Raw genomic sequence first — 55,835 nt, 5'->3', positions numbered from 1 at the left:
TGGCCGAGCAACCCATGTTTCGTGACGCCTTTACCCATCGCCGCTGCCTGCTGCCCGCCAACGGCTTTTACGAGTGGCGCGGCACGCTGCGCAAGCGTCCGTTCTGGCTGACGCCGGGGGAGGGCGCCGCGCTGTTTTTCGCCGCCATCTGGGAAGCCTATCCGGTGCAGGGGCATACATACCTGAGCGTGGCGGTGGTCACGCAGGCGGCTGCGACTCAGCGTCGCCCGCTGATTCTGGATGCCAGCGGCCAGAAAGACTGGCTGGCCGCCGACACACCGCTGCCGACCCTGCAAGCCTTGCTGGCAGCCCCGCAGACCGCATTGCGAGAGCGACCACTGGCCAATCTGGTCAACGATCCGAAGCTCAATGCACCTGAATGTCTGACGCCATTGAGTTAGACGGGCAGGGATAAGACCGATGAATCAGACAAATCCGATATCCGCCTTGAAGCGCATCTGATACAAACTGGACATACCTGCGGGAACCATCCACCTCTCTCAAAGACCAAGATGCCAGTTGGCCGGTATCTGGCGCAGAGATCTGCCCCGCAATGGCCGTTTCACAAACAAGGAGATTCACCATGCGTCAGTCATTTGCCCTCTGTGCCTTGAGCGCTGCGTTGCTGCTCGGCGGGTGTCAGGCAGTCAATACCACCAGTGGTGACTCGGTTGGTGTGGAGCGCAAGCAGTACATGTTCAGCATGCTCTCCACCGATGAAGTCAACAAAATGTACGCCCAGTCCTATCAGCAGACCGTCGGCGAAGCGACCAGCAAAGGTGTGCTGGATACCACCAGCGCCAACGCCAAACGTGTTCACGCAATCGCTGATCGGCTGATCGCCCAGGCCCCGAAACTGCGTCCTGATTCGGCTCAATGGCAGTGGGAAGTCAATCTGATCAAAAGTGACGAACTGAACGCCAACTGTGGTCCGGGCGGCAAGATCTTCGTTTACACCGGTCTGATCGACACCCTCAAGCTGAGCGACGATGAAATCGCTGCGGTCATGGGACACGAGATCGCACATGCCTTGCGTGAGCACGGGCGTGAGGCGATGTCCAAGGCTTACGGTGTGGCGATGGCCAAGCAGGGGGCGGGTGCCTTTCTGGGGCTTGGGCAAGACAGCTTGGCGTTGGCCGACACTGTGGTCAATTACAGCCTGACACTGCCCAATAGCCGCAGTAACGAAAACGAAGCCGACCTGATTGGCCTGGAGCTGGCTGCGCGTGCGGGTTACAACCCGAATGCGGCCATTACCCTGTGGCAGAAAATGACTCAGAACTCCGGGGGCTCGCAGCCAGAGTTCATGAGTACTCACCCGGCATCGCAGAGTCGCATTGCTTCGCTGCAGGCCGCGATTCCCAAGGTGATGCCGCTGTATCAGGCAGCCCCCAAATCCTGATCGGCTGAAACACCCGTGGCGTTGCGCGTCTTGCAACGCCACGGGAATGCATCACACCCAGCCGCTGACCTGCATTGCCTTGTACACCGCCACCAGTGCCAGCACGAAAAACGCACAGGCAGCCAGGCGGCGAATCAGGGTCAATGGCAATTTCTCGGCGGCAAAATTGCCCGCCAGCACCACCGGCACGTTGGCCAGCAGCATGCCCACCGTGGTGCCGAGAATCACCAGCCACAGGTAGGAATACTGCGCTGCCAGCATGACTGTGGCGATCTGCGTCTTGTCACCGATTTCGGCGATGAAGAAGGTGATCAACGTAGTCATGAACGGGCCGAATTTACGTGCCGTGCTGGCTTCGTCATCGTCCATCTTGTCTGGAACCAGTGTCCACAGCGCCGTCGCCGTAAAGCTGGCCGCGAGGATCCAGTGCAGCACTGCGTCTGACAGGAAGCTGCTGAACCATGCACCTACAGCGCCTGCTGCCGCATGGTTGGCCAGCGTTGCGGCGACAATGCCCGCAATGATCGGCCAGGGTTTGCGAAAGCGTGCGGCGAGAATGAGTGCGAGCAATTGCGTCTTGTCACCGATTTCGGCGAGCGCAACCACAGCGGTAGGGATTAAGAATGATTCCAGCATCAGGTTTCCTAAGGGGCGGGTCGACACGGCTATGACACGTACGACCTCCCCGCCCCGGGTAAGGTGTTCGTGTCATAGGTCTTGTCAAACCACCGATCCGTCTGAGCGGATTCCGGGTCGCACGTACCATGGTCTGAGGACCAAGTATGTTGATACGTGCCGGACGAGCATGGCGCTCGTGGGAGACTACTCCCCTAGGACGGAGCGGATTCTGCCTCCGCAAAAACGTTTCGGCAAGTGCTTATTTCAGGAGCGTTTGGCGCTGTAGATTTTAAAGCCGCTGCCCTGAGCCCTGACTTCACATTGCCCGACGTGCTCTTCGATCAGTGGCTGATAACGCAGAAAGTTATTCGCGACAAGGCGTAGTTCGCCGCCTGATTTAAGATGTTGGCGTGCTTTTCTCAGCAGGTTTTCCGTTGCCATGTAGTCGGTATGAACCCCCACATGGAACGGCGGGTTGCTGAGAATCGTGTTCAAACCCATTGGCGCTGCGTCGATTCCGTCACCGGTCAGCACCTGGGCTTGCAGGCCATTGGCGGCGAGGGTCAGGCGCGAACTTGCGGTTGCGAACGCATCCACGTCCAGCATGATGACGTCGTTGTGCGGGTAGCGACGCTTGACGGCTGCACCGAGTACGCCGGCACCACAGCCGAAGTCGAGCAGGTTGCCGCTCGGCAGCTTGTCGATGTTTTCCAGCAAAAGCGCCGAGCCACGATCAAGTCGGCCATGGCTGAAAACGCCAGGCAGGCTGACGACTGTGAGCGGGCCGTCCTGCAGGTCGATCTGGTAGGGCCTGGCGAGGCTTTCCAGCGTAACGGCTTGTGGTGCGTTCTCGACAGTGACCTGCCAGAGCTGGCAGTGGCGGGCACTGTCGAGCTTGCGCGCGCGGCCGAAGGGGCTCAGTTGCTTTGCAGCCGCTTCGATACCGCCACGTTTCTCGCCGACCAGAAACAACTCGCGCCCGGCCAGGCGTGAGGCCAGGGCGTTGAGCAGGTAATCGGTCAGGTCGCGGGCTTTGGGCAGGAACAGCACGGCGGCTTCGAAGGCGGCCTCTGGCGCTTCAACGCCGAAATCCACACGGCCCTCGAACCGCGCATCCAGCGCGGCCTGATCACCGGCATGCCAGCACCATCCACGCGCGTCCGGCAGTTTTCCGAGCAGGTCATCGGCGGGCAGCCCGACCAGCAACAGCGAGCCCTGAAACAGCTCGGCCTGACGGAGTAACACTTCACTGCGCGGGTCCATGGAATGGCTCCTGAAAAAGCGCGCAGTCTAACAGGATATGGGTCAGGAGGACGCGGAGCGTCCGGAGCGGCATGCGACGCGGAGCGTCGCACGATATTCGAGAGCACGCTCCAGTGGGAATGCGGCTCACGTCCAGAGCGTCGCACGATAGTTGAGATGATCGTTCCGCACGCTCCAGCGTGGGAATGCAGTTCTCGACGCTCTGCGTCGCAAAATGCCGGCACCTTTTGCGCAGACATCAGACAGCGTAATCTGCCGGGTCTGACGTCAATCCTCCAGGAGGTCCCACATGTATTGGGCAGAATTTCTTACCGTTGCGCTGATCCACCTGCTGGCCGTCGCCAGCCCCGGTCCGGACTTCGCGGTGGTGGTGCGTGAAAGCGTCACGCATGGTCGTAAGGCTGGTACCTGGTCAGCGCTTGGCGTCGGCTCGGCCATCTTTCTTCATGTGGGCTATTCGCTGCTGGGTATCGGGATTATCGTTTCCCAGTCCATCGTGCTGTTCAACGCGCTGAAATGGGCGGCAGCTGCATACCTGCTGTACATTGGTATCAAGGCCCTGCGCGCCAGGCCGGCGGCTGCGACGGGCGATGCCGCTATCAAGGCAATCCCGGGCGAGCGCACAGCAAAGAGTGCCTACATCAGCGGTTTCGTCACCAACGGCCTTAACCCCAAGGCAACGCTGTTTTTCCTCTCGCTGTTCACCGTAGTGATTAATCCGCACACGCCGCTGCTGGTGCAGGGCGGCTATGGAGTCTACCTCGCAGTGGCGACGGCCGCGTGGTTCTGCCTGGTGGCGCGGCTGTTCAGCCAGGCGCGGGTACGCGCGGGTTTTGCGCGCATGGGCCACTGGTTTGATCGGGCCATGGGCGGAGTGCTGGTCGCGCTGGGTATCAAACTGGCGTTCACTGAAGTGCACTGAAGCCTGCATTCAACAACGCTTTTACCGAGCGTATACCGAGTATGAGTGCCTCTTGCAGACAGCGAGAGGCGCTTCGAAAAATCATCCCTTTTACTGATTTCACTGGCAGGCGGGGGCTCTAGAGTCCATATTTCGAGCTCCGCCTGTGGACTTTGAAGAGGGACTCATATGTTACAGACTCGCGTTCTTGCGCCCGCCGATGGCGCTTACCAGTACCCTCTGTTGATCAAGCGCCTGCTGTCGTCCGGCAGTCGTTATGAAAAGACGCGTGAAATTATTTACCGCGACTCCGTTCGCTATACCTACCCGACCCTCAACGAGCGCATCTGCCGCCTGGCCAACGTTCTCACGGCGGCAGGCGTGAAAGCTGGCGACACCGTGGCGGTCATGGACTGGGACAGCCATCGCTATCTGGAATGCATGTTCGCCATCCCGATGATTGGCGCAGTGATCCACACCGTCAACGTGCGGCTATCGCCCGAGCAGATCGCCTACACCATCAATCATGCCGATGACCGGCTCGTATTGATAAACAGCGACTTCACGGGCCTGTATCAGGCGATGTCCGGACATTTGACCACCGTTGAAAAGACCCTGCTGCTGACGGATCTGCCCGACAAGACTGCCGACTTGCCAAACCTCGTCGGCGAATACGAGACCCTGCTGGCGGCAGCCAGCCCCGATTACGCTTTCGAGGATTTCGACGAGAACTCGGTCGCGACCACGTTTTACACCACAGGCACCACGGGCAACCCCAAAGGCGTCTATTTCACCCATCGCCAGTTGGTACTGCACACCATGGGTGTGGCGGCCATCCTGGGATGCGTCGAAAGTCCGCGGCAGTTGGGCAACGATGACGTCTACATGCCGATCACACCGATGTTCCATGTGCATGCCTGGGGCGTTCCCTATGTGGCGACCATGCAGGGCCTGAAACAGGTGTATCCCGGCCGCTATGAGCCCGAATTGCTGGTAGAGCTTTGGCGCAAGGAGAAAGTGACCTTCTCCCATTGCGTGCCGACCATCCTGCAGATGCTGCTTAACGCCAAGTCTGCTCAGGATGCGGACTTTGGCGGCTGGAAAATCATCATTGGCGGCAGCTCGCTGAACCGCAGCCTGTATCAGGCTGCCAAGGCCAGAGGCATCCAGCTCAGCGCCGCGTATGGCATGTCTGAAACCGGGCCACTGATTTCTGTCGCGCACATCAACGACGAACTGAAGGCCAGCAGCGAAGACGAGCAGATTACCTACCGCATCAAGGCCGGTGTGCCTGGCATGCTGGTAGAAGCAGCCATCGTCGATCAGCAAGGCAACTTCCTTCCGGCCGATGGCGAAACCCAGGGTGAGCTGGTCCTGCGTGCGCCCTGGCTGACCGAAAGCTATTTCCGCGAGCCTGAGAAAGGTGCTGAGTTGTGGGCGGGCGGCTGGCTGCACACTGGCGATGTGGCAACGCTGGACGATATGGGCTTCATCGATATTCGCGACCGCATCAAGGATGTGATCAAGACCGGTGGCGAATGGATTTCCTCGCTGGAGCTTGAAGACCTGTGCAGCCGGCATCCTGCTGTGCGCGAAGTAGCTGTGGTCGGTATCGCCGACCCGCAATGGGGTGAGCGGCCTTTTGCCTTGCTGGTGATTCGCGACGGCCATCAGCTTGATGCCAAGGGCTTGAAGGAGCATCTCAAACCGTTCGTCGAGCAAGGTCACATCAACAAGTGGGCAATTCCCAGCCAGATCGCGCTTGTTACTGAAATTCCCAAGACCAGCGTCGGCAAGCTCGACAAGAAGCGCATGCGTCTGGACATTGTGGAATGGCAGAACAGCAACAGCACGTTCCTTTCCACGCTCTGACACCGTCTGCTTGCCGCGCCCGTCGGGCGCGGCAAGTGTCTGCGTCGCAGGTCCTGTTCTGCGACTTGCCAAATTTCCAATTTAATCCATTCTCCCTGCCACAGGTTTTTTAGCGGCCTTCCGGAAACGGGCGGGCCAGAGGCGTTGGTCCTGCAAATCACACTTTAGAGGGATCTAGCGTCAGGGCGTGCTGGCTATAGTCAGCACAGGGAATGAGCAAGAGCGGAGCTGGCTGTGTGTAGTGATTCGAAGACAGAGTCGTTTTTGGATTTTCCCACTGCCATAACAATAAAACACAAGGAGTAGCGTCGATGACAAGCACACCCCCATTCTGGCGTCGGGCCAGGCTGCCTCTGGCCGTCAGCCTTGCTTCCTCGCTCGCCGGCCCGGCCTTTGGCGTGACCTTCAACGTCGGTGAGATCGAAGGCAGTTTCGACTCATCGCTGTCGGTAGGTGCCAGCTGGTCGACTGCAAACCCCAATAAAAACCTGATCGGTGCCAACAATGGCGGGCGTGGTCTGTCGCAGACCTCCGATGACGGCCATTTGAACTTCAAACGTGGGGAGACGTTTTCGAAGATTTTCAAGGGCATCCATGACCTGGAACTCAAGTACGGCGATACCGGCGTGTTCCTGCGTGGCAAATACTGGTACGACTTTGAGCTCAAGGATGAAAACCGCGAGTTCAAGGACATCAGCGACTCGGGCCGCAAAGAGGGCGCCAAGTCGTCCGGGTTTCAGTTGCTGGATGCGTTTGTCTACCACAACTATTCGATTGCCGATCAGCCGGGTGCGGTGCGCTTCGGCAAGCAGGTTATCAGTTGGGGTGAAAGCACTTTCATTCAGGGGGGCATCAACAGCGTCAACCCAGTCGATGTCTCGGCCTTTCGGCGTCCAGGCTCTGAAATCAAGGAAGGCCTGATCCCGGTCAACATGTTCTACCTGTCGCAAAGCCTGACCGACAACCTGTCTGCCGAGGGCTTCTACCAGCTGGAGTGGGACCAGACTGTCGTCGACAACTGCGGCACCTTCTTCTCGCAGCCGGACGTGATCGCCGATGGCTGCAACAACAACCTCGCGGTATTGCGCAGCCGCAGCGGCCTGAACAGTTCGCTGACGGCTGCCGGTTTGCCAGCAGGCGCACGCGGCGCGGTGTTCAACTCGTTGTCGCAGCAGGGCGTAGTGTTCGGTAACCCGGATGAGGGCGCTGTGGTGCGCCGTGGGCCTGACCGCGATGCGCGTGACAGTGGCCAGTTCGGCTTTGCCTTGCGTTACAACTTCGAGCCGCTGGATACCGAGTTCGGTGCCTACATGATGAATTACCACAGCCGTGCGCCGATCTTCAGCGGACGCGGCGGCTCGGCTGCTTCGTTCAGTCCGCAAGGTCTTGTGGGCTCGCTGGTCCGTAACGGTATACCGGCAGCAACGGCGACGCGACTCGCGCCCACGCTACTGCCGGTTGTTGTGGCAGGCAACTCCAGTTACTACGTCGAATACCCGGAAGACATCCGTCTATACGGTCTGAGCTTCTCGACCACCTTGCCTACCGGCACCGCGTGGAGCGGCGAGATCAGCTACCGCCCGAATGCACCGATTCAGGTCAACACCACCGACATCCTGTATTCGGGTATTTCGCCGCTCAACCCCAACGTTTCGCTGCTGAGCGGGCAGCCCAATACTGATCAGCCCGGTTATCGCCGCAAGGAAATCACTCAGTTGCAAACCACGTTCACCCAGTTCTTCGACCAGGTCATGGGCGCAGAGCGTCTGACGGTGGTCGGTGAAGTGGGCTGGACCCACGTGGGTGGCCTGGAAAGCACTTCCAAAATTCGCTACGGCCGTGACCCTGTGTACGGTCCTGGACCGCTGCCTGGCGGCCAATGCGCGACGCTCAACGCAGGCACGCTCACCGGTGCCGAGCAGAACAACCTGACCCGTTATTGCGAAGACGACGGCTTTACCACGGCCAACTCCTGGGGCTACCGCGCCCGTGCCATCTGGGATTACAACAGTGTGTTTGCCGGGGTCAACCTCAAGCCGAGCGTGGCCTGGTCGCACGACGTCAAAGGCTATTCGCCGGGCCCTGGCGGCAACTTCGAAGAGGGACGCAAGGCCGTCAGCCTGGGGCTCGATGCCGAGTACCAGAACACCTACACCGCGAACCTTTCCTATACCAACTTCTTTGATGGCAAATACACCACGGTTGATGACCGGGATTTCGTGGCGCTCAGCTTTGGCATGAACTTCTAAGAGCATGGTTTTCAGGATGACGATGAATATGAAAATAACAAAAAGTCTGTTGCAAGCCGGGGTTCTGGGCATGTCGTTGCTGGCGACCAGTGTGATGGCGGCGGTCTCCGCCTCCGAAGCGGCAAAGCTGGGTACCTCGCTGACGCCGATGGGCGCTGAAAAGGCTGGCAATGCGGCCAACACCATCCCTGCCTGGAGCCCGCTGCCGAAAAATGCCGGAGCGGTGGACAGCAAAGGGTTCCTCGCCAACCCGTATGCCAGCGAAAAGCCGTTGTTTACCATCACCGCGGCCAATGTAGAGCAGTACAAGGACAAACTCGCGCCGGGCCAGTACGCGATGTTCAAACGTTATCCGGACAGCTACCGGATTCCGGTCTACCCGACCCATCGCGGTGCCACCGTGCCGGATGAAGTGTTTGCCGCCATCAAAAAGAACGCGACGACCACCAAACTGGTCGGTGGCGGCAGCGGTCTGGAAAACTTCGATACGGCCATCCCGTTTCCGATCCCGGCCAGTGGCGTCGAGGTTATCTGGAACCACATCACCCGTTACCGGGGCGGCAGCGTCAAGCGTCTGGTTACCCAGGCCACGCCGCAGCCCAATGGCTCGTACAGCCTGGTGTATTTCTCCGATCAATTCGTGTTTCGCGACAAGATGAGGGATTTCGATCCGAAAAACCCGGGCAACATCCTGTTCTACTTCAAACAGGAGGTGACCGCCCCAGCACGTCTGGCGGGCGGTGTGCTGCTGGTGCATGAAACCCTGGATCAGGTCGCCGAACCGCGCTCGGCATGGCTGTATAACGCCGGTCAGCGCCGTGTAAGGCGTGCGCCGCAGGTTTCGTATGACGGGCCGGGCACCGCGTCGGATGGTCTGCGTACTTCCGACAACCTGGACATGTACAACGGCGCACCTGATCGCTATGACTGGAAACTGATCGGCAAGCAGGAAATGTACATCGCCTCCAACAGCCACAAGCTGGACGATCCGACGCTCAAGTACGCTGACATCATCAAGGCTGGCCATATCAACCAGGACCTGACCCGCTATGAGCTGCGTCGCGTCTGGCACGTGACCGCCACCCTCAAGGAAGGTCAGCGTCATATCTACGCCAAACGTGACTTCTTCATCGACGAAGACACCTGGCAGGCCGCCGTTATCGACCACTATGACGGCCGTGGCCAGCTGTGGCGCGTTGCCGAGGCACACTCGGAAAACTACTACGACAAACAAGTGCCTTGGTACGCGATTGAAACCCTGTACGACCTGCAATCCGGTCGCTACGTGGCACTGGGCATGAAAAACGAAGAGAAGAGGGCGTATGAGTTCGGCTTCACTGCCGGCACCAGCGACTTCACCCCCAACGCGCTGCGTCAGGAAGGGGTTCGTTGATACCTGACCGATACACGCTGTAAATCAATGTCATGGCCATGTGCTTGAAAAGCCCCTTTAATGGGGCTTTTTCACGTAGAGGACATGGTCTTATAAGCTGTAGGAATTTTGTTACAGTCTTTTCCGTGATGACCTTTCAAAAGAGGCGATTTACCCGCTAGTCTCCGAACACCGCTATGCCGCGACAACGATTTTCACACGAGCCGGCCATGACTGATCTGTCCCGAATGCAAGGGTTCGCAGACAGCGCGATTCCTGCGTTGGAGGGGCGATTTTTTCGCCCGCCACTCCCTGAGGGTTACGTCCCTCGTTCCCGCCTGTGCCAACGCCTCGAGGACGGGCTGAGCTGCAGGCTGCTGCTGGTATGCGCCCCGGCCGGGTTTGGCAAGAGTTCGCTGGCCGTCGAGTTCTGTCAGGGCTTGCCGGACAAATGGCAGAACGTATGGCTGGGGCTGAGCGCGCGGGACAGCGACCCGGGTCGTTTTCTGGAGCGTTTGCTGGGCAGCCTGCAGCAGTTTTTCCCGCAACTGGGCACGCAGGCAATGAGCCTGCTGAAAATGCGTCAGCGCCATCAGCCGTTCGCGTTCGAGGAATGGCTCGACGGTCTGCTCGACGAACTGGCCATGCACCTGATGCTGAGCAAACCGCTGCTGTTGGTGCTGGATGATTATCATCTGGCCCAAGGCCCGGTGCTTGACCGCTGCCTGCAGTTTTTTCTCAATCATTTGCCGGTTGGGCTGGTGGTCATGGTGACCAGCCGACAGCGCCCGGACTGGCACCTGGCACGCCTGCGTCTGACGCGCCAGTTGCTGGAAATCAACGAGCAGGATCTGCGCCTGACGCACGCGGAATCAATGGCAGTGCTGGACCGCCATAGCAGCTCGCTCGACAGTGAGGTGCTGCAAAACCTGATTCAGCGTAGCGAAGGCTGGGTGGCCGGGTTGCGATTCTGGTTGCTGGCAGCGTCTGAAGCGGGTGATGAAAGTGCTTTGTCGCAGGCGCTGCGCGGCAGTGAGGTGCTGATTCGCGAGTACCTGCTTGAAGAGGTGATCGACTGCCTGCCGGCCGATGTTCAGGCGTTTCTTTATGACACTGCGTGTCTTGAGCGTTTTTGCGTCGGGCTGTGCGACGCCGCGCGGGACAGTCATGACAGCGTCGAGATGATCCGTTATCTACAGGCGCATCAGGTCTTTTTGGTGCCGCTGGACGAGCAGGGCCACTGGTTTCGCTATCATCATCTGTTTTCCGATCTGTTGCGCGCGCGTCAGGCTGGCGGCGCGCAACCGACCCGGCTGCACCTTAACGCCTGTCGCTGGTTCAGCACTCAGGGCCAGCTGGATGAAGCGGTGGAACAGGCATTGCGCGCCGGGCATCTGGATGTGGCCGCCAATCTGGTGCAGAGCCTCTCTGAAGAGCAATTGCTGGCCGAGCAGAATGTCGGCATGTTGCTGCGCTGGAAGATGGACTTGCCGGATGATCTGTTGACCAGCACGCCACGCTTGATTGTGCTCTACGCCTGGGCGCTGGGGCTGGCCTGCCAACTGGACGCCGCCGAGGAACTGGCCAATCAATTGAGCCGGTTCCTGCCAGCGCCCTCGGCGACTGCGCAAAAATCCATGCTTGCCCAGTGGCTGGCGCTCAGCGGCATCATCGCGCGTGGCCGTGGAGACAGTGAAAAGACCGAACGCTATTGCACTGAAGCCCTGCTGACCTTGCCGGAAAAACGCTATGGACAGCGGCTTGTCTGCCTGTCGACGCTGGCCAACCTTGCGGTTGCCAATGGTGATCTGTGGCGCGCCCGCGTGTTGAATCGTGATGCGCTGGAGCTGGCACAGCGGGTTGCCAATCCACTGTTCGAAGCGCTGGCGCACTACGATCGCGCCAGGGTCTTGCAGGCTCGAGGCGAAATTCTGCGTGCGCTTGATGAAGTACGCCGGGGGCAGCAGCGCCTCAAAGGGTTGTCCACCGTGCGCTTGTACGCAGTTCGCGCGCGCCTGACGCTGTATGAAGGCTATTTGCTGACCCTGCGCCTGCAAGTGGACCAAGGGCGGGTTTTATTGCTGGCCGGGCTGGCCGAAGCGCGCGCCTGTCGCGACATCAGTGTGCTGATCGGCCACTGCGTGATAGCCACCATGGAGGGCTGCGCCGGTCGGTTTGCCGAAGCTTTCGCCGAACTCGCCGAGGTCGAACGTTTGATGCACATCTGGGATGTGCCCCCGATCTACTATCTGGCGATGGTGACTCTGGTGAAATGCGAATTGTGGTTGCTGCAAGGGCGCATGGACCTCGCCGAAGCCTGGTTGTTGCGCCTGACTCAGGCCTACAACGGTGAGCCGGGCGCTGCGGCCCCCGAGTGTCATCCGCAACTGCCACAACACATCGAATTGCAGCGTGCGGTGCTGGATCGACTGCAGGGTGATGATGTTGCCAGCGAGCAACGTTTGCAGGCGCTGGAGCGGCATGCCCGGGAGGTGGGCGCGCCACTGCTCGGGCTTATCGCGATGACTCAGCAGATAGGTCTGCTGCTGAGCCAGACGCGTCGCGACGAAGCGCGAGAGCTGCTGCTGCGCAGCCTGCAGTCAGCGGCCGGAGGGGCTCTTATTCCCTTCAAAACGCTGCTGGGCGAGCATTCCCAGTGGCTGCATGAGCAACTGCTGCAACTGCCGTCCTGCAAGGTTCGCGAGGCCTTGCTGGAAGAACTCCCGGCCTCCTGCACGCCGACACTCGAACCTGCGCATGGCAGCGACTGCCTGAGTGTGCGTGAGCTGGGCGTACTGCAACTGATTGCGCAGGGCTGTTCCAACCAGGAGATCAGCGAGCAACTGTTCATTTCCCTGCACACCGTCAAGACTCACGCCAGCCACATCAACAGCAAACTGGGCGTCGAGCGGCGTACCCAGGCGGTGGCGAGGGCAAAGGTACTGGGCTTGCTGGGTTAGCCAGCAGGGCGACTCATCAACTGATCAGGCCGGGCTGCCCGCCCACAGCGTATCAACCTCTTCCAGCCCCCAGTCGGTCGGCGTTTCGATTTTGACGATCACGTCCGGGTCGGCAAAACTGCCCAGATCGATGATCTGCGCGGCGAACGTCTTGCCGGTCCGTGCCGACATGAAGACCTTCACCCTCGGTTTCAACAGCGACGCATCACTTTGCTCGACCACAACGCCGAGACGCCCGCTTTCCAGGCGCACCAGCGTACCGGTCGGGTATATGCCCACGGTCTTGACGAAGCTTTGAAACACCACATCATCAAAATGGCCTTTCCATGAAGCCATCTCGCGAATCGAATGGGCAACGCCCCAGCCCTTTTTGTAGGGGCGGTCGGAGGTAATGGCGTCATACACATCGCAGACTGCGCCCATGCGCGCAAATATGCTGATCTGGTCGCCTTTCAGGCCGTGGGGATAGCCCGAGCCGTCGACCTTCTCATGGTGGTGCAAGCACACATCCATTACCGTCGCCGCAACGGGCTGATTTTCCTTGAGTATCTTCAGACCCAGTTCGGGGTGAGCCTTCATGATCTCGAATTCGTCATGGGTGAGGCGGCCCGGTTTATTGAGCACTTGCGGAGCAATCATCATTTTGCCGACATCGTGCATCAGCCCGGCCACACCCGCTTCGCGCACCTGATCATCAGGCAGGCCCATGCGTCTGGCGAGCGCAACCATCAGCGCGCAGACCGCCACCGAATGCATGTAGGTGTACTCGTCGGACGTTTTCAAGCGTGACAGGCTGATCAGCGCATGCGGGTGGCGCAGGATCGAACTGGAGATTTCTTCCACCAGCAACTGCACGTTGTCGACATCCATCGCCTGGCCCATGCGGGCTTCGGTAAACATGGCCATGACGGCGTTTCTGGCTCTACCGCAAATGGCCCGGGCGCGCAGGACTTCCTTGTCCAGACTGGCTGGTGCGGTGTCATTTATGGAGGGTGCTGGTGCTGTTTGGGGTGCCAGTACACGGCTTTTGCCGGTTTCGATCCAGACTTCCCGGGTGCCCGATTGCTGGATGCGCTTGAGCACCTCGACGTCAGCAAGCATGACTTCGACCAAGCCTATCCAGAATGGATCGTTGGTCCAGCGGCGACAGATTTTATGGATGTGCATGCCAAGGGCAAGCTCAGCGACAGGGATTTTTTTCAGCATGCTCAGTCACCCGGGTGTGTTGGCACGGCAGGCAACGGGCAAGCGAAGAAAGCAGACGGCCAACTGCCAGATGAGGCCAGCAGAGTGCAAGAGCTACCGATCGACATGATTTCACCTCATTGACTGCAAGGATCATCCTGATCTCAAGGTGCCAGTATAGGGCGCTGCCTGCGAAAAAATCTTGTCTATTTGTTGTGTCAGCAACCCGTCAGGCAGCCCGCAGTGCCCTGTGCAAAACAGGCGCAGTGTAGATTTCCTGACGCGTTCAAGTGCTGAAAAGTATTTTCAGGCAGCCGGTGCCGCACCTGGCAAGTGATGATACTGACGGGCAAAGTACACCAAGGCGTCTGACTCACCCTGATCCCTTATATCCAGCACCTGGCAAAAGAGAATGTCATGTGTGCCGACGCTGACGGATTGGGTCACCTTGCAGTCGAGGGCCAGTTTGGCGCTGTTCAGTATCGGCGCACCCGTCACCCCGCTTTCCCACTGGCCACCGTCAAAACGCTCCTGCTGTGAGCGCTTGCCACCGAACAGGTTGGACAAGTCCTGCTGACCGTTGCCCAGTGTGTTGACGCATAACAGGCCGTTCTCGATGAAGGTTTCATACACCGAGGCGCTGCGATTGATACAAACCAGTAGCGTGGGAGGCTGATCGGTCACGCTGCAGACCGCTGTCGCAGTAAAACCGGCGCGGCCGCCGGGGCCATCGGTGGTGATGACGTTGACGGCTGCGGCGAGGCTGGACATTGCATCGCGAAACGCCAGCTGGCTGACCGGGTCAGCGGGGAGGGTGGCAAGGGCTTCAGAGTCGGCATGCATGGGATGAGTCCTTTCAGGTCTGTGCGTTGAGAAAGTCGAGCAGGGTGCGTTGGAAGGGCAATGGGTCGGTGATGTTCGAGGCGTGGCCGCCATATTCCAGCAGCACCAGCCTGGCGTTGGGCAGTGCCTCGGCCAGATGTTGCGATTGTTGCCAGGGCACCAGCATGTCGTCGCGGTTGGCAATCAGCAGGGTCGGCGTCTGGATACGAGCCAGACTGGCCTCCACGTCGAAGGTTTGCAGTGCATGAATACGTCGCAGCAGGTTGTCGGTGTCGGGAAAATGCGCCAGCGCATGGGCCTCGTCATCGGCCAGCCGGGCACCGTTGGCGGCGATCCAGTCTGCCGGGTACAGAAACAGTGCCTGCGCTTGCACGTAGGCGTCCGGCCCGCTGTTCAACAGCAGTTTTTTGCGCACTGAAAAGCAGCGCGCTGTGTGGGTTGGGGCTGCTCCACGCATTGATCAGCACCTGACTTTGCAAAAATTCGGGGCGCAACAGCGCAATCTCCAGGCCCACCAGCCCGCCCAGCGCATGGCCTATGAAATGGCAACGCTGGATACCGAGCGAGTCGAGCAGGGTCAGCAATTCCATGGCCATATGGCGGATCGAATAGTCTGCCGGCAAATCCGCAGGGCTGCGTCCAGTCCCGGCGTGATCGTAGACCAGTACGTCATGGTCGCGGGTCAGCGCCGCCAGGTCATCCGCCCAGTAACGGCTGGATCCGCCCAACCCGGAACTGAGCACCAACAGGGGCGCATCGGCATGCTGACATCGATGAATTTCATGAAACATGCACGTTCTCCGGGTGGGCTTCAGGTCGGTTTTTAAGTCAGTGCTCAGCCGATGTGGGCGATGCTGGCGATTTCGATCAGCGCCTCGGGCTTTACCAGACCGCACTGGATGCAGTAACGGGCCGGTTTCTCGCCCGCGAAGTATTCGGCGTACACCTCGTTGACCTTGGCGTAATCGGCCCAGTCGCGAATCATGATCATGTTAAAGGTGACATCGTCCATTGTCCCGCCAGCGGTTTCGACCACGCTTTTGATGGTTTCCAGCACATGACGGGTCTGGGCGGTCGCATCGCCGACGTGCACCACGTTGTTGTCCTTGTCGAACGGTAACGTGCCCGAAACGTAGAGCACGCCATCGGCCATGGAGCCCGGCACAAACGGAGCAATGGGCTTGGTGGTGCCAGCAGGAATAATCGCTTTCTTGGTCATGCGTATGTCCTCACGAGGGTTGCCCGACAGGGCTGAAGGTGGTGCAGAAGTCATCGACGCTGGAAACCCAGCCGAAGAAGGTTTCGATGTTGAATAGCGCAGCTTGCTGAGCGAATTCGGGACCTGCCTGATGGGTTGCATCGGCCAGCACCACGCCGAAGTACTCCAGGTGGAAACCGTCACGCAGGGTGGATTCAACGCACACGTTGGTGGCGATGCCGGTGAATACCAGGTTACGAATGCCGCGGCTGCGCAACACGCTGTCAAAACTGGAATTGAAGAAGCCGCTGTAACGGATTTTCGGCACCACAATGTCGCCAGGCTGTGGCTTGAGTTCATCGACCAGTTGATAGTCCCATCCGCCTTTGGCCAGCAGTTGCCCTTCGAGCTCCGGGCGCTTGCGCATGGTTTTCAGGGCATTGGACTTATGCCAGTTCGGCGAGCCGGGCCCTCCCGCCTCGACATAGGCCGGGTCCCAGCCATTCTGGAAAAAGATCACCGGGATGCCTGCTGCACGCGCTGCGGCACAGGCCTTGTTGATATTGGCGATAACCGGCCCGGTGCTGCTGACATCGAACCCGGCAAGGTCCAGATAACCCCCCAGCGATGCGTAGGCGTTCTGCATGTCGACGACCACCAGCGCTGTTTCGCCGGGTTTCATGCGCAGCGGCTCGGGACGGGCGGGCAGCACACGGGCGGGTTGCCCGTCCGGCAGGTCGACGCCTGCGACAGTTGCCGAAGCATTCATCAGACCACCTCCTTGAGCTGCGCGATGTGCTTGCGACTGGTCATCAGCGGCTGGATTTTCTCGCCGAAATCCTCGACGCCTTTCACGAAGTCATCGAAGGTCAGCATCACGCCCTGAGTCCCCGGCACACTGGCGACTTCATCGAGCATTCGCGCCACGGTGGCCCAAGAGCCGACCAGCGTGCCCATGTTGATGTTGACCGCCGAGGTCGGGTCGGCCATCTGCCGCAGGTTCGAACCGGCGCTCTTATCCGCCGAGCCCTTCTCGCTCAACCAGGCGATGGCCTCTTCGTCTGCACCGTCCTTGATGTGCTCCCAGCGAGCCCTTGCCGCTTCATCGGTATCGTCGGCGATGATCATGAACAGCACGCAGGAGGTAACGTTGCGGCCGGTCTTTTCGTTGGCTTCGATCAGTTTCTGTGCGGTGGGCGCAAACGCAGTAGGGGTGTTCACGCCCTTGCCGAAGCAGAAGTTGTAATCGGCGTACTGCGCTGAGAAAGCCATGCCTGCTTCGCTTTGACCGGCGCAGATCAGCTTCATGTCGGCCTTTGGACGAGGGCTGACGCGGCAGTCCTGCATGCTGAAATGCTCGCCCTTGAAATCACTGCTGCCGGTGGCCCACAGGTCGCGCAGAACCTGGGCGTATTCGGCCAGGTATTCATAGCGGGTATGGAAGAACTCATCGCCGGGCCACAGGCCCATCTGCTCGTATTCGGGTTTCTGCCAGCCGGTGACCAGGTTGATCCCGAAGCGGCCGTTGGAGATCGAATCGATGGTCGAGGCCATGCGTGCCGCGATGGCAGGTGGAATGGTCAGAGTGGCCACGGTGGCGAACAGCTGGATCTTGCTGGTCACTGCCGCCAGACCCGCCATTAGCGTGAAGGACTCCAGGTTGTGCTCCCAGAACTCTGTCTTGCCGCCGAAGCCGCGCAGTTTGATCATCGATAACGCAAAGTCGAAACCGTAGCCCTCGGCCGTCTGCACGATCTGTTTGTTCAGCTCGAAAGTCGGCATGTACTGCGGTGCGTTGCTGGAAATCAGCCAGCCGTTGTTGCCGATGGGGATGAAGATACCGATGTCCATATAAGGCCTCTCTGCGTTGGTCGATGCGTGCCAGAGCACTTGATTCATCTCTTAATTCGCCATTGCATTAAGCGGGCCATAAATTTTTATTGTTTTTATTCAATTGCTTACAAATAAAATTCTTTTTTTGCAGACCATTTGGTCTGAATCAGAGCACTTGGTTTGTGCAGGGCGCACGCAGACGGGGCAGAGTCGACCGGCTGGGTAACCCATATCGACAAAACAGCTGCGCCCGTTAAGATGCCCGCTCATTTCGGCATCACTGGATGGATGTGCGTGAACAAGAAACCTCCTGTGACGGAGCCCGCGAGCAAGCGCGGACGCAAGGTCAAGCCCGAAACCGTGGTCAAGACCACTCGCGAGCCCAGTGCTACTTCCCTGAAGCGGCGCATGCGCCTGATGGAAGGCAAGCGCACGCTGATTCTCGATGCGGCGCTGGAGATATTTTCCCGCTATGGCGTGCACGGCAGCAGCCTGGATCAGGTCGCGAGCCTGGCGGATGTTTCCAAGACCAACCTGCTGTATTACTTCAGCAGCAAGGATGATCTGTACCTCAACGTACTGCGTCAGTTGCTTGAAGTCTGGCTGAGCCCGCTGGTGCATTTCACTGCCGACAAGGAGCCAGTGCAGGCTATCGGCGCCTACATCAAGGCCAAACTGGAAATGTCCCGTGATCACCCGGCCGAATCACGGCTGTTCTGTATGGAAGTGATGCAGGGCGCGCCGCTGATTCAGGGCGAGTTGCAGCACCCGTTGCGCGACACGGTGCAGGCCAAGGTGGCAGTCATTCAGCACTGGATCGACAGCGGCCAGTTGGCCCCGATCAACCCGCACCATCTGATTTTCACCCTGTGGGCGACCACTCAGCATTACGCCGATTTCCGCACTCAGGTCGAGGCCGTTACCGGCAAGACGCTGGACGACCCGGTGTTTTTCGAAGAAGTGCTGGCGAGCCTGCGCAGCATGATCCTGGACGGCATCCTGCCGCGTACTGCCTGAAAAATTGCGCGGGCCCCGACACGCGCACCCTGGACGCGCAGTGAATGCAGGTCATGCACAAACCAAGTGCTCTGATTCAGACCATTTGATCTGTTCTGCGCGGTGAAATCGAGTCAGGCCGTTGTTCCATAGCGTTTTCCCGGTAGTGGCATGGATGCTGCTACGGCCTGAGAGTCGGCCACGTGCTGCCCTCATCGGCCATTACCCTCAGGAAAACGTCTATGTACAAGAAACTGTTGCCCGGGACATTGTGTGCGGCTGTAGCGTTCGGGGCCGCCGGCTTCGCTCAGGCCGAGGGCTTGACCCTGAAGGGACCTGCGAAAATCGCCATGGTCTACATCAGCCCGCGCAATGATGGCGGCTGGACTCAGGCATTCGATGAGGCGCGCGTGAAGCTTGAGAAGGATCTGGACACAAAAATCCAGTTCGTTGAAAGCGTGCCCGAGAACGCCGCTGCCATTACCCCAGTGGTCGACCGGCTCATCGCGCGCGGTGCCAATATCATCGTCGGTACTGCATTCGGTTACTCAGACACCTTCCTTGCGCTGGCCAAAAAATACCCTGATGTCGCGTTCCTGAACGGCTCGGGCACCACCAACGCGGCGAACCTCGAATCGTTTTATGGCCGTACCTACGAGAGCCAGTACCTGTGCGGCATGGCCGCTGGTGCTGCGTCGAAAACCGGCAAGCTGGGCTTCGTCGCCGCCAACCCGTTCGGCCAGGTCAACTGGACCATCAACGCCTACGAACTGGGTGCCCGGCAGATCAATCCGAAAGCCACCGTCACTGTGGTTTATACCGGCGCCTGGAATGACCCGGTCAAGGAGCGCGCGGCAACCATGGCATTGATCGACAACGGCGTCGATGTGGTCGGCCAGCACGTCGACAGCCCGACACCGCAGATCGTCGCTCAGGAGCGCGGCATTCATGGCACCGGCCACCATCGGGATCTGAGCGAGTTTGCCCCCAAGGCAACCGTCTGTTCTTCGTTGTGGGTCTGGGACCGCTTCCTGGGGCCAGAGCTCAAAAAGGTCATCGCGGGCAACTGGACCCCGCCCGCCAACGGTGCACTGCTGTCGATGCAGCAGGGCGGCACCGATATCACGCTGAGCAAAGACCCGATCATTTCGGAAGACAATCGCAAGAAGATCATGGCCGAGCGTGACGAACTGCTGGCAGGCAGGAAAATCATCTACAGCGGACCGCTGGCGGACCGTGACGGCAAGGAGCGGGTTGCGGCCGGTCAGCAATTGTCTGACCCGGATCTGTGGAAGATGGACTGGTTTGTCGAAGGCGTGAAGACTCAGCAATGAGTCAGGTCAACGCGCTGCAACTCACCGGCATCAGTAAATCGTTCGATGGCTTCAAGGCGCTGATCGATGCCGATTTCACCGCCTGTTGGGGCGAAGTGCATGCGTTGCTGGGCGAGAACGGTGCAGGCAAGTCATCGCTGATGAACATTGCAGCCGGGCTGTACGCACCGGAAACCGGCACGCTGCTGCTGGACGACAACCCGGTTCGGCTTCAGGGGCCCAGGGACGCCAGCCGTTACCGGATTGGCATGGTTCACCAGCACTTCAAGCTGGTGAAGCCCTTTACAGTGGCGCAGAACATTCTGTTGGCACTGCCCGAGCAACCGGGCGAAGGCAGCTATCGAAAGCGTCTGCGTGCGCTGGAGCAAGAGATTGTCAGCAAGGCGGACGAACTGGGGTTTGCGATTGACCCGGCCCGGACCGTCGACAGCCTGTCGGTCGCCGAGCAGCAGCGCGTCGAGATTCTCAAGGTGCTGCTGGCCGGTGCGCGCATTCTGATCCTTGATGAGCCGACCGCAGTCCTGACCGATCAGGAGGCCGAACGTTTGCTGCTGACCGTTCAGGCCTTTGCGCGGCAGGGCGCTGCGGTGATTCTGGTGACGCACAAGATGGCCGACGTCAAACGCTATGCCGACCGTGTGACCGTGATGCGCGGCGGGCGCACCGTGCAGACTGTTGACCCGCAGAAGGTGAGTGTCGAGCAACTGGTGCAACTGACCGTGGGCGAGTCGGTGCCGGTCGCAGAACATCATTGCGCAACGCCTGGTGAGGTGCGTTTACAGGTACGCGATTTGCGCAGCGTCGGCAGTGGCGCACTCAACGGCGTGAACATGACCCTGCACGCCGGGCAGATCTACGGTATTGCAGGCGTTGGCGGCAATGGTCAGGCCGAACTGGCCAACGCATTGATGGGGCTGCCGCAGGCCACCGAGGGCGAAATCCACATGGCCTCTTTTGGCGACCTGCGCAGTGCGTCGGCTGATCAGCGTCGGCAACTGCGCATCGCTTCCATCCCGGCGGACCGCTACGGCGCGGCGCTGGCCGGGTCGCTGTCGGTGGCCGAGAACTTCGGCATCGGCAACATCCATAGCGGGCAATACGGTTCTTTCTGGCGTCTGGGCTACAAGCGCCTGAAACAGGACGCGCAAAGCGCGGTGGCGGACTTCGATGTGCAGGGCGTGCGCTCTCTCGATCAGAAAGCTGCACTGCTGTCGGGCGGCAACGCACAGAAACTGGTGATCGCCCGTGAATTCAGCCGCGACCCGCAATTGGTGCTGGTGCATAGCCCGAGCCGTGGCCTGGACGTGCGTGCCACACAGGCGGTGCATGCCCGCCTGCGCGCGGCACGCGATGCAGGCGCTGCGGTGCTGGTGATCAGCGAAGACCTGGACGAAGTATTGAGCCTGGCTGACCGTATCGGCGTAATGAACGGCGGGCGTGTCGTCGCCGAGTTCGATTACCCCGCTGACCGTCAGGCTATCGGCAAAGCGATGGTGAGCCATGAGTGACACAACTGCATTGCAACAGACTGCTCCGGCACGCCAACCGTTGCTTTCGCGCCGCTACACGCTGGAACTTCGTCAGCAGACTGGCTGGCCCTTGCAGGCGCTGATCATAGCCCTGGCGTTGCTGGTCGGCCTGGCGATCTGTACTACTATCCTGATTCTTGCCGGGGTGCCTGCTGACGAGTTGCTCAACGAATTCGTCGTTCAAACGGTGTTCGATGCCCAAAACTTCAAGGCTGTGCTGTTTCAGGCGTCGCCGATGATTATGGTCGGCCTGGCCGGGTGCATGGCGTTTCGTGCGCGCTTCTGGAACCTGGGGCTGGAGGGCCAGATGATCTGGGGAGCGATTGGTGCCACGGCGATTTCGCTGTTCCAGGTGGGGCCGGAAGTTCTGCGCCTGCCGCTGATGATGGCGGCGGCTGTGATCTGCGGGTTGCTGTGGAGCCTGGGGCCGGTGCTGTTGAAGCTCAAGTGGCAGGTCAACGAGATCATCTCGACCCTGATGCTCAATTACATCGCCGCCAACTTCCTTCTGCATCTGGTTTATGGCAGTTGGAAGGACCCGCGAGACAACTTTCCCTACTCGCCCGCGTTTCAGAGCTTTGAGCGTCTGCCTGATCTGTTTGCGGGGTATAACGCAGCGATCCCCCTGGCGCTGTTGGTCACCGGCCTGACCCTGTGGTTTGTCGGCGTCTCGCGGGCCGGGCTGTACCTGCGCTTCGTCGATGCCAACCCGAAGGTCGCCGGGGCTGTGGGTGTGCCGGTGCGCAAGATGATTATCGGCACTGTGCTGCTTTCAGGTGCGCTGGCGGGGCTCGCAGGTTTCGTTGTGACGTCCGGGCAGGAAGGGCGCCTTACCCAGTCGTTCTATCAGGGCTACGGTTTTTCCGGGATTCTCATCGCCTTTCTGGCCCGCAATAACCCAGTGGCCGCTACCGTGGTCGCGCTGCTGATCGCCATGCTGTTCGTGGCCGGGCGCAACCTGCAGGTGTTCTATCAGATTCCGTTTTCGATGGTGCAACTGATCCAGGCAATCCTGGTGATCTGCGTCGCGTCGTCGGACTTTTTCATCCGCCATCGCCTGCGGCGCATTCAGGCAGGAGAACGTTGATGGAGCTTATTTCCCACTGGTTGGGCAGCGCACCGGATTTCGCCGTGCCGTTTGCGCTGGCCGCACTGGGCCTGATCCTCATCGAGCGCAGCGGTGTACTGGCGCTGGGCGTCGAGGGGCTGATGCTGGTCGGCGCATTGGCGGGCATCGGTATGCAGTTGAGCCTGGGCTCGCCTGGTCTTTCGCTGCTGGCGTCGATGGTGGCGGCAGGCCTGGTTTCGTTGCTGTTTGCGCTGATGGTGTTGGTGCTGCGGATCAATCAGGTGATTGCCGGCCTGGCGCTGGTGTTCTTCTGTCAGGGTTTGACCGGTCTGCTGGGTACGCTGCTTGGCTGGACCAACCGGCCAGTCAGCGGCTTGCAGGCGTTGGAACTATGGCCTTTGTCCGAGCTGCCGGTGGTAGGCAGGGTGTTTGTTCAGAACCCACTGGTGTATTTGACCGTGGTGATTTTCATTGCGGTGGTCTGGCTGCTTGACCGCTCCCGAACCGGGCTGCGTTTGCGGGCGGTTGGCGAGAACCCGCAGGCCGCCGATGCCGCAGGCATTTCTGTGTTGGGTTACCGCTTGGCGGCAATTGTCGCCGGTTCTGCATTGATGGGGCTGGCGGGCGGCTTCATTGCCGTACTCAGTACCAAGATGTGGATCGCGGACATGACAGGCGGACGCGGCTGGATTGCGGTTTCGCTGGTGATCTTCGCGCGCTGGTCGCCTTGGCGTGCGTTGGCCGGTGCTTTGCTGTTCGGTGGCATCGAGGCGCTGATTCCGCAATTGGCGGCCACGGGGGTGCGCCTGCCTCAGTATTTCGTCTTGATGACGCCCTACGCGGTCACGTTGTTGGTGATGGTCTGGGTGGCAAGCGGCAAGCGTCAATCCAGCAGTCAGCCGGGTGCGTTGGGCGAGCCTTATATTCGTGAGGAACGACGCTGAGCAAAACACGTCAAGCGCCGTAATACGGGCGGTTCAGCAGGGGTTAAGGAATTTTTGACAGCTGGCATGCTCTAATCCGGTTACCAGCGTTCGTCAAAACCAGGAGCTCCTGAATGTTTACCTCGCGTCGTTTGATCATTGTTGCCACCGCCGTAGCCATGCTGTCGGGCTGTGCAACATCCAATCCCTATGACAATCAAGGCCAGGCGCAAAGCTCCGGTGGCATGAGCAAAACAGCCAAGTACGGCGGACTCGGCGCATTGGCCGGTGCAGTAGCAGGTGCCGCCATCGACCACAATCATCGTGGCAAGGGCGCATTGATTGGTGCTGCCGTTGCGGGCGCTGCATCGGCGGGGTATGGCTATTACGCAGACAAGCAGGAAGCAGCATTGCGCGCGAGCATGGCCAATACTGGCGTCGAGGTGCAGCGTCAGGGTGACCAGATCAAACTGATCATGCCGGGTAACATAACGTTCGCAACGGACTCTTCGGCAATCGCCAGCAGCTTCTATTCGCCGCTCAACAACCTGGCGAATTCACTCAAGCAGTTCAACCAGAACAACATTGAAATCGTCGGTTACACCGACAGCACCGGCAGCCGCCAGCACAACATGGACCTGTCGCAGCAGCGCGCACAAAGCGTTGCGACGTACCTGACTTCGCAGGGCGTTGATCAATCGCACCTGTCAGTGCGCGGCGCGGGCCCCGACCAACCGATTGCCAGCAACGCCGATGTCAATGGCCGCGCCCAGAACCGCCGTGTCGAGGTAAACCTCAAGCCGATTCCGGGTCAGCAGTACTGATCAACAACGTTGCGTTGGCACGATATTGGTTTCTCGTTCCTTACGCTCCAGTGAACTGCAGTTCGCAATGCTCTGCGTCGCAAGAGGACGCAGAGCGTCCTGAAAGGCATGCCGACGCGGAGCGTCGCACGATAGGGATATTATCGTGCCTCACGCTCGCGGCTGTGCTGGATACTGCTCATGCAAGCTGTCCAGCAGCCGGTCTTTCTGTTCCCATAGCGCATTGATCCACTGCTGGAATTCCAGGCGGTACTCGCCGTCCTGGTCGTAGTTCCTGCCGAGAAACTGCTGCGGGATTTTGATCTCTTCGAAGTGGGCAACCACTTCCCTCACATTGCCGCACAACAGGTCCCAGTAGCCGGGTTGCCCGCCCGGGTAGTGGATGGTCACGTTGATGATCGACTCCAGCTGTTCGCCCATCGCATCGAGCACGAAGGCAATGCCGCCAGCCTTGGGTTTGAGCAAGTGGCGGAAGGGCGAGTTCTGCTGCGCGTGCTTACCGGCGGTGAAGCGCGTGCCTTCTGCGAAGTTGAAGATGCCCACCGGGTTGTGACGAAACTTCGCGCAGGTGTGGCGGGTGGTTTCCAGGTCCTTGCCTTTCTTTTCCGGGTGTTTCGCAAGGTACGCCTTGGAGTAACGCTTCATGAACGGAAAACCCAACGCCCACCACGCCAGACCGATGATCGGGACCCAGATCAACTCCTGCTTGAGGAAGAATTTCAACGGACGAATGCGCCGGTTGAGCACGTATTGCAAGACCATGATGTCGACCCAGCTCTGGTGATTGCTGGTGACCAGATACGAGTGTTTGTAATCGAGCCCTTCCAGCCCGCTCAGGTGCCAGCGGGTGTGGCAGAGCAGCTTGATCCAGGCATTGTTGTTGCCGATCCAGGTTTCATGGATGTGGCTCATCAGCCAGTCGGTAAAGCGCTGTGCCGCAGAGAAAGGCAGGCAGATCTTGAGGATCGTGACCGCGAACAGCACCGTGCAACAGACGATGGTGTTCAGCGCCAATAACAGCGATGCGATGACGCCGCGCAACGGGGCAGGCAGGAAATCCATGAAGGAGATGGCTCCGGAAGTTGTCGGAAGCCGCAGATGGGTCTGCGGCATCATGAGTAGGTATCAGGACAGCGTGTCGGCCTGTATCGCCGTCAGTGCGATGGTATAGACGATGTCATCCACCTGTGCGCCACGTGGCAGGTCGTTCACCGGCTTGCGCAGGCCTTGCAGCATCGGGCCAAGGCTTACACAGTCGGCACTGCGTTGCACCGCCTTGTAAGTGGTATTGCCAGTATTGAGGTCCGGGAACACGAACACGTTGGCACGTCCTGCCACCGGGCTGTCCGGAGCCAGCTGTCGGGCGACATGTTCGTTGGCGGCCGCATCATACTGCAGCGGCCCGTCGATCAATAGATCGCGCCGGGTTTCTCGTGCCAGTTGCGTTGCTTCGCGGACCTTCTCCACTTCTTCGCCGCTGGCCGAGTTGCCGCTGGAATAGCTGATCATCGCTACCCGTGGCGAAATGCCGAACGCAGTGGCTGAGTCGGCGCTTTGCAAGGCGATCTCGGACAGCTCGCTGGCACTCGGATGCGGGTTCATGATGCAGTCGCCGTACATCAGCACCTGCTCGGGGAACAGCATGAAAAATACCGAAGACACCAGCGTGCAGCCCGGCGCGGTCTTGATCAGTTGCAGGGCAGGCCGGATGGTGTTGGCGGTGGAGTGAATGACACCCGATACCAGCCCGTCGACTTCGTCCAGCGCCAGCATTACGGTGCCGATAACCACCGGGTCTTCGAGCTGTTGCTCGGCCATGGGCGCGTTCAGGCTTTTGTTTTTGCGCAGTTCCACCATCGGCGCAACATAGCGCTCGCGAATCAGCTCCGGGTCAAGAATCTCCAGCCCCGGTGGCAGCTCGATACCGTGTGCCTGAGCCACGGCCTGAACTTCCTCGGGTCTGGCCAGTAACACACAACGGGCGATACCGCGCGCCTGGCAGATGGCCGCCGCCTGAATGGTCAGCGGTTCGTTGCCTTCGGGCAGGACAATACGCTTGTTGGCTGCCTGCGCTCGCTGGATCAGTTGATAGCGAAACACGGCAGGCGACAGGCGCAGCTCGCGGGGTGTTCCGCAACGCTGGTGCAGCCAGCCGGCGTCCAGATGGCCGGCCACGAAATCGGTGATGTTTTCCGCGCGCTCGCGGTCATCGATGGGGATTTCCTTGTTTAACTGATTGAGCCGGTTTGCCGTGTCATAGGAACCGCTGCTGACCGACAGCACAGGCAGACCGGCCTGGAATGCACCTCGGCACAGTTCCATGATGCGCGGGTCGGGCACGGTATCGCTGGTCAGCAACAGGCCCGCCAGCGGTACGCCATTTATTGCCGCCAGGCTCACTGCCAGAATGATGTCGTCACGGTCGCCCGGCGTCACGACCAGCACGCCCGGCTTGAGCAGTGGAACGGTATTGAGCACCGTTCGGGCACAGATAATGATTCTGGACATGCGCCGCTGATCGTAATCGCCTGCGTTGAGTACCTGCGCGCCTAGCAATTCGGCCACATCACGAGTGCGCGGGGCATTGAGTTCAGCACGATAGGGAATGCAGCCCAGCAGTCGGAAATCGCCACTGCGCAGCAGTGGAGAGTGCTCTTTCAGGCGAGAGGAGAAGACTTCCATGCTCTCTTCGGTGCGCACCTTGTTGAGTATCACGCCCAGCACCTTCGGGTCCTTGGGGCCACCAAACAGCTGGGCCTGCAATTCGACCCTGCCCGACAGCTCGGCAAGCACTTCGTTTTCCGGGGCAGAGACCAGAATGACGTCAGCATCCAGGCTCTTGGCCAGATGCAGATTGACCCGCGCGGCATAGCTCGCGCTGCGGGTCGGGACCATGCCTTCGACCACCAGCACGTCCTTGCCGACAGCTGCCTGTTGATAAAGATTAATGATCTCTTCGAGCAGTTCATCCAGTTGACCATCGCCGAGCATGCGCTCGACATGCGCCAGCCCCAGAGGCTTGGGCGGCTTCAGGCCGTGGGTGCGGGCCATCAGTTCGGTCGAGCGCTCGGGGCCCAGATCGCCGGGGTGCGGCTGGGCAATCGGTTTGAAAAAACCTACTTTCAAGCCTGCGCGCTCCAGTGTGCGCACCAGGCCCAGGCTGATAGAGGTCAACCCCACGCCGAAGTCAGTGGGGGCGATAAAAAAAGTCTGCATACTGGCTTCTCGATTGAGCAGTGCAAGGGTCGCAGCACATAGGGAACAGCTGCTGACCAAAAAAGTCCGGAAATCGTCTAACGCGATTTCTCTGCGGCAAGACTATCGTTATCTGCGGCGTTAGCACACCAGCCGCAGCGAAAGGCCTGACCTGTCATCTGTTGGCGTTTTATCGGGTCAAGAACCCAGGCTCGCGACTGCCATGGCGGCTGATGGCGCAGGTGCTGAGTGTGGCCGCAGGACAGCACGGCAATCCAGTGCCCTTCTTGATCCTGTTGCAAGTTGATAACAGTTGAACCTTCCATTCTGGGCCGTTTGTCAGAGTTGCGTTCGCTTTCGGGCGATTGCTTGGTTAAACTTGCTCGTTCTTCAATCTTAAGCAAAAGGTCTTGTCCCCATGCCGATCGCCGCCAATAAGGCTGTCTCCATTGACTATACCCTGACCAACGACGCTGGTGAGGTCATCGACAGCTCTGCCGGTGGTGCGCCGCTGGTTTACCTGCAAGGTGCAGGCAACATCATCCCGGGCCTGGAAAAGGCGCTGGAAGGCAAGGACGTCGGTGACGAGCTGAAGGTAGCCGTCGAGCCGGAAGATGCCTATGGTGAATACTCCGCCGAACTGGTCAGCACCCTGAGCGCCAGCATGTTCGAAGGTGTCGACAAACTCGAAGTCGGCATGCAGTTCCACGCATCCGGTCCGGACGGCGGCATGCAGATCGTGACCATCCGCGATCTGGACGGCGATGACGTTACTGTTGACGGCAACCACCCGCTCGCGGGCCAGCGCCTGAACTTCGACGTAAAGGTTGTGGCTATCCGCGACGCCAGTGAAGAAGAAATGGCTCACGGCCATGTTCACGGTGAAGGCGGTCATCAACACTGATTTGTGCTGCTAAGCTCAGGTCACTGAAAAGGCGCCCTGGCTGTTCTGCGATGACGACTTTCGTTACGCGTGCGGTCACGGTGCCTTTTTTCAGGTTGTGGCTTTGGGTTACTTGTTTCAAAAGGGGTTCTCATGAGTGCTTTTCACGACATCAAATTGAAAGCGCTGGGTGGTCAGGAACTGCCGATGGCGGGTTTCAAGAACAAAGTGGTTCTGGTGGTCAACGTCGCGTCCAAATGCGGGCTGACACCGCAATACGCAGCACTTGAAAACCTCTATCAGCAATACAAGGACAAGGGCCTGGAGATTCTCGGGCTGCCGTGCAACCAGTTTGCCGGGCAGGAACCGGGCAGCGAAAAAGAGATCGCCGAATTTTGCGAACTCAATTACGGCGTGACCTTTACGCTGGGTGAAAAACTCGACGTCAATGGCCCTGACCGGCATTCGCTTTATCGCCTGCTGGCTGGCGAAGGCGCCGAGTTTCCCGGGGATATCACCTGGAATTTCGAAAAGTTTCTGGTCGGCAAGAACGGTGGCGTGAGCGCGCGTTTCTCTCCGCGTACTGCACCGGATGATCCCGCAGTGATTCAGGCCATTGAAAAAGCCTTGGCACAAAGCTGATCACCTCGTCGAGGTAGCACCGGGTTAGCGTGTGCTTGCCCGGCTGTCTTGCGCCTTGGCGGCTTTTGCACTCAAATCAGCCAAATCAATAGTACTGGGCCAGCGCTGATGCCCAGCGATATTCTGCGCGCCTGATCCGGCGCTTGTCGCCGTAGTGCAATCGACCATTTTTCCGGAGTTTCGCATGTCGGTAGAAGCCTTGTTTACGCCTTTCCGTCTGGGCAGCCTGGAATTGTCGTCGCGGGTGGTGATGGCACCCATGACCCGTTCGTTCTCGCCGGGACATGTACCCAACTCAAAGGTGATCGAGTACTACCGGCGTCGGGCGGCGGCAGGTGTCGGGCTGATTATCACCGAAGGAACGACGGTCAACCACAAGGCTTCCAACGGCTACCCGAACGTTCCGCAGTTTTTTGGTGATGCGCCACTGGCGGGCTGGCGCAAGGTTGTTGAGGCGGTGCACGCAGAGGGTGGCAAGATCGTCCCGCAACTCTGGCACGTAGGTGCGGTTCGTCGTCCCGGTACCGAGCCGGACGGTAGCGTGCCTGCCTATGGGCCGATGGAGAAGGTCAAGGACGGTCAAGTGCTGGTGCATGGCATGAGCAAACAGGACATTGATGATGTTGTGGCCGCTTTTGCTCAGGCTGCTGTCGATGCCAAGGCGATTGGCATGGACGGTGTCGAAATTCATGGGGCCCACGGTTATCTGATTGATCAGTTCTTCTGGGAGGGCAGCAATCAGCGCAGTGACGAGTACGGTGGCAGCCTGGCCAACCGTTCGCGGTTTGCCATCGAGCTGATCAAGGCAGTGCGCGTCGCGGTAGGGGCGGACTATCCGATCATCTTCCGTTTCTCACAATGGAAACAGCAGGATTACACCGCACGTCTGGTGCAGACGCCCGAGGCGCTGGGCGAATTCCTGCAACCGCTGGCTGACGCCGGAGTGGATATCTTCCATTGCTCTACGCGTCGTTTCTGGGAACCCGAGTTTGAAGGCTCTGACCTGAACCTCGCAGGCTGGACGCGCAAACTGACCGGCAAACCGACCATTACCGTCGGCAGTGTCGGGCTGGACGGTGAGTTTCTGCAGTTCATGGTCAACACCGATAAGGTCGCACAGCCGGCCAGCCTGGAAAATCTGCTGAAGCGGCTGGGCAACGACGAGTTTGATCTGGTTGCGGTGGGACGTGCCTTGCTGGTCGATCCGGACTGGGCATTGAAAGTGCGTGAGGGACGCGAGCAGGACATCCTGCCATTCAGTCGAGAGGCACTGACGACACTGGTCTGATCTTCTTGGTAGCCACCTGCCTGGTCTCTTTGGCATTTACAGGTTTTTCGCCCGGGCAGGCCTCACGCAATTGTCGTTCGAACTGATCGATGATCGCCGTCCAGCCCTGGCGACTGGCGTGTTGACGGGCATTGAGGCGCACCCGGCGCAACGTTTCGCTGTCTTCCAGCAACCAGCGTGCTGCGTCGATGAACGCCGCCTCGTCACCCGGCATGGCCAAGGCCCCATTGTGGCCATGACGAATATGCTGCCCGGCAGCGGCTTCGTCGTAAGCAACCACACCCAGCCCTGAGGCCAGCGCTTCAAGGACCACGTTGCCGAACGTTTCGGTCAGGCTGGGGAACAGAAACATATCTGCCGAGGCATAGTGCATGGCCAGCACTTCACCGCGTTGAGTGCCGCAGAAGATCGCATCCGGAATCTGCTGCTCAAGCTGCTGGCGCTGAGGCCCATCGCCGACAACAATCAGTTTGATATTACGTTGCGGGTAACTGTCCTTGAGTGTTTCGAAGCTGGCTTTGAGCAGGCCCAGGTTTTTCTCGGGTGCCAGGCGGCCGACGTGTATGACGCCGATATCACCCGCTTGCAGGCCCCAGCTTTCGCGCAGAGCCTGCGAACGTCTGGACGGGTTGAACATCTGGCTGTCCACGCCGCGAGACAACAACTCGATTCTTTCAAAGCCGCGCCGCTCCAGTTCCATCTTCTGGCTGATGCTCGGCACCAGCGTCATGCGCGAGCGGTTGTGGAACCAGCGCAGGTAGTGGGTCAGCAGCCGGGTGATAAAACCCATGCCGTATTGCTGCGTGTACTGTGGAAAGTTGGTGTGAAAGCCACTGATCACCGCTATACCCAGACGCCGCGCTGCCCGTAGCGCCGACAGCCCCAGCGGGCCTTCAGTGGCGATGTACAACACATCCGGTCGACGCCGCTGCCAGCGGCGCAGCAGTTTGTGCATCGAAGACTGACCCCATTGCAACCCTGGATAGCCCGGTATCGGCCAGCCCCGGCACAGCAACAGGTCTTCTGCGGCACCTGCATGGGTCTCGTCATTCTGGCGCGGCCGAACCAGCTCGACCCGGTGCCCGCGCAACCGCAACCCTTCACAAAGACGCCCCAGGGTATTGGCAACGCCGTTGATCTCGGGAATGAAGGTTTCAGTAATCAGGGTGACGTTAAGAATTTTGCTCATGGGAGCAGTTTCGGCTGGTTACATTTCGGTTATGTGGCGGTTGTGTGAACTTCAAGTGGCTTCACATCAACCGCCCCGATTCATCTCAATCGGTGATTCTGAGGGTCTGCTATTCGCTCCATGGCTGCCGGTCTCGGCAGAAATCCCTTTTCGTCGACCACAGATCTGCGCTGCTCAAGGCTCATGTTGTCCAAAAAAAAGTTCGAGCGGGGCTGGATATGTTTGCCCAGAGTTGCAGGTTCGGCCGCTGTAAGGTCTTCGACCCTCTGGCTCAATATCTGAGCAAACCTGCCTGATCGCGATTGCGGGAGTGTTTCGAGACCGGCAGGCCGGTTGGTGTTAATGGGTTTGACTGTTGCGGTATTTACGATGTTTTCCATTGCTCTATGGCTCCTGTTGTCTAGACGCAACAGAGCAAGCGCAATGCCAATATTGAGATATTAGTTTGGTCCTACACGCTTGAGACGAGTGGGCAGGGTGTTATTTTTTTGGCCGACAGAGACGGCCTATATGAAATTTTTTGAAACGCTGGCAACGTTTGTTTTTTAGCGGCAACCGCTTGCCGACTGTCAGATAGACGAGTTTGGTCATGGTTGTAAGGCTTGAAGTTTTTGTTTGTAGGAAGCTTCTTTATAGCTATATTTTTTGCAGGGTTTTGATTCGTCTGATAGCATCCGCTCTCTTTTCAAAGGGATATGAAATGTCAGATTTAATGTATGCGCCACCGAAAGCCAGCCTGGAAAAAGATGAAGCGGGCAGTAAAGGTCCGGAATTTTATGTCGTGTCTCTAAAGAAATTCTTCATTCTGTATCTTTTGACATCGGGCTTTTTCGCGATTCACTGGTTTTATCGAAACTGGTCGCTGAATAAGAAATTTTCAGGCAGTAAGGTGTGGCCCGCTGCGCGTGTGATCTTCGCCGTTATTTACGCCTTTCCACTATTTCGCACTGTGGACAAAAGTCTGCGGCGACAGGGGCGTGGTCACATGGCGTACTGGGCGATTAGCGGCCTGGTGTTGCTGGCGTTGACTATTGCGGGGATGGTGCTTTCGCAAGGTGTTTCCGGGCATGTGCAATTCAAACCGGTCGGCGGCTGGCTGGTATGGGCGGTTCTGCTGGCCACTGCGCAAACATTTAATTTAATGCTGGTGCAGTCGAAGATGAATGCCGCGGCGCTTGATCCAGACGGAAGTACCAACTCAAGATTGACATGGGCCAATGGCCTATGGATTCTTGCCGGGTGTGCTATCTGGTTGATGAGTATACCGACCTACCTCTCTGCGTCTGCTGCAGCGTAGATACTACTGACGCCAATTGAAGTGCCGAACAGATCATCCATTATCTATTCGGCACTCTTTCAGGCTTTGTCGTCACTCAGCCAGTCAATCAGAGTAATCAGCCCAGGTCATTGACCAGTTGGCCGATCACTTCACCTACCTTGGCCAGGTCTGGCGCAGCCAGGCGATGTTCATCGGCATACGAATACGCCACGGTGAACAAGCCTGCGGTGCGAGTAGAGTAAGACGGAGCGTCTTTCTCGAAAACACGGTTGGCTGCCTCGGCAGTCAGGGAGCTGGAACTGATGACCAAACGTTCTTCCGGGTTGTTTACGCCGTTGATGTAAACGTTGTCCGGATTGATCGACCATTCGGCCAGTTCACTGACCAGAAACGCACGAATCTTTTCTTCGACTGTGGCGTTTTCAGCGGCAAATGCTGCAGGGTTTACTGGAGTATTCATGATTTAACTTCCTTGTTAAGTTCATGTGTCGCATGTTCGATGGAAGCAGACTTCACATGAACGGGTTGGTTGAGGCTCTATTGAGCCTCAGTCGAAAGAGCCTTGTGCGGTAAATATATATAGCGAGTGATTTTTTTCAGATAGTCCGGGCCGTGTTGCGCGGCCCGGCAATGTTTCGGGGTTCAGCCCCGTGCCTGCGTCACCGGCAACGCATCCGCCCCGCGCTCGCGCACCCAGAACAGCGTTGCTCCGGCCACTGCGGCGGGCATCATCAGCAGGTTGACCACTGGTATCAGCAAGGCGACGTAGACAATGCCGCCGAAGCTCAGGCTTTGCCAGCGCTTGCTTTTCAGCCAGCCGAGCATTTCGTTCCAGCCTAGTTTGTGGTTGTCGGCGGGGTAGTCAATGTACTGGATCGCCATCATCCAGACGCCGAACAACAGCCACAGCGGAGCGGCGATGATGTTGGCCACAGGGATGAACGACAGAATGAACAGCCCGAGCATGCGCGGCAGCATATAGCCAAGCTTGCGGGCTTCGCGGGCCAGGGTACGTGGCACCATAGCCACCAGTTCGGCCCAGCTGAAATCCGGTGAATCGTCCACGCCACGAACCACGGCTTCGACTTTTTCGGAGAGAAACCCGTTAAACGGCGCGGCGATGATGTTGGCGACCACGGTGAAGGTGAAAAACACCATCAGCAGGACCAGCACCACGAACAGCGGCCAGAGGATATAGCTGAGAAAGCTCAGCCAGTGAGGGAGCGTAGGCATGAAGGTGTCGACCCACAGCTCGAACTGGTGCACCGCCAGATAGATCAGGCCGCAGAACAACACCACATTGATGCTCAAGGGCAGCAGGACGAACAATCGCAAACCAGGACTGAGAACCAGGTTCAGTCCTTCTCTGAGGTATTGCGGGCCGGTAAGGGCGGGCGCGGGCATGGCAGTCTCCAGGTGCTTGAAAGGCGTGACCTTACCGGCTTTGTGATAGCCATGAAAGAGTTGATGGCTGTCGGCGCTCAGCACCATTCCTCAAGCCCTGAACGCGCTTGCCGGGGCCGGATGTTCGCGCGAGTACACTGCTGTCGGTCAGTCACCCTATAGAAGTGACCTATGGGGTGGATTGTGAAACGATATTTCCTTAACCTTTGCTACCCCGATAGGCTTGGCACCAATTTCAGGACCTGTCTCAGGAGTCAGAACTTTCAGGATCCGCCGAGTGAATGGCACTTCCCCAAGTGTTTCGGCGGTCCTTTTTTATCCAGCTGTTTCGATTGCGGCTTGAACAGTCGGTCGACAGGAGTGTGTCATGTCAGACGTACGTCATTCCCGAGTGATCATTCTCGGTTCCGGCCCTGCCGGTTACAGCGCTGCGGTTTACGCCGCCCGCGCCAACCTCAAGCCTCTGCTGATCACCGGCATGCAGGCTGGTGGTCAGTTGACCACCACCACTGAAGTCGACAACTGGCCGGGCGACCCCCATGGCCTGACCGGTCCGGCGCTGATGGAGCGTATGCGTGAGCATGCCGAGCGTTTCGAGACTGAAATCGTCTTCGACCACATCAACTCCGTTGATCTGGCCGGCAAGCCGTTCAGCCTTCAGGGCGATAGCGCAACCTACACCTGCGATGCACTGATCATCGCCACCGGTGCCAGCGCCCGTTACCTGGGCCTGCCTTCGGAAGAAGCGTTCATGGGCAAGGGGGTTTCTGCCTGCGCCACATGCGATGGCTTCTTTTACCGCAACCGTGAAGTCGCGGTAGTCGGTGGCGGTAACACGGCGGTGGAAGAAGCGCTGTATCTGGCCAACATCGCCAGCAAGGTGACTCTGGTTCACCGTCGCGAAACCTTTCGCGCCGAGAAGATCCTGATCGACAAGCTGCACGCACGTGTCGCCGAAGGCAAGATTGAGCTCAAGCTCAATGCCACGCTGGACGAGGTATTGGGTGACAACATGGGCGTGACCGGTGCGCGTCTGAAGAACAATGACGGGACCAGTGACGAGCTGAAAGTCGACGGCGTATTCATCGCCATCGGCCACACGCCGAACACCTCGCTGTTCGAAGGGCAACTGGCTTTGAAAGATGGCTACATGGTTGTGCACGGTGGCCGTGAAGGCAATGCGACTGCTACCAGCGTTGAAGGTGTATTCGCGGCCGGTGATGTGGCTGACCACGTATACCGTCAGGCTATCACCTCGGCTGGTGCAGGTTGCATGGCGGCACTGGACGTCGAGCGTTATCTGGACGGTCTGGCAAACGCCACGTTCTGATTGGCGTCCCTCCAGGCCTCTGCAACCAGGTTCTCGTGCCAATGCGTTGGCACGAGAACCTGTCAGCTCAAGCCTTGCGCTTGAGCGGCTCGCCTTCGAATTTCACACCTGCCAGCCCATACTCGATCAGCGCACGGATATTGCCGTGGTCGCTGCCTTCAGGTGTGGCTTGCACCGAGCGGTAGTGCTCGCCAAATGCCAACAGTGCCTCTTCATCGCTCAAACCTTCCAGCAATGCCAGACCTAGCGTCTTGCAAGACCCTTCGTTTTGCCCGGCAGCATTGTCGACGGCGCCGTTTCTGAACGGCTGAGGCTGATAATCGTAACCTTCTGCGATAAAGGCCAGGGTATCAGCGAACACATGCTCGCCGCTGCGCAGGCTGGTGCGCAGGGAGTTCAGATCAGTCATGTTTGGGTTCCTTGGCGAACGCTGCCTGTTGTTCGGCGTTTGCTTCTTTCTGGTATTGGGCTTTCCACTCGCTGTACGGCATGCCGTAAACCACCTCGCGAGCATCATCGAGGCTGATGTCGATGTGCTTTTCATCGGCGGCGGCCTTGTACCACTTGGACAGGCAGTTACGGCAGAAACCGGACAGGTTCATCAGGTCGATGTTCTGGACATCCTTGCGGCTGTCCAGATGCGCGACCAGGCGACGGAAGGCTGCAGCTTCGAGTTCGAGGCGTTCTTGCTCGGTCATGACGGGCTCTTTTCAATAGACGGTTCGCGTCATGATAAGAGTTTCAGCGTTGACCGGCGAGCGTGATCGATACCGATTCGGCAAAGCGCAGCGCATGCGGCTTGTCGACTTCCACTTCTGCGTAGGTCACGGCCTTGTGGCTCATCACCAGGTCCAGCACTTCCTGCGTCAGTCTTTCCAGCAGAGCGAAGCGGTTGCCCTCGACATGCTGAATGATGGCCTTGGTGATGGTGCGATAGTTGAGAGCATGCTCGATGTCGTTGTCGCGAACGGCTTCCTGTGCGGCGTAGAGAATCGTCAGATTGATCAGCACATCCTGCTTGTTGACGATTTCGTCTTCGTTGATACCGATATATGTGCGCAGGCGCAGGTCCTTGACCCGGATGCGCGCGGTGCCAGGTTCGAGTCTTGCCATTATTGTCTGCTCCGTCCGATCAATTGCAGAAACTCCATGCGGGTGGTGCTCGAGTCACGGAAGGCCCCCAGCATCACTGAAGTGTTCATGGTCGAATTCTGTTTTTCGACACCGCGCATCATCATGCACATGTGCTTTGCCTCAATGACCACGGCTACACCTGCCGCCCCCGTGACTTGCTGAATGGCATCGGCAATCTGCTTGGTCAGATTTTCCTGAATCTGCAGGCGGCGGGCAAACATGTCCACAATGCGCGCGATCTTCGACAGGCCCAGCACTTTGCCGGTAGGGATATAAGCCACATGCGCCTTGCCTATGAATGGCAACAGGTGGTGCTCGCAGAGTGAATACAGCTCGATATTCTGGACAATGACCATCTCATCATTGTCGGATGCGAACAGGGCGCCATTGACGATTTCGTCGACGCTCTGGGTGTAGCCGTGACACAGATACTGCATCGCTTTGGAAGCGCGTTTCGGGGTGTCCAGAAGGCCTTCGCGGTCTGGATCTTCACCAAGGCCGAGCAGAATGTCTCGATAGTGCTGGGGCAGGGACGAACTCATCAGAATGTTCCTCGGGGCGGCTTACTTGACGTGCCGTCCGCCGTTTACGGTCAGTGTTGTGCCGGTGACATAGGTGCTGTCCAGAAGGTAACGCAGGCTCTGGTAGATCACTTCTGCACCAGGCTCTATGCCCAGAGCTGATTTGGCCAGGGCGTTGGCGCGGTAGGCCGCATCGTCCTTGGGTTGAAACATCAACAGCGCCGGTGCTATGCCGTTGACTTTGACAAGAGGGGCGAACCGGGCAGCGAAGGACAGCGTCAGGCTTTCCAGGCCGGCCTTGGTTGCACAGTAGGCGATGTGCTTGCTGCTGCCCTTGCGGGTCACGTCATCGCTGATATGCACGATGTCAGCGACTTCACTGGCGGTCAGCAACTGCTCACAGTGCAGATTGATCAGGTAGGGTGCCAGCATATGTACGCTGAACATACGCGTGAAGTTATCCGCTTCCTCGCCCGGGGTTTCTGCCAGCCACTCGGATGCATTGTGTACAACGGCACGCAGGCTTGAAGTCTGGGTTTTCAGTAGATCAATGAACGCCATGATCCCGGTTTCGCACGAAAAATCGCCGTAGAGGGCCACCGCTCCGGCCTGGCGCAGTTCCGTCACGCTTGCGTGTTCAGTGCGATAACTGATGATAACCCGATGCCCATGCTCAAGCAGTCGCAAGGCGCAATGCAGGCCTACGCGCTGGCTGGCTCCGGTGATCAGAATCGGTGCAGAAGATAATGTCATCGACAGCTCACGTATCGGTTATCCACAGTGGACGGGGATTGTACGGTCGATTGCTCCTTCCGGTTTACAGGCAAAGTTATACCAGAGATTTTTTTTGTACAACCCTGGACATCATGAAACTCGCCGAGGCAGTGCTCGAAGGCGCTGAGCACGTGGAGGCTGAGGGAACGAGCGGGGCTGGGACGCGACCAAGACCTGTACCGAGGTGTAAAGGTGTACAGGTCTTTATGAGTCTAGCGAGGGGAAGGTGATTGCGTCGGGCGTGCCGGTGCAGGGGTGCTTTGCAGCCAGGGGGCAAGCAGGCGCGTGGACAGGGGAATGAACAGGTAGACCATCAGCGGGGTAAGCACCGCTGTACTGATCATGATGCGCGGCAACAGGTCCAGATGATTGAGCAGCGGGCCAAGCAGGAAATTGAAGATCAGTGACACGGGAAAAAACGCCAGCCAGATCGCGACAGCCTGTTTCCAGCGTGGCGGGCGCTGATCGATTGCGCCGAACCAGCCATCAATACCACTGACGCGATGTTCCGAGGGTTGCGCGAAAAGACCGCTGCCGCGCACCAGCCAGGAGCGTCTGGAGGCGGAATGCTCCCAAGCGTGCATGGTGTGCTCATCGGTAAAGCGGAAAATGATCTGAAATTCATCATCGCCAGGCGGAGGCGCCAGCACGCCGGAACCCAGATACCCCGGGAAATCCGTGGCCAACTGTTCGCCTTCGTGCAGCCAGGCCATCATTTCATGGTAACGACCCTGTGCCACGCGGCGGGCGACCATCAAGGTGACGGGTGAGGTAGACATTGTGTATCTCCGGTAGAGGCGTGAGATTCCCGGGTAGGGAGGTCACATGCCGCGATCCGGGGTGGTGGGTCGCGACAGCTTCACTTGAAAAGCAAGCAAGGATTATTCCTGAAACGCTGACGGACCGGTAGAGCTTTGCGGTGTTGGCTGATTACTTGTGCAGGGAAGGGTGCTTGCGGCGATGCTCTTGGAGGATGTACTGACGCAAGCGCTCGGCGTCGTCCTTGCCATGCTTGCTGAAGTGATAGGCGCCGAAACTGTGTTCGGTCATTCGCTCCAGCTTGCCGCGCATTGGAATAGGGGCCTGACCTGGCGGGTTGAACCAGGCGGAAAAGTTTCTCGGCAGCTTGCCTTCCTTGCGGTACTCAAGCAGCACCCCCTTGAACGACAGCTCGTGAACCCAGAGCGCCGTCAATGCACCCTTTTCGGTCTCAAGCGGGATTGGCTCTTCAAGCACGAGCCGCCAGGGGCGAATCTTCGGGCCTTCCTCGAAAATACTCGGTGCGCCCAGTTCCAGATGCAGCGCATGGAATTCGTCCTCGACCAGATGCAGAGGGAAATTCATCTGCTGGTTTTCGAACTGCGCATGGATCGTGACCTGCTCATGAGCAGCCAGACGTGTCAGCAGATCCTGAATCTGAACCCCGCCATTGACCAGAAGGCTACGCGTGCTGTCGCGCACGTTCAGCTTCGGATTGCGCTGCATGCTCTGGATAAAATCCAGTTCAGCCTGTGTGAGGAGAGAATCAGGTTGCATTGGCGGAAAGCTCGGTCTGACCGGTTATTGAGAACAAAGACCATTGATTCCGCAAGTTGTTCGGACCGCTCATCATATTTTTCCATTTTAATGTTTCAACTTGGCTGTGCTTTTTCCGTGCCGGCCAAAGGCAAAAGGGTCCGTAGAAAATTCAGATGGCATTCTAGGGCATAATGTTTCACTTTTTTTCAGCTGCTGCAGGAATAGCCATGAAAGTTGCCATCGTGTGTGGAACGGTTTACGGATCGGCCGAAGAAGTTGCCAGACACGCCTCTGCACTGTTGCGTGCCGCTGGTCACGAAACACTCGTCAACCCTAGGCTCGCGTTGCCTGATGTGCTGGCTTTCGAGCCTCAGGCCATCCTTGCGGTGACGTCGACCACCGGGATGGGGGAGCTGCCCGACAACCTCATGCCTCTCTATTCAGAGCTTCGTGATCTTTTGCCTGGCCAACTGCGTGGCTTGCCGGGTGGTGTGATCGCATTGGGTGATGCCAGCTACGGCGACACCTTCTGTGCAGGCGGCGAGCAGATGCGTGAATTGTTCGCTGAACTGGGTGTGAATGAAGTGCAGGACATGCTGCGTCTGGACGGAAGTGAAAGCGTGACCCCGGAAACCGACGCCGAGCCTTGGCTGGCAGCGTTCATCAAACACCTGGGCTGAAATCATCCCGCTGCTTTATTGAGCATGATTCAGCACTGCGAGTGTTGATTGTGACTCGCAGGTGCCTGGACGACACTCATCGCAACGTTTCCTTTGATCCTGGAGCCTGCGATGAGTGAGTCAGTGCGTTTTGAAGATAAAGTCGTGATTGTGACGGGCGCAGGAGGCGGACTGGGAAGGGCTCATGCGCTGCTGTTTGCAAAGCACGGCGCGCGAGTAGTGGTCAACGACCTGGGCGGCTCTGCCCATGGCGAAGGGGCCAGTGCTTCTGCTGCTGATCGCGTTGTAGCCGAGATTCGTGAAGCCGGTGGCACCGCTGTGGCCAACCATGACTCGGTGACCGACGGCGGGCGCATAGTGCAACACGCGCTCGATGCCTTCGGTCGCATAGATGTGCTGGTCAACAACGCTGGCATCCTGCGCGACAAGACCTTCGCCAAAATGGAGGACGCCGACTGGGACCTGGTTTACCGCGTCCATGTCGAGGGCGCCTATAAGGTCACACATGCCGCCTGGCCATACCTGCGTGAGCAGAACTACGGGCGGGTGATTTTCACTTCATCGACATCCGGCATCTATGGCAATTTCGGCCAATCCAATTACGCAACCGCCAAGCTCGGGCTTTACGGACTGACTCGCACCCTCGCGCTGGAAGGCCGCAAGCACCGGATTTTCGTCAACGCCATAGCCCCGACCGGGGGCACGCGCATGACCGAGGGGCTTATTCCTGCCAACGTATTCGAGCTGCTCAAACCTGAACTGATCAGCCCGTTGGTGGTGTATCTGGGCAGCGAACAGTGTCAGGACAGTGGCGATCTGTTTGAAGTGGGCGGCGGCTGGATCGGCAAGGTCCGTTGGGAGCGCAGTCAGGGAGCATGCTTCGACCCACAGGCGGGCTTCAGCCCGGAGGAGGTTGCTGCACAATGGCAGACGATTGGTGATTTCGATCAAGCCGCGCACCCCGCCGACAATATCGAGGCGTTGAAAGAAATGATGGCCAATCTGCAAAAATACGCTAATTAAGCAGGTTCTGAGATATGCGGCGGCTTTGGAAAAGAAGTCTCTGTTTGGTGCACGACTTTATAACTGGTTAATTATTTATCGGAATTTTTACCGTGTTCTGTAAGAACTGTCTTTTGGCTTTGTAGGTTTGGTATGGATTTCTGTACAACTATTCATTAAGCAGCTTTTACTCCGATATGAAGTTTGAACACATTCATATAGGGAGTATCACGTGGGAAGAACAATGTGGGGTGACCTGCCACCGGTCACTGTTGCTGCGCCGCCTGAAAGACTCAAGCTCAAGAAGGCCGCAGCGCAGGTCAGTCAAGTGTTGCAGGAGGTCGGTGAGAACGCCGTTGCGCTCAACTCGCTGGCGATGGAAAAACGCAGGATGAAGCCACTGTTCAAGGGTTTCAACCCCGAACAGATTACGCCCAAGGATCTCAACAGGGCAGGAATGATCTTGTACAAGTTCGGGATGATCGACAATCATACGGCCGAACTCATGAGTCGAGCGGGCGATGAGTTCGACAAGAAAGGCAAGCTGGTCGACCCGAGCAAGGAAATCAATGCGCTGGAGTTCTTTGCCAATCGGATCATTGAAATGAAAGAAAAGGCAATGAGCGGAGACCCGTACGCCAAAGTGTTATTGCCTGATTACATTCGCACGATTCATATCATGCAGAATCTTCAAACGTTTGCCGAGTCTGGCGACAGTTACGAGATGCGCAAGATCAAGGATATGGAAAACAAGGGGCTGGTCAAAAAAACACCAAACGCCAAAGCGTGAGGGTGTCTTGATACTAAAACGTCTGGCAATAAAAAAGGCCGCTGCATGGATAGCCACGCAGCGGCCAAACAAAACGCAGGATCAAGGGAGCTTGCAAATCCACGTCGATTTAACGGGCGCAGGTTACCCGCCATCACTGTTCTGAAAAATCCCCGTACAGGATATGCAGCATTACCCGGCAGGTAACAATTCGCGGGGAGTGTGCCAGTGGCTCAATGAACGCTGTGGTTCGCTGGCAACCGACTCAGGCGCTTGGCAAGCTCGATTCGTTGCAGTGGGTCTTCGCTGAGCAACAGCGCGCGTTCCAGGTCGAAACGTTCGGCCTGCGGGCATTCAAGGAGTTGATACAGGCTGGCACGGGCCAGGTGATCTCCGCTGGTAGCCTGGCCCAGTTCGACGATGCGGTCGGCGTCTTTGAGCGCAGCGAGAAAATCATCGTTGATCTGATGCAGATGCCGCAGGTTACGCGACAATCGCTGCAGCATGCTGGTGGGTGTGGCGCGTGTCATGTGTTCGGCGCGCAATTGCATGGTCGGGCCGAATTGCCGGATCAACAGCTCGCGGCAGTCTCTGGGGTAAAGCCTGCGCCCGCTGCAGGGGTCGAGCAAATGATCGGCACCTGGCACACGCAGCAGAAAGTGGCCTGGAAAGTTCACGCCCTCCAGCGCAATCTCCAGCCGCCGTGCTATCTCCAGCGCGATCAGTGCCAGCCCCAATGGCTGGCCGCGACGCTGCTGCACAACCTTGTGCAGCAGCGCCGAGTCGGGTTTGGGCGGGTTCCAGTCATCTTGCTGAAAACCCAGTGCATTGAGTTGTCGCAAAAGCGGTTGCGCGAGTTCGGGGGCAGGCAGGACCGGCAGCGCAGCGTCGATCTGGCGCTGTAACTGGTCCATGTCACTGATCACCGCATGCCGGGCAAAGTGTGCGTCATGCTCGCTCGACACCCATAGCGCTGCTTCAAACACCGAGGGCGGTGTCTGTTGCAGGCAGGCCAGGCAATGCTGACGTGGAGTCATCGACCGCTCCGTGCAACTGAAAATCCAGTAGGAAGACTCTTTGTAGCCCCGCGCGGGAATTTCGTCCAGCGCCAGTTGTTTCTACTTGTTCAGAGCTTTTATCAAGTCGGGCGTCACATAGTGCGGACCGTCGAACAGGTACAGCGGATAGCCATCGAAAGCCGCTATTTGCGGTTTCAGTTCGGCAGCCGTCGCCGGTCGGAAACCTCCACCCACTTGCGGGCGAAACGCTTCGACGATGATTCTGACGCGATTTTTGCCCAGCCGTTTACGTAACGCGTCTGCGTAGGTTCGGGCAACCGGAGCAGTGCGCGCATAGACACCCACACCGTCCTGAAAGAACACGCCGATATCGTCCGGCAGCCAGGTTTTCAGCCAGTCCGCAGTGGCGGCGGGGCCGATGTTGGCACCATCGTAGACGCTGATCCATAACGGCCTGGGCAGCTTCGCCAGCAGCGCGGGTAATTCCTTGGCACGACTCCAGCTGGGGTCGACCTCGGCCGGGAAGTACCAGCCGGTGACATTGAGCGGCGTTTTCACTTTGGCCAGCTGTGCCGAAAGCACCGCCAACTGTTCGATATTGTCCCGTGAGCGGTTTTCGCTGAAGTACCCCGCCAGCCCGAGAATCACCTCCTGCGCCCAAGGCTCCTTGGCGATCCGCGCCCAGTCCGGCAGCACCGGCACGTTGGTCATCTGAGTACCTGGTATGAACGACTGGTCATCGACCGCCGTCCACTGCACAAGCAATTGCCGTGCGCCGAGTTTGTCCCAATTGCCGCTTATGCCCACCGTTGCGTTATCCGGTTGCCAGACGATGCCGACAATTCCCGGTCCGCTGGGCTGTATCAGTTGATACAGCTCGCTGGAGGCGAGGGTCAGCGCACCTACCAGGGCGGCTGCCAGCGAGGTCTTGATCAATATTGTCTGTCGTAGCAGTGCGGCCAAAGCCTTCAAACATTACTCCCTGATGGATGACTCGCGATTGTCACCACGAGAATGTCATACGTGCGAACACGCCTTCTGCGCGGTCGTCGCCAAAGACTTTCTCGCGGTATTGCACCGAGAAGTCGACATACGACTGTGGCGCCTTGTACGTGTCCTCGCGAAACCAGTAGCGTACGCCGGTACCAACACCCAGCCCGCCAGCGTTACCGGATGACGTACTGCTGCGGCCCAGGCTGTCGACTTCGCTACGCATCTTTGAATCGTAGTCCACTGCGGCGACCACATGTGGAAACACCACCAGCCTGGGGCTGATGCTGTCCAGACGAAAGCTGCGTCCGACCTGCCATTCACTGTTGAAATAGTTGCGCTTGTCCTGCAAATAACGCCCACCTTCAGCATACAGCTGCGAGGTCCACCAACTGGGCACGTCGACACGCAAGTCAGTACCGATGCTGGAGCCGTAGCCCAGACGTACCAGCCAGTCGCCATCGGCGTTGGAATTACCCAACGGAAAGGTGCGTTCGAAGGCGCCGATCACGTTGACTGCGCTGAACGGTTTGACCCTGATCCCCAGCGCTCCCTGCAATGCATCCGCGCCGGTGTCGGAGTCGCCGTCCTTGCTCCACAACGTGTCGGTCACGCGCCCGTAAAGTTCGACGAAGCGTGCATTGCGGTAGCCCAATGGGCGCCAGAACACTTCGGTGCTGTTCTGCACACTGTCAGTGTTGCTGCTCGGTGCGCTGTTCAGGCCGCTGCCGCTGCTGGTGCTGGCACCACGATACGTCGTGGTGTTGGTCAAACCCCATTCACGGGACAGATCGGAAACGGCGCGCCGGGTGTCGAACACCTGTTGCGCCGGCATCTGCAAATCACCGGCCTTTTGATAGTCGAGCACGCGTTTGAAGTAGGCGATGGCCTGTGCATCGTCCGGTGTACGCATGGCGCTGTAGGCTGCGTCCTGAACTTCACGCGGCTTGAGGCCGGAGCTGCGGTCGACCCGTTTGAACTCGTCAAGCGCGCCACGATCGTCGCCCGCTTGGCTGAGGAAATAGGCAATCTGCACTTCATCGCCGGGTTGCAGTTCGCCCGCATCGCGAGCTTTCTGCAGACGTTGCAGCGCCTCGCTCGGCTGGCCCATCGCTGCGTACAAGGAAGCTTGCTCGCGCAGGGGCAGATTACCCACGGCGAGTGCCTGAGCGAAGTCCTGACGCGCACCGTCCTGATCGCCCAGGCGTTGACGCATTTGTCCGCGCTGGACGAGCAGGGTGGCGTCGTTGCCATTGAGCGCCAGTGCTTCGGTAGCCGCAGAGCGCGCTTCGGCATATTGCCCCTGAGCAATCAGGGCGCTGACCAGCAGCTTGCGGTAAGCCATCTGTTTCGGAAAACTGCGAACAGCCTCCCGCGCCTCGCTGACAGCGGTGTCGTTATCTCCGCGTGCCAGTGCCTTATAACCCGAGGCTGCCTTATCGACTGCTGCCTGTTCCTGAATCGCTTGCCGACGACGAGTCAAAACCGGCTGTGGACCGACTGCCTGCTCTGCATCGTTGATGGCCAGCTGTGCTTCGTCGAGACGCTGCTGACGTTGCAGCGCCTCGATCAGCATCATGCGGTAATCAAGATTTTTCGGTGCCTGTGCGATGGCCTTGCGCGCATGGTTTGCCGAGCCGTCGTAGTCGCGATTGGCATACGCGCGCAGCGCCTGATTGCCCTCCAGATAGCCCGGTTTTGGGCGAGCCTTGGGGAAGCGCTGAGGGTGATCTCGTCGGTATTTGTCGCGTTCGGCCAGGGCAATCAGATCGCGCAACTGATCGGCATCCGCACGCTGGCGCAACGCTTCGCGCGCCTTGGCGATGGCCAGGTCGTAGTCCTTGCGGTTGTAGGCCATGTAGGCTTCGTTGGCGATGGCGTAGGCGGGTCCGGTCAACGGCAGGGGCAGTGTTTCCGCTTGGCTGAGCGGTGCAACAAGACCCAGGCCGCTCACTAGCAGCGACAGGATGAAGGGGCGCTTCATAGTGGCTGCTCCGTTTGATCGTCAGATCGGTAATGGTTGTGCTGACGTGCCACAGCCTGTTCGATGGTTTCTCTGGACAGCACGCCGATGTCGACCAGGTAATCGCCGATCCGGCCATGCACATGCGGGCGGTAGCCGAGCATGGCTTTCTGAAACACTTCGCGGTCCAGCAGGCCTTGCTCGATCAGCAGATCGCCGAGCAGTGGCGCTTTGGCTGGAAGCGGCTGACCCTCGACCACCTGAAGCTGACGCAACTGCGCGACGATGTCGCTTTCACGGGCAATCAACTGCACCGGCTCGGCACCCAGTTGCTCGGTAATCTGTTGCAGACCGTCAGGCGGCAGCGGGCTGGCCACGGCAATTTCCTGGCGACCCAGCGCATTCATTTGCAACGGCACGACACGCCAGCGCAGGCAGAACTCATCGGCCAGCACATCGTTTGTCGCACGTTTGCCGGCAATGTCGAATACCCGTGGCAGGTCGTTCTGAAAAGCGATGGCCTCAGCCAGGGTTTCATCGTCGAGCCAGCCGTGGCTAAGCAAAATCCTGCCCAGCGGCAGCTGACGGGTCTGTTGTTCAGCCAGTGCGGTCTGCAGTTTTTCATCGTTGATGGCTTGCCAGGACAGCAGCACGCTACCCAGGCGGCGGGGCGCTACGGCAATCAGGTCGGAAGACGGAAAGTCATGCATGGTCTTGTCCCAGACCAGCTTGCGGTTGAGCACCTTGCCTACCAGAAACATGCGCCAGGCGCGCGCTGCAGCCATGAAGTTGACGAAGTTGCCGACCACCATGCGTGGTATGGACAGCAAGCCGTGCTGCCAGCCGTAAAGCACGGTAGTGAAGTAGCAGCGGTGCAGGATCCGCCACAGCAACGCGATGCCGTTGGCCACCAGCAGGTACTGAATCAGACCTGTGGTTTCAAATGGGGTCGGAAAGCTGGTGTTCCACAGTCCGCTGGAGCGCAGCACAATCAAGGCCAGCAATTGAATGAGGATAAAATAAGCGAGGATGCTGACGAACGAAGTCACTACGCCCTTGCGGTCCCGAAACAGCAGGTAACGGTTGGCCAACGAGCCAGTCCAGCCCATTTGCTCCCAGCCTTGCAAGCCGATACCCAACGTCCAGCGCGCCTTTTGGCGAAAGGCGGTGCGGAAGGTGTCCGGGAAGAATTCGCGCACGCACAGCGGCATTTCCAGCGTCGACTCATAAGGCTTGCGGAACCAGGACTTGCGCAGCACCCGAAATTGCACCGGAAAGCGTACGAAGATCGCTTGCATACCGTACTTAGCCAATCGCGCGCCGACGTCGTAGTCCTCGGTCAGGCTTTCGGTATTGAAGGGCTGGTTCTGGTTTTCATCGGCCAGCACCATCAGTGCACGTCGCGAGAAACAGGTGCCGACGCCCGCCGAAGGCACGGTGTCAGTCATGCTTTCGCGTACCACCAGATCCTTGCCGTGCCATTCGGCAAACTCGTCCATGTAGGTGCCGGCCACCCATTCGTACCAGTTGCGTTCCAGCGACACGACCGGTAACTGGATCATGTCCTTGCGTGGCAGCAGGTAATTGAACAGGCGCAGTTCAAGCGGGTGCAGTACATCTTCGCTGTCGTGCAGGATGGTCCCGGCAAACTGTACAGCGTGGGTTTTCTCATACAGAAAAATCGCCTGTATGACCCAGTTCAGGCAGTCGGCCTTGCAGGTCGGGCCGGCGTGCGGCACCTCCACGCGGTGCAATTGCTTGTAACGACGACGCATGCGCTCCACTTCATCGATGGTGCGCTGGTCGTTGATGTAGGTGCCGACGAACACTACGTAGTTCTGGTAATCGAGCGTCGACACCATATTTTCGATCATCGGCGCGATGACGTCGTATTCCAGCCAGGCCGGGACCATGATCGCCAGCGGCTGCTCGTCGCGGGCAATCAACTGCTCGGCAGTCAGTGGCCGGTAGCGACGTTCGGCGGTGAACTTGCGGTACAGCCGTCTGGCCCAGTACCAGATATCGATGAACAGGTCATCGATACTCGATACCAGGATAATCAGCCCGACAACGATCGTCGCGACTTCCAGCACGCTGTAGTAATGGGCCAGCCAGTAAGGCCAATAGAGCGACGTCATTGCGGCGGCCCGTTACGAGCGATTGCGACGGGCGCTACGGCCAGCCAGCAACAGGATGAGAAAGAGTACGATGCCAGCCGGAATCAGCCACAGCAGCGATGGTTTGCGCCAGGCGTCGAGGCCAGTGCTTTGCTCGTCCTCGATCATTTGGCTGCCGGTCGGGTCCTTGGCGTCAAAGGTGGCGATCGGGCCGTTGTCAGCCAGCAGCGTGGCGTTGCCGCGCTCCAGCAGCAGTGGGCGCTCGAAAACCGGGGCCTGACCTCCAAGCGTGCGATAGACCATACCGTGCTGGCCGCCCGCGTCGATCACTTGCAGCGAGGCCAGGTGGTTGAGGGTTTTGAGGTCGAGCAGCGTCTGCTCTTTGTGATTGATCAGCAGATGGCCGTCGTTGCTGGCCTTGACCGACTCGGCGCCATCCTTGACTGGCAGTTCGAACGCCAGAAACGCTTTGGCGGGCGTCACGGCTACGCTGGCGTCATCGCTGACGCTGAGTTGCGCACGCAACGGCGAGACACCGGAAGCGCTGGCGACGCGGATCACTTGAGGCAGGCTGCTGGCCGGGCGCTCGAGATAGGCCTTGGGCACCATTATCTGGGTGTCCGTAGCGAAGCGTGCCGCCATGCCCGAGAAGTTTTCGTCGGGAGTGATCTTGTCCAGCACCACATGGCTGGTCGGCAATACCGAGATCGGGAACGCCTGCGGCGTCTCCAGGCACTGGTTGCTGACCGGCTGACGCTGGAACGAGACGCGCAAGGTGTTCTGCGCTGCCAGTGCATATTGCGGAATTCTTGCTTCGATGCGCTCTTTCTTGCCATCGGCAGTCAGTTGCATCGCACCAATCAGGTAGTCATTGAGAAACAGCGTCGCAACCGGTGGCGTTCCGGATGCACCGGGGGCCGCAGCGACATCAATCATCGCAGTTACCGGTACGCGCCCGTCATAGGCCACGCTGCCCAGCGGGAACGAGGCGCTCCAATCGGTTTTAGCCAGCACATCCACAGTGCCGGGCTTGCCGCCCAGGCGCGTCAGCGCAACGCGACCGTCTTCGCTGAGCGGCATCGCGGTTTCTTCACCGATGGTCAACTGGCGATTGCGCGCCAGTTTGTTCCAAGCCGAACTGAACAGGCCGATGGCCTTGTTCGCCGACTCCGGCTTGATCATCAGCAGCGCGCGGTTGCCCAGCAGGGCCAGACTCACGTCCTCGGTGCTATTGGCGAGCGGTTGCTTGATATGACGTTCGCGCCACTGGCCCAGTGCGGCGGCGGCGGTTGCGTCAAGTCCTTGTACCTGTGCCTGAAGGGCGTTCAGAGCGTCGTCGATTGCCTTGAGCAGTTGCGGATCGCTGATCGCCAGGTCGGCCTGCAACGCAGGTGTCTGGCCAAGCATCAACAATGCACCGATTTCCGCCGGGTCGCGCAGGGTGTACTGGCCCTTGCCTTCGAGCCCTGCAAACGCCGGAATCTGCTTGAGTTCCGCTGGAATAGTCAGGCCGCTCAGGTCCACGCTGTCCTGCACGGCAGGAAACGGCAGGATGCGTGCCTGTTTACCGATGCGTTCCAGCGCTACGCCCAGACGCCAGGCGGCGTCGTAGCTGGCGCTCGACAAGGTGCCGGGTGCGACCAACAGGCCAGGTTTGCCGGGCAGCGCGTTCCACGCTGCACCCACATCCTGCAACTGGCTGGCGTCATAGCCGTAAGTCAGGCGCGTGTGCGGATCGATGCGCAGCACATTGCCGATGGCGCGTTCGTCTTCGCAGAGCACTTTCGAGATCACAGAGGACCAGGCAATGCCCAGGCGCACCGAGCCGCTTTCCCGGGCTGCCTTGTCGACGCCCAGTACGGCGCTGGCATTACCCTGTTCTTCGTTGAGGCCCAGCGCGCGCACCGGATAACCGTCCAGCGACAGTAGCAGCGTGTTGCGGCCTGCTTCGCCATTCAGATAGCTGGCGTCAAAATTCAGCGTCGCATCCGTCAGCGGCACATCGGCGGGCACTGGCAGGTAAAGTTCACGGCGCGCATCAGTGGCATTGAGAATGATCGGGCGATCAATGCCCAGCTCCCTCAGCTCGATCACTCGCTCCTGACGACTGTCGGCGGTGATTCGGTTGATCGCCTGGGTCAACGGGCTTTCGGCAGCCAGGGCAAACGCTGGCATCAGAGCCAGCAGGCTCATCCCGCAGGCAAGGACGTTCAGCGTGCCCATGTTTACGGCAACGGAAGATTTCATTGTGCAGATCTCGGTAAAGGCTCAAGGCCATTGGGTCTTGATACAGGCTGCCGGTCTGCTACAACGTTTTTCGGGCACTCGGTCTGAACCGGGTGCCCGTATCGTTTGCGGACTGCTTCCTGCGGATATGTTTGGTATTCGTTTGCGCTACCTGCGCGTGTTTTCGCTAACTTGCCATCGAGCGCATCTGGGCATGCTGGTGCTGAAGTTGAGGCTGGATCAGCGTGTCGAGCTGCACATCGACCGGGTCGGTGCGATAACGCGGCAGCTCGGCGACAAATTCATCCACCGGACGACCCATCAGGGCATCGACGATGCGCGCACTGGCCTTGCCGTCGCCGTAAGGGTTGGCGGCATGGGAGGCTCTCTGCCACAGGGCGTCGTCATCAAACAGGGCGTTCACGCCGCGAATGATCGCGTCGGTCTCGGTGCCCACCAAGCGTACGGTACCTGCGGCGACTGCCTCGGGACGCTCGGTGACATCGCGCATGACCAGAACCGGCTTGCCCAGCGACGGCGCTTCTTCCTGCACGCCGCCGGAGTCGGTAAGGATGACGTGGGCGCGTTGCATCAGGCGCACGAACGACAGGTAATCCAGAGGCTTGATCAGGTGCACGTTGGGCAAATCGCCCAGATGCTCGGTGACCGGCCCCAGTACGTTGGGGTTCAAATGCACCGGGTAGACGATTTGTATGTCGTCGCGTCGGGCCAGTTCGCCCAGCGCCTTGCAGATGTTCAGGAAGCCGTCGCCAAAATTCTCGCGCCGATGCCCGGTCACCACCAACACCCTGCGTTCAGGTACCAGGAAGGAAAACTGGCGATCCAGTGCGTGGCGCAGCTGGCGGTTGCTGTCGATCCGCTGAGCGGTCAGGTGCAGGGCGTCGATCACGGTATTACCGGTCACGAACGAGATACCTTGCAGGCGCTCGCCCAGCACGTTGCGGCGCGACTCGGCCGTCGGTGCAAACAGATGATCGGAAATCAGATCGATGCAGCGGCGGTTCATCTCTTCAGGCCATGGCTGACGGATGTCACCGGTGCGCAAACCGGCTTCGACGTGGCCGATGGGGATGCGGCGATGAAAGGCCGACATGGCCGCCACCATTGCTGAGGTTGTGTCGCCATGAACCAGCACCTTGTCCGGTTTCATCTCGTCCAGAATCGGATCGATAGCCGCGTAAAGCGCCGCGGTCAGGGAATTCAGCGTCTGATCGGGGCGCATCACATCAAGGCTGTAATCGGCTTTGAGCTCAAACATGTCCAGCACCTGTTGCAGCATGCTCTGATGCTGCCCGGTGATGCAGATTCTCGAATCGATACCCGGCTCTGCGGCCAGTGCTCTGACCAACGGAGCCATCTTGATGGCCTCTGGGCGAGTACCGAAAATGGAAAGGACCTTCATCCTGGGTTGCTGACCAGCCATTATTTCCTCCCGCGCTTTGAGCGCGCCGCGCAATAGCAAAGCCAGGCTGAGAGCAGCGTGGCCAGCTGGCGAGTTAATGAGTTTCTCGGGCGGGGAAGATCGGAGTGCATAGCTCGATATTCACTTCAATGTGATGTAGCAATGTGCCTTGTTACCCGGAATTGTCGGGATTATTAGCAGAACAAAATAATAAAGCAAAATGTTTTATTAACTATTTTTCAAAGTAATAGTTTTCAGGAACTTTGGTTTTTCAGGATGGTCAGTTCAGGGTTATAACTTTTGAAAAATCCGTTTTGCCCAATGAATACGGGGGTTTTGCGGGCGCATGATAGCGTCGGTCAGGCTGTTTTCAAAGGTCGCTAATGTGCTAAAAGTCGCCATGATGGCAAAAAGTTCCAACAAAAATAGCCGTGCTGTGGCGTGCATCACTACAGCAGAATACTGACGCCTGATTAATGACAGGAAAAGCGAAGGGGTTCACAAAAATGGCGCTGATATAATGACAGTGTGGAACTTTGCTTTTGTAACGAGTGTGATGCGCTGCAGGTGAACGAGATGTTAAGGAATAGCTTACATACCGCTAAAGTTAAGTGAGCTGCACTATTGAGTTGTAGCAGCAATGCGGACAGTTGCCCAGTTATTAAATGAGAATGATTAGCGAACCCCTCCGAATGAGGGGTCGCGGTGCAGAACGCAATCAGCCTTCTGACTCGGCAGGCTCCGACAGCTCACTGAGTGCAGTCGCGTTGTTTTTGAAGGCGGCGGCAAAGACGGCGCGATTTTTCGCCATGTAGATACTCGCATCCTCTGCATGCTTCTCCGAGATGCCCGGCACGTTCTTGATCAGGACGTCGGTGAGAAGCTCGGCCAGCTCGAGCATTTGATCGTGCGCATCGGCGAGTTTACGGTCCACGAAAGTAGTCTCCAGATCGCGGGTGCTGCGGTAAAGGGTTTCAACAGCCATTTTGGCCTCGTCGTGTTATCCAGTGTTGAAAGGGGCTAGACCCGGACGTTCAGCGCTTCACGCTCTGACCAGCGGGTATGCAAAAGCAGTGATCCTGCAAGACCAGCATGCCGGTCAGGTTTAGCGGGGCGCTGCATGCATATCCAAATGAGGGTCTGCATGAAGGCCGCTCTCCGACGCATCGGCGTTGAAGGTGATTTCTTGATTACTGTGTTTTTATACAGTAAAAAGGCTGCACCAATCAACCCCTCTCTGAATAGTGGCGTTTAAGCATCTTTTTTGCGCCGCAAATGTGCCTTGCGACAACCCGTCGCGCTCTCAACCATAGCCTATGGCCCTGTTCCTGCTTTAAAAAGCAGGCCACAAAGGTGTCACGAGTACCCGGCATCATCCGGTCGGCATAAACGAAGGTTCAGAGGTAGAGCGTCATGGGAAACAAATGGGCAGTAAAGATAAGACACCGCGTGCATGGCCAGGCCGAGTCACTGGGTAATCTCTGCGTCGAGAGCTTTCACTTTCTGGCGCTGTTCGCGATTGGCGCGATCACTGCCTGGGCGTCAGTGGTTGCATTCCTGGGTATGGTCGAGAAAGGCAACGTCACGGTCGATGACATCCTGCTGCTGTTCATCTACCTGGAACTGGGGGCGATGACCGGGATTTATTTCAAGACCAACCACATGCCCGTGCGCTTCCTGATCTACGTTGCGATCACTGCACTGACCCGCCTGCTGATTTCCGACGTGTCCCACCACAACCCGCCGGACATCGGCATCATCTACCTGTGTGGCGGCATTCTGCTGCTGGCGTTTGCAATTCTGGTGGTGCGCTACGCGTCTTACAAATACCCGTCGGCGAAGATTCCCGATTCGTCCAGCGCGGTCAAAGGCGCGGTGACGGAGGAGAAGGGCGAGATCTGATCGAGACACTGGCGACATCGGTGATCGATGCCGCCAGCATGTTGCATGGAAGTCGCTTGTCAGTTAAGCCACACGCCGGCATGCCAGTGCCAGCCGTCTCCGGCGCTTTCCCAGTGCGGATGCACGTAGTGGTAGCCAGGTCGTTCCGCCTCCCAGTGACCATGAACCGGCACGAAACGCTGCCCGTTCCAGTGCCAGTAACCGCGCGCCCAGATGTAGCCGGGACGAGGCGCTGGTTCCACTTCGATTACCCGCTCAGGGGGTGGTTGCGGCGCGATGACTTCTTCGACGTATTCATGATGTACGTGTGGTCGCTCATGGACTACCCGCTCTTCGACACAGCCTGACGCTATCGCAAGTGATGCGATCAATACCCCATACCTCAAGAACATGTTGCCTCCTCGGAATCATCCGCAGGTGCAGTGGCGCTGAACGCAGTGCCCAGTCGCTCGAATGTTTCTGCGCAAGAGTTGTTGTATCAGGATGTATCTGTACTTTTGCTGAAGAGGCGGGAGGGAGATTGATGGCGAAGTGCCTGATTTTTCAGGCCTTGCAGGCTGCATAAGGGGGCATGGCGAGTATGGGGTTTTTCTTGAAGTTGATGACCAATCGGCCGCGATACACGCCGCTGAAGATATTCAATCAACGTAACTGATAAAAAACGGCATCAATAAATTCCATACCGATTCAGCGCCATCTAAGGCACTGAACCGGAAGAAGAGACCCCCCCGTCAAACCCCGGCATTCACCGCGGCCTGACTCTGCGACCACAGACCATTGGCCGGACCGGGTGTCTTTTTCAGCGTGGCACCGTCGGTCATCGCTGCAAGAATCTTGATCGCGCTTTCGCCACGTTCGATGGCGATGCCGAATTGCACGCTTTCTATAAGCTTGCGCAGGCGTTGCGGGTCATTGCGTTGCGCTGCGCTGATCAGACGCTTGGCAACGACTCCGCATTCATTGGACAGGGTCAGCATGATGCTGCCGTCCAGCCCTTGAATGCTCAGATTCACCCGATAGTCGGGGTGAAAAGTATCCGTGATCATCTGAAAAGGATTGTCCATATCATTCACCTGCTAAATGGTCTGCATAAGTTGACCGGGTAATAGTCCTTTTGGTTCTCGACGACTGATCAGCGGTTGCGTTACTCCTTCGCTTGCTGCTGACAGGTTTGCTGTCGTCTTTCGCGTTGATGAGAGGTTTCGTTTAAGACGCTTTAACGCACCCACGGCGTGAGTCCGCGCCTGGAGGTGGCCGTCCTGATGGCCGGCCTCGTGGCGCGTACTACAGGACACTGCATGGTTCGGGCCATATTGCATGGGTGATGCGCGAGAGGACGTTGAACGGGAGCCCATCGTAGGTGCTTCACGGCTTGCTTTGCTGCAATGCGAAGCGGTCGATCCGGCCGGCAAACGTGCTCTCGAAAAGCTGCGGAGAACACTTCCCGGATATGGCCTGCTCCTTTCGCGAATGCAGTTTGCGTACGACTTTTTGAGTGATTGTCTGACACTCCGACAACCGAATTCTGGCGTCAGAGATTCGTAAAGACGGGTCGAAACCGTACTCGCCTGCTGTCCAGGTCCTGACGTTGACCGTCTTGCTGCAGAGCGGCGGGGTGAGTGTTGAACGCTTGTCGTATGAAGGGCTGAGCCGACTGCTCATGTAGGCGAGCGGCATGATTTTTTGCTCGCCAATTGCTGTCAGATGCAGCGCTCAGGCTGCCCGGTGCTGCATGTTAAATTCGATGGACGGCGACCGGCGATCGAGAAGGCTGCGAGGCGAGCGATGGTGCGAGGTGGCCAAAGCTGTGCAGCGAGCGTTTGTGGTGCGCACTGATTGGGGCACAACAGTATGTCGGGCACGCTGGTCGACAGATTGTCGGCGTGCGTGGAGCGCTGCGCTTGCCTGCTCATGGGGAACAATCCATGGCAAACAAAAAGGGCGAACCGTTGCCGGTTCGCCCTTTTTTTGCAAAACGTGTCAGTGGAACATCAGGTCAGACGAGCGGCTTCTTTCTCCTGCTCTTTTTCCAGAAATTCTTCTTCGAGCAGCGCGTCCGGGCTGACCGGATCTTCATCCTGTTCGGCGATAATCGGTGCGGCACCTCGTTTGCCGCGCAGTTTGCCAAACAGATGCTCGAGGGCGTGATCGAGTTTTACAGCAGCGCCGTCCACAGCCTGATCTACCGTATCGGCCTTGTGGGAAACAGAAATAGG

The 55,835-nt window shown here is 58.6% G+C and carries 53 protein-coding genes, 1 pseudogene and 1 riboswitch (2 of these 55 running past the window's edge); of the genes and pseudogenes, 22 read left to right on the top strand and 32 right to left on the bottom strand.

Going from position 1 to position 55,835, the window contains the following annotated elements; all coding sequences use genetic code 11:
- Both RYC18_RS12345 and RYC18_RS12340 read left to right on the top strand, forming a co-directional pair.
- Positions 1–401: the 3' portion of an SOS response-associated peptidase gene (locus tag RYC18_RS12345; RefSeq protein WP_016981446.1), read on the top strand. Its footprint begins 229 nt before the window's first position; only the last 401 of its 630 coding nucleotides appear in the window; the start codon falls outside the window, past its left edge; its stop codon occupies positions 399–401.
- Positions 402–583: 182 nt separating this feature from the next.
- Positions 584–1,402 carry a M48 family metallopeptidase gene (locus RYC18_RS12340; protein ID WP_004663924.1) on the top strand — a complete coding sequence of 273 codons (819 nt, stop codon included), beginning with the start codon at positions 584–586 and terminating at the stop codon, positions 1,400–1,402.
- Positions 1,403–1,453: 51 nt separating this feature from the next.
- On the opposite strand, the gene RYC18_RS12335 is transcribed toward RYC18_RS12340, so the two are convergent.
- Complete coding sequence (locus tag RYC18_RS12335) at positions 1,454–2,038, bottom strand: TMEM165/GDT1 family protein (RefSeq protein WP_002552184.1); 585 nt, start codon at positions 2,036–2,038, stop codon at positions 1,454–1,456.
- Positions 2,039–2,051: 13 nt separating this feature from the next.
- Positions 2,052–2,245, bottom strand: a riboswitch (yybP-ykoY riboswitch).
- A 39-nt stretch (positions 2,246–2,284) separates the two neighbouring features.
- Positions 2,285–3,283, bottom strand: coding sequence for a class I SAM-dependent methyltransferase (locus tag RYC18_RS12330; protein WP_002552185.1), 999 nt, complete (start codon positions 3,281–3,283; stop codon positions 2,285–2,287).
- Between the two features lie 289 nt (positions 3,284–3,572).
- Here RYC18_RS12330 and RYC18_RS12325 point away from each other — a divergent pair, with 289 nt between their 5' ends.
- The 5 genes from RYC18_RS12325 to RYC18_RS12305 all read left to right on the top strand — a co-directional run bounded on the left by RYC18_RS12325 (position 3,573) and on the right by RYC18_RS12305 (position 12,637).
- Complete coding sequence (locus tag RYC18_RS12325; RefSeq protein ID WP_002552186.1) at positions 3,573–4,205, top strand: LysE family translocator; 633 nt, start codon at positions 3,573–3,575, stop codon at positions 4,203–4,205.
- A 168-nt stretch (positions 4,206–4,373) separates the two neighbouring features.
- A complete protein-coding gene (locus tag RYC18_RS12320) occupies positions 4,374–6,056 on the top strand; it encodes a fatty acid--CoA ligase (protein WP_316886166.1) in 1,683 nt (560 codons plus the stop codon).
- A 311-nt stretch (positions 6,057–6,367) separates the two neighbouring features.
- Positions 6,368–8,305 carry a DUF1302 domain-containing protein gene (locus RYC18_RS12315; protein WP_005778004.1) on the top strand — a complete coding sequence of 646 codons (1,938 nt, stop codon included), beginning with the start codon at positions 6,368–6,370 and terminating at the stop codon, positions 8,303–8,305.
- A gap of 28 nt (positions 8,306–8,333) precedes the next feature.
- Positions 8,334–9,698, top strand: coding sequence for a DUF1329 domain-containing protein (locus tag RYC18_RS12310; RefSeq protein ID WP_005746200.1), 1,365 nt, complete (start codon positions 8,334–8,336; stop codon positions 9,696–9,698).
- Positions 9,699–9,907: 209 nt separating this feature from the next.
- On the top strand, positions 9,908–12,637 hold the full coding sequence (locus tag RYC18_RS12305) for a LuxR C-terminal-related transcriptional regulator (protein ID WP_316886165.1): 2,730 nt from the start codon (positions 9,908–9,910) through the stop codon (positions 12,635–12,637).
- A gap of 24 nt (positions 12,638–12,661) precedes the next feature.
- On the opposite strand, the gene RYC18_RS12300 is transcribed toward RYC18_RS12305, so the two are convergent.
- From RYC18_RS12300 to rutA, 6 genes and pseudogenes are all read right to left on the bottom strand, one after another.
- The gene (locus tag RYC18_RS12300) at positions 12,662–13,843 is read right to left on the bottom strand and encodes an HD-GYP domain-containing protein (RefSeq protein ID WP_005746197.1); all 1,182 of its coding nucleotides are present in this window, start codon (positions 13,841–13,843) and stop codon (positions 12,662–12,664) included.
- A gap of 285 nt (positions 13,844–14,128) precedes the next feature.
- A complete protein-coding gene (gene rutF / locus RYC18_RS12295; protein ID WP_011167871.1) occupies positions 14,129–14,665 on the bottom strand; it encodes an NADH-dependent FMN reductase RutF in 537 nt (178 codons plus the stop codon).
- A gap of 13 nt (positions 14,666–14,678) precedes the next feature.
- A pseudogene (rutD, locus tag RYC18_RS12290) lies at positions 14,679–15,456 on the bottom strand (pyrimidine utilization protein D).
- A gap of 44 nt (positions 15,457–15,500) precedes the next feature.
- Entirely contained in the window at positions 15,501–15,884 is a 384-nt protein-coding gene (gene rutC / locus RYC18_RS12285) for a pyrimidine utilization protein C (RefSeq protein ID WP_002552194.1), read from the bottom strand.
- Between the two features lie 10 nt (positions 15,885–15,894).
- Positions 15,895–16,632, bottom strand: coding sequence for a pyrimidine utilization protein B (gene rutB / locus RYC18_RS12280; protein ID WP_002552195.1), 738 nt, complete (start codon positions 16,630–16,632; stop codon positions 15,895–15,897).
- On the bottom strand, positions 16,632–17,714 hold the full coding sequence (gene rutA, locus RYC18_RS12275; RefSeq protein WP_002552196.1) for a pyrimidine utilization protein A: 1,083 nt from the start codon (positions 17,712–17,714) through the stop codon (positions 16,632–16,634). Before rutA ends, rutB begins: the two co-directional genes overlap by 1 nt.
- A 270-nt stretch (positions 17,715–17,984) precedes the next feature.
- Here rutA and rutR point away from each other — a divergent pair, with 270 nt between their 5' ends.
- The 6 genes from rutR to RYC18_RS12245 all read left to right on the top strand — a co-directional run bounded on the left by rutR (position 17,985) and on the right by RYC18_RS12245 (position 24,371).
- The gene (rutR, locus tag RYC18_RS12270; RefSeq protein ID WP_005752985.1) at positions 17,985–18,713 is read left to right on the top strand and encodes a pyrimidine utilization regulatory protein R; all 729 of its coding nucleotides are present in this window, start codon (positions 17,985–17,987) and stop codon (positions 18,711–18,713) included.
- A 221-nt stretch (positions 18,714–18,934) separates the two neighbouring features.
- Positions 18,935–20,026, top strand: a complete 1,092-nt coding sequence (locus RYC18_RS12265; RefSeq protein WP_004659938.1) for a BMP family ABC transporter substrate-binding protein — start codon at positions 18,935–18,937, stop codon at positions 20,024–20,026.
- On the top strand, positions 20,023–21,534 hold the full coding sequence (locus tag RYC18_RS12260) for an ABC transporter ATP-binding protein (RefSeq protein WP_117139491.1): 1,512 nt from the start codon (positions 20,023–20,025) through the stop codon (positions 21,532–21,534). The genes RYC18_RS12265 and RYC18_RS12260 overlap by 4 nt, the downstream gene beginning before the upstream one ends.
- Positions 21,527–22,642, top strand: coding sequence for an ABC transporter permease (locus tag RYC18_RS12255; RefSeq protein WP_005746191.1), 1,116 nt, complete (start codon positions 21,527–21,529; stop codon positions 22,640–22,642). The genes RYC18_RS12260 and RYC18_RS12255 overlap by 8 nt, the downstream gene beginning before the upstream one ends.
- Positions 22,642–23,568 (top strand): ABC transporter permease, encoded by a 927-nt coding sequence (locus tag RYC18_RS12250; RefSeq protein WP_044294090.1) that lies wholly within the window; start codon positions 22,642–22,644, stop codon positions 23,566–23,568. The genes RYC18_RS12255 and RYC18_RS12250 overlap by 1 nt, the downstream gene beginning before the upstream one ends.
- Positions 23,569–23,681: 113 nt before the next feature.
- On the top strand, positions 23,682–24,371 hold the full coding sequence (locus tag RYC18_RS12245; protein ID WP_005733218.1) for an OmpA family protein: 690 nt from the start codon (positions 23,682–23,684) through the stop codon (positions 24,369–24,371).
- Between the two features lie 150 nt (positions 24,372–24,521).
- On the opposite strand, the gene RYC18_RS12240 is transcribed toward RYC18_RS12245, so the two are convergent.
- The 3 genes from RYC18_RS12240 to RYC18_RS12230 form a co-directional block, all read right to left on the bottom strand.
- Positions 24,522–25,433 (bottom strand): acyltransferase, encoded by a 912-nt coding sequence (locus RYC18_RS12240; protein WP_005746189.1) that lies wholly within the window; start codon positions 25,431–25,433, stop codon positions 24,522–24,524.
- A 63-nt stretch (positions 25,434–25,496) separates the two neighbouring features.
- On the bottom strand, positions 25,497–27,587 hold the full coding sequence (gene pta / locus RYC18_RS12235) for a phosphate acetyltransferase (protein WP_002552203.1): 2,091 nt from the start codon (positions 27,585–27,587) through the stop codon (positions 25,497–25,499).
- A 77-nt stretch (positions 27,588–27,664) separates the two neighbouring features.
- The gene (locus RYC18_RS12230; RefSeq protein WP_005733216.1) at positions 27,665–27,970 is read right to left on the bottom strand and encodes a DUF3565 domain-containing protein; all 306 of its coding nucleotides are present in this window, start codon (positions 27,968–27,970) and stop codon (positions 27,665–27,667) included.
- 14 nt (positions 27,971–27,984) lie between these two features.
- On the opposite strand from RYC18_RS12230, the gene RYC18_RS12225 reads away from it, so the two are divergent.
- The 3 genes from RYC18_RS12225 to RYC18_RS12215 all read left to right on the top strand — a co-directional run bounded on the left by RYC18_RS12225 (position 27,985) and on the right by RYC18_RS12215 (position 30,379).
- Entirely contained in the window at positions 27,985–28,470 is a 486-nt protein-coding gene (locus tag RYC18_RS12225; protein ID WP_002552205.1) for a peptidylprolyl isomerase, read from the top strand.
- 132 nt (positions 28,471–28,602) lie between these two features.
- Positions 28,603–29,091: a glutathione peroxidase gene (locus tag RYC18_RS12220; protein ID WP_002552206.1), complete on the top strand. Its 489-nt coding sequence runs from the start codon at positions 28,603–28,605 to the stop codon at positions 29,089–29,091.
- A 184-nt stretch (positions 29,092–29,275) separates the two neighbouring features.
- On the top strand, positions 29,276–30,379 hold the full coding sequence (locus RYC18_RS12215; protein ID WP_005746187.1) for an NADH:flavin oxidoreductase: 1,104 nt from the start codon (positions 29,276–29,278) through the stop codon (positions 30,377–30,379).
- On the opposite strand, the gene RYC18_RS12210 is transcribed toward RYC18_RS12215, so the two are convergent.
- Both RYC18_RS12210 and RYC18_RS12205 read right to left on the bottom strand, forming a co-directional pair.
- Positions 30,348–31,568 (bottom strand): glycosyltransferase family 4 protein, encoded by a 1,221-nt coding sequence (locus tag RYC18_RS12210; RefSeq protein WP_005746186.1) that lies wholly within the window; start codon positions 31,566–31,568, stop codon positions 30,348–30,350. The two genes, RYC18_RS12215 and RYC18_RS12210, sit on opposite strands and share 32 nt — an antisense overlap.
- 80 nt (positions 31,569–31,648) lie before the next feature.
- Positions 31,649–31,948 carry a hypothetical protein gene (locus RYC18_RS12205; protein ID WP_005746185.1) on the bottom strand — a complete coding sequence of 100 codons (300 nt, stop codon included), beginning with the start codon at positions 31,946–31,948 and terminating at the stop codon, positions 31,649–31,651.
- A 320-nt stretch (positions 31,949–32,268) separates the two neighbouring features.
- On the opposite strand from RYC18_RS12205, the gene RYC18_RS12200 reads away from it, so the two are divergent.
- A complete protein-coding gene (locus RYC18_RS12200) occupies positions 32,269–32,865 on the top strand; it encodes a hypothetical protein (protein WP_316886211.1) in 597 nt (198 codons plus the stop codon).
- A gap of 97 nt (positions 32,866–32,962) precedes the next feature.
- Here RYC18_RS12200 and RYC18_RS12195 read toward each other — a convergent pair whose 3' ends face one another.
- Positions 32,963–33,307, bottom strand: a complete 345-nt coding sequence (locus RYC18_RS12195; RefSeq protein WP_004659963.1) for a hypothetical protein — start codon at positions 33,305–33,307, stop codon at positions 32,963–32,965.
- 182 nt (positions 33,308–33,489) lie between these two features.
- Entirely contained in the window at positions 33,490–34,251 is a 762-nt protein-coding gene (cysZ, locus tag RYC18_RS12190) for a sulfate transporter CysZ (protein WP_029240951.1), read from the bottom strand.
- A gap of 367 nt (positions 34,252–34,618) precedes the next feature.
- On the opposite strand from cysZ, the gene trxB reads away from it, so the two are divergent.
- Positions 34,619–35,581 carry a thioredoxin-disulfide reductase gene (gene trxB / locus RYC18_RS12185; RefSeq protein WP_004659967.1) on the top strand — a complete coding sequence of 321 codons (963 nt, stop codon included), beginning with the start codon at positions 34,619–34,621 and terminating at the stop codon, positions 35,579–35,581.
- Positions 35,582–35,648: 67 nt separating this feature from the next.
- Here trxB and RYC18_RS12180 read toward each other — a convergent pair whose 3' ends face one another.
- The 7 genes from RYC18_RS12180 to RYC18_RS12150 form a co-directional block, all read right to left on the bottom strand.
- Positions 35,649–35,990 (bottom strand): HopJ type III effector protein, encoded by a 342-nt coding sequence (locus RYC18_RS12180; protein ID WP_005733208.1) that lies wholly within the window; start codon positions 35,988–35,990, stop codon positions 35,649–35,651.
- Entirely contained in the window at positions 35,983–36,279 is a 297-nt protein-coding gene (locus RYC18_RS12175; protein WP_002552213.1) for a DUF1244 domain-containing protein, read from the bottom strand. Before RYC18_RS12175 ends, RYC18_RS12180 begins: the two co-directional genes overlap by 8 nt.
- A 43-nt stretch (positions 36,280–36,322) precedes the next feature.
- The gene (gene folX / locus RYC18_RS12170; RefSeq protein ID WP_002552214.1) at positions 36,323–36,694 is read right to left on the bottom strand and encodes a dihydroneopterin triphosphate 2'-epimerase; all 372 of its coding nucleotides are present in this window, start codon (positions 36,692–36,694) and stop codon (positions 36,323–36,325) included.
- Complete coding sequence (gene folE / locus RYC18_RS12165; RefSeq protein WP_004659974.1) at positions 36,694–37,257, bottom strand: GTP cyclohydrolase I FolE; 564 nt, start codon at positions 37,255–37,257, stop codon at positions 36,694–36,696. The genes folX and folE overlap by 1 nt, the downstream gene beginning before the upstream one ends.
- Positions 37,258–37,278: 21 nt before the next feature.
- Positions 37,279–37,989, bottom strand: coding sequence for a dihydromonapterin reductase (gene folM, locus RYC18_RS12160; RefSeq protein WP_005746054.1), 711 nt, complete (start codon positions 37,987–37,989; stop codon positions 37,279–37,281).
- A 233-nt stretch (positions 37,990–38,222) separates the two neighbouring features.
- Positions 38,223–38,789, bottom strand: coding sequence for an antibiotic biosynthesis monooxygenase (locus RYC18_RS12155; protein ID WP_003346204.1), 567 nt, complete (start codon positions 38,787–38,789; stop codon positions 38,223–38,225).
- A 151-nt stretch (positions 38,790–38,940) separates the two neighbouring features.
- Positions 38,941–39,546, bottom strand: coding sequence for a hypothetical protein (locus tag RYC18_RS12150; protein ID WP_002552218.1), 606 nt, complete (start codon positions 39,544–39,546; stop codon positions 38,941–38,943).
- Between the two features lie 209 nt (positions 39,547–39,755).
- On the opposite strand from RYC18_RS12150, the gene RYC18_RS12145 reads away from it, so the two are divergent.
- The 3 genes from RYC18_RS12145 to RYC18_RS12135 all read left to right on the top strand — a co-directional run bounded on the left by RYC18_RS12145 (position 39,756) and on the right by RYC18_RS12135 (position 42,000).
- Positions 39,756–40,208: a flavodoxin gene (locus RYC18_RS12145; protein WP_002552219.1), complete on the top strand. Its 453-nt coding sequence runs from the start codon at positions 39,756–39,758 to the stop codon at positions 40,206–40,208.
- 111 nt (positions 40,209–40,319) lie between these two features.
- Positions 40,320–41,231: an SDR family oxidoreductase gene (locus RYC18_RS12140; RefSeq protein WP_316886164.1), complete on the top strand. Its 912-nt coding sequence runs from the start codon at positions 40,320–40,322 to the stop codon at positions 41,229–41,231.
- Between the two features lie 223 nt (positions 41,232–41,454).
- Entirely contained in the window at positions 41,455–42,000 is a 546-nt protein-coding gene (locus tag RYC18_RS12135; RefSeq protein ID WP_004658362.1) for a hypothetical protein, read from the top strand.
- Positions 42,001–42,212: 212 nt separating this feature from the next.
- Here RYC18_RS12135 and RYC18_RS12130 read toward each other — a convergent pair whose 3' ends face one another.
- From RYC18_RS12130 to RYC18_RS12100, 7 genes are all read right to left on the bottom strand, one after another.
- Positions 42,213–43,016: a SirB1 family protein gene (locus RYC18_RS12130; RefSeq protein ID WP_005746051.1), complete on the bottom strand. Its 804-nt coding sequence runs from the start codon at positions 43,014–43,016 to the stop codon at positions 42,213–42,215.
- An 81-nt stretch (positions 43,017–43,097) separates the two neighbouring features.
- Positions 43,098–43,970, bottom strand: coding sequence for a hypothetical protein (locus RYC18_RS12125; protein ID WP_002552222.1), 873 nt, complete (start codon positions 43,968–43,970; stop codon positions 43,098–43,100).
- A 31-nt stretch (positions 43,971–44,001) separates the two neighbouring features.
- The gene (locus RYC18_RS12120; protein ID WP_005746050.1) at positions 44,002–45,972 is read right to left on the bottom strand and encodes an NfrA family protein; all 1,971 of its coding nucleotides are present in this window, start codon (positions 45,970–45,972) and stop codon (positions 44,002–44,004) included.
- Positions 45,969–48,089, bottom strand: coding sequence for a glycosyl transferase family protein (locus tag RYC18_RS12115; RefSeq protein WP_005746047.1), 2,121 nt, complete (start codon positions 48,087–48,089; stop codon positions 45,969–45,971). Before RYC18_RS12115 ends, RYC18_RS12120 begins: the two co-directional genes overlap by 4 nt.
- Before the next feature lie 12 nt (positions 48,090–48,101).
- Positions 48,102–50,315: a cellulose biosynthesis cyclic di-GMP-binding regulatory protein BcsB gene (locus RYC18_RS12110; RefSeq protein ID WP_316886163.1), complete on the bottom strand. Its 2,214-nt coding sequence runs from the start codon at positions 50,313–50,315 to the stop codon at positions 48,102–48,104.
- A gap of 166 nt (positions 50,316–50,481) precedes the next feature.
- Positions 50,482–51,738: a non-hydrolyzing UDP-N-acetylglucosamine 2-epimerase gene (gene wecB / locus RYC18_RS12105; protein WP_005746045.1), complete on the bottom strand. Its 1,257-nt coding sequence runs from the start codon at positions 51,736–51,738 to the stop codon at positions 50,482–50,484.
- A 697-nt stretch (positions 51,739–52,435) separates the two neighbouring features.
- Entirely contained in the window at positions 52,436–52,702 is a 267-nt protein-coding gene (locus RYC18_RS12100) for a YebG family protein (protein WP_005615333.1), read from the bottom strand.
- A 428-nt stretch (positions 52,703–53,130) separates the two neighbouring features.
- Here RYC18_RS12100 and RYC18_RS12095 point away from each other — a divergent pair, with 428 nt between their 5' ends.
- A complete protein-coding gene (locus RYC18_RS12095) occupies positions 53,131–53,619 on the top strand; it encodes a phosphate-starvation-inducible protein PsiE (protein ID WP_002552228.1) in 489 nt (162 codons plus the stop codon).
- 59 nt (positions 53,620–53,678) lie between these two features.
- Here RYC18_RS12095 and RYC18_RS12090 read toward each other — a convergent pair whose 3' ends face one another.
- The 3 genes from RYC18_RS12090 to RYC18_RS12080 form a co-directional block, all read right to left on the bottom strand.
- Positions 53,679–54,011: a YXWGXW repeat-containing protein gene (locus RYC18_RS12090; RefSeq protein ID WP_002552229.1), complete on the bottom strand. Its 333-nt coding sequence runs from the start codon at positions 54,009–54,011 to the stop codon at positions 53,679–53,681.
- 339 nt (positions 54,012–54,350) lie between these two features.
- Complete coding sequence (locus RYC18_RS12085) at positions 54,351–54,683, bottom strand: DUF3509 domain-containing protein (protein ID WP_002552230.1); 333 nt, start codon at positions 54,681–54,683, stop codon at positions 54,351–54,353.
- A 927-nt stretch (positions 54,684–55,610) separates the two neighbouring features.
- Positions 55,611–55,835, bottom strand: the 3' portion of a protein-coding gene (locus RYC18_RS12080; protein WP_002552231.1) for an HPF/RaiA family ribosome-associated protein. The gene runs 204 nt beyond the window's last position; the window shows 225 of its 429 coding nt (coding positions 205–429); its start codon lies beyond the right edge, outside the window; the stop codon is at positions 55,611–55,613.

Origin of the sequence: Pseudomonas syringae group sp. 247E2, from assembly GCF_032587795.1 — a bacterium.
Lineage (GTDB): Bacteria > Pseudomonadota > Gammaproteobacteria > Pseudomonadales > Pseudomonadaceae > Aquipseudomonas > Aquipseudomonas amygdali.
This window is presented reverse-complemented; position numbering and strand designations above follow the sequence as displayed.

Excerpts from the sequence above, each read along its gene's own strand:
- RYC18_RS12340 (WP_004663924.1), top strand. The coding sequence starts at position 584 with ATGCGTCAGTCATTTGCCCTCTGTGCCTTGAGCGCTGCGTTGCTGCTC.
- RYC18_RS12335 (WP_002552184.1), bottom strand. The coding sequence starts at position 2,038 with ATGCTGGAATCATTCTTAATCCCTACCGCTGTGGTTGCGCTCGCCGAA.
- RYC18_RS12330 (WP_002552185.1), bottom strand. The coding sequence starts at position 3,283 with ATGGACCCGCGCAGTGAAGTGTTACTCCGTCAGGCCGAGCTGTTTCAG.
- RYC18_RS12325 (WP_002552186.1), top strand. The coding sequence starts at position 3,573 with ATGTATTGGGCAGAATTTCTTACCGTTGCGCTGATCCACCTGCTGGCC.
- RYC18_RS12320 (WP_316886166.1), top strand. The coding sequence starts at position 4,374 with ATGTTACAGACTCGCGTTCTTGCGCCCGCCGATGGCGCTTACCAGTAC.
- RYC18_RS12315 (WP_005778004.1), top strand. The coding sequence starts at position 6,368 with ATGACAAGCACACCCCCATTCTGGCGTCGGGCCAGGCTGCCTCTGGCC.
- RYC18_RS12310 (WP_005746200.1), top strand. The coding sequence starts at position 8,334 with ATGAAAATAACAAAAAGTCTGTTGCAAGCCGGGGTTCTGGGCATGTCG.
- RYC18_RS12305 (WP_316886165.1), top strand. The coding sequence starts at position 9,908 with ATGACTGATCTGTCCCGAATGCAAGGGTTCGCAGACAGCGCGATTCCT.
- RYC18_RS12300 (WP_005746197.1), bottom strand. The coding sequence starts at position 13,843 with ATGCTGAAAAAAATCCCTGTCGCTGAGCTTGCCCTTGGCATGCACATC.
- rutF (WP_011167871.1), bottom strand. The coding sequence starts at position 14,665 with ATGCATGCCGACTCTGAAGCCCTTGCCACCCTCCCCGCTGACCCGGTC.
- rutC (WP_002552194.1), bottom strand. The coding sequence starts at position 15,884 with ATGACCAAGAAAGCGATTATTCCTGCTGGCACCACCAAGCCCATTGCT.
- rutB (WP_002552195.1), bottom strand. The coding sequence starts at position 16,632 with ATGAATGCTTCGGCAACTGTCGCAGGCGTCGACCTGCCGGACGGGCAA.
- rutA (WP_002552196.1), bottom strand. The coding sequence starts at position 17,714 with ATGGACATCGGTATCTTCATCCCCATCGGCAACAACGGCTGGCTGATT.
- rutR (WP_005752985.1), top strand. The coding sequence starts at position 17,985 with ATGTGCGTGAACAAGAAACCTCCTGTGACGGAGCCCGCGAGCAAGCGC.
- RYC18_RS12265 (WP_004659938.1), top strand. The coding sequence starts at position 18,935 with ATGTACAAGAAACTGTTGCCCGGGACATTGTGTGCGGCTGTAGCGTTC.
- RYC18_RS12260 (WP_117139491.1), top strand. The coding sequence starts at position 20,023 with ATGAGTCAGGTCAACGCGCTGCAACTCACCGGCATCAGTAAATCGTTC.
- RYC18_RS12255 (WP_005746191.1), top strand. The coding sequence starts at position 21,527 with ATGAGTGACACAACTGCATTGCAACAGACTGCTCCGGCACGCCAACCG.
- RYC18_RS12250 (WP_044294090.1), top strand. The coding sequence starts at position 22,642 with ATGGAGCTTATTTCCCACTGGTTGGGCAGCGCACCGGATTTCGCCGTG.
- RYC18_RS12245 (WP_005733218.1), top strand. The coding sequence starts at position 23,682 with ATGTTTACCTCGCGTCGTTTGATCATTGTTGCCACCGCCGTAGCCATG.
- RYC18_RS12240 (WP_005746189.1), bottom strand. The coding sequence starts at position 25,433 with ATGGATTTCCTGCCTGCCCCGTTGCGCGGCGTCATCGCATCGCTGTTA.
- pta (WP_002552203.1), bottom strand. The coding sequence starts at position 27,587 with ATGCAGACTTTTTTTATCGCCCCCACTGACTTCGGCGTGGGGTTGACC.
- RYC18_RS12225 (WP_002552205.1), top strand. The coding sequence starts at position 27,985 with ATGCCGATCGCCGCCAATAAGGCTGTCTCCATTGACTATACCCTGACC.
- RYC18_RS12220 (WP_002552206.1), top strand. The coding sequence starts at position 28,603 with ATGAGTGCTTTTCACGACATCAAATTGAAAGCGCTGGGTGGTCAGGAA.
- RYC18_RS12215 (WP_005746187.1), top strand. The coding sequence starts at position 29,276 with ATGTCGGTAGAAGCCTTGTTTACGCCTTTCCGTCTGGGCAGCCTGGAA.
- RYC18_RS12210 (WP_005746186.1), bottom strand. The coding sequence starts at position 31,568 with ATGAGCAAAATTCTTAACGTCACCCTGATTACTGAAACCTTCATTCCC.
- RYC18_RS12205 (WP_005746185.1), bottom strand. The coding sequence starts at position 31,948 with ATGGAAAACATCGTAAATACCGCAACAGTCAAACCCATTAACACCAAC.
- RYC18_RS12200 (WP_316886211.1), top strand. The coding sequence starts at position 32,269 with ATGTCAGATTTAATGTATGCGCCACCGAAAGCCAGCCTGGAAAAAGAT.
- RYC18_RS12195 (WP_004659963.1), bottom strand. The coding sequence starts at position 33,307 with ATGAATACTCCAGTAAACCCTGCAGCATTTGCCGCTGAAAACGCCACA.
- cysZ (WP_029240951.1), bottom strand. The coding sequence starts at position 34,251 with ATGCCCGCGCCCGCCCTTACCGGCCCGCAATACCTCAGAGAAGGACTG.
- trxB (WP_004659967.1), top strand. The coding sequence starts at position 34,619 with ATGTCAGACGTACGTCATTCCCGAGTGATCATTCTCGGTTCCGGCCCT.
- RYC18_RS12180 (WP_005733208.1), bottom strand. The coding sequence starts at position 35,990 with ATGACTGATCTGAACTCCCTGCGCACCAGCCTGCGCAGCGGCGAGCAT.
- RYC18_RS12175 (WP_002552213.1), bottom strand. The coding sequence starts at position 36,279 with ATGACCGAGCAAGAACGCCTCGAACTCGAAGCTGCAGCCTTCCGTCGC.
- folX (WP_002552214.1), bottom strand. The coding sequence starts at position 36,694 with ATGGCAAGACTCGAACCTGGCACCGCGCGCATCCGGGTCAAGGACCTG.
- folE (WP_004659974.1), bottom strand. The coding sequence starts at position 37,257 with ATGAGTTCGTCCCTGCCCCAGCACTATCGAGACATTCTGCTCGGCCTT.
- folM (WP_005746054.1), bottom strand. The coding sequence starts at position 37,989 with ATGACATTATCTTCTGCACCGATTCTGATCACCGGAGCCAGCCAGCGC.
- RYC18_RS12155 (WP_003346204.1), bottom strand. The coding sequence starts at position 38,789 with ATGTCTACCTCACCCGTCACCTTGATGGTCGCCCGCCGCGTGGCACAG.
- RYC18_RS12150 (WP_002552218.1), bottom strand. The coding sequence starts at position 39,546 with ATGCAACCTGATTCTCTCCTCACACAGGCTGAACTGGATTTTATCCAG.
- RYC18_RS12145 (WP_002552219.1), top strand. The coding sequence starts at position 39,756 with ATGAAAGTTGCCATCGTGTGTGGAACGGTTTACGGATCGGCCGAAGAA.
- RYC18_RS12140 (WP_316886164.1), top strand. The coding sequence starts at position 40,320 with ATGAGTGAGTCAGTGCGTTTTGAAGATAAAGTCGTGATTGTGACGGGC.
- RYC18_RS12135 (WP_004658362.1), top strand. The coding sequence starts at position 41,455 with ATGTGGGGTGACCTGCCACCGGTCACTGTTGCTGCGCCGCCTGAAAGA.
- RYC18_RS12130 (WP_005746051.1), bottom strand. The coding sequence starts at position 43,016 with ATGACTCCACGTCAGCATTGCCTGGCCTGCCTGCAACAGACACCGCCC.
- RYC18_RS12120 (WP_005746050.1), bottom strand. The coding sequence starts at position 45,972 with ATGAAGCGCCCCTTCATCCTGTCGCTGCTAGTGAGCGGCCTGGGTCTT.
- RYC18_RS12115 (WP_005746047.1), bottom strand. The coding sequence starts at position 48,089 with ATGACGTCGCTCTATTGGCCTTACTGGCTGGCCCATTACTACAGCGTG.
- RYC18_RS12110 (WP_316886163.1), bottom strand. The coding sequence starts at position 50,315 with ATGAAATCTTCCGTTGCCGTAAACATGGGCACGCTGAACGTCCTTGCC.
- wecB (WP_005746045.1), bottom strand. The coding sequence starts at position 51,738 with ATGGCTGGTCAGCAACCCAGGATGAAGGTCCTTTCCATTTTCGGTACT.
- RYC18_RS12100 (WP_005615333.1), bottom strand. The coding sequence starts at position 52,702 with ATGGCTGTTGAAACCCTTTACCGCAGCACCCGCGATCTGGAGACTACT.
- RYC18_RS12095 (WP_002552228.1), top strand. The coding sequence starts at position 53,131 with ATGGGAAACAAATGGGCAGTAAAGATAAGACACCGCGTGCATGGCCAG.
- RYC18_RS12090 (WP_002552229.1), bottom strand. The coding sequence starts at position 54,011 with ATGTTCTTGAGGTATGGGGTATTGATCGCATCACTTGCGATAGCGTCA.
- RYC18_RS12085 (WP_002552230.1), bottom strand. The coding sequence starts at position 54,683 with ATGGACAATCCTTTTCAGATGATCACGGATACTTTTCACCCCGACTAT.